This window comes from Mesorhizobium temperatum (genome assembly GCF_002284575.1).
GTDB lineage: Bacteria > Pseudomonadota > Alphaproteobacteria > Rhizobiales > Rhizobiaceae > Mesorhizobium > Mesorhizobium temperatum.
The window spans coordinates 389,501-445,011 of the sequence record NZ_NPKJ01000068.1; the positions used below are offsets into that span (position 1 = coordinate 389,501).

Genomic DNA, 55,511 nt, shown 5'->3' on the forward strand with positions numbered 1-55,511 from the left:
ACCGCCGGTCCTTCGAGCCCGCTTCTCTCGTGCGATTTCCACAGGAACCAGCCGAGGACGGTACCGAAGAAGAATGTGTGGGCAATGAACTGCACGACCGGGCTTGCTTGCAGGAACCAGGGGAATGCGATCGGCGCGATCACATAGAAATTGACGAGCCACAAAGCGAGACCAAAGATGCTGCCGAGACCAATGAAGGTGGCTTGCCCTCGCAGCATTGCGGCAATCTCCCCGAACACGATCCCATAGGCGATGGCCAGGATCAAATGCACGATCACGCCGGCGATGCTGGCCGTCAGGAGCGGGTAGCCGGGATCGAGAGCTTCCGGTCCAAGTGCGATGGCGCCGATCATGCGCAGGGGCATGAAGAACGCTTCCGCCCCCATCATGAACGCACTCGCCGCCATTTCGAACGCCGCAAAGACGATGCCTGCGACGATGCCCGCAACGGCCCCCTGCTGGAGTCCCCATTGGATGTCGCGCGGCGTCACCGGCGTATGGATGTAATCACGGTAAGCCATAACACTGCTCCCTGTTCTGGACGCAGATTCCTCCGCAAAATCAATGCCGGGAACGCGTCGGCGGTTCCGGACGTCCGGTACGATTCACGGGGATTTGATTGAAGTTGATGTTTCTCAAGCCTAGCGGGCGCTACATGCAGAGCGTGCGGAGCCAAACGGTATGCCTGCTGAATCGCCCGACCACAGCCTGGTCCGCCTGCGGGTACGGCCGGAAACGATCTATGTGAGCAAAGGCCGAACGGTGCTGGCGACCGGACGCGACGGTTTTTTCGACAACGGTTCCGATCAAGGCCTGTTTGTCCACCAGACACGGCTCCTTTCTCGCTACCGTTATCTGATCAACGGCCGTCCGCCGTACCCTGTCTCGATTTCCAACGTGGCTCAGCACTCCTGGCTTGGCTACTACATCGCTCCGGTTCCGAAGGCGGCCAAGCGGCGCCCGACCATTTCCGAGACTGCGCAGGAGTCCATCGAGCTGCGCCTGTCGCGCTATGTCGGCGAGGGCCTGCACGAGGATGTCGATCTGGTGAATTTCACGCAGGAAAAAGTCCAGTTCATGCTCGAGCTTGATCTGGACGCCGATTTCGCCGACCAGGACGAAACGCACGGTAACCGCAGACAGAGCGGCCGGCAGACCTGCAAGTGGATGGAAGGTGAAGAGCTTTCCGAGCTGACCTTCGAATATCACGCGCACCATGGCTATGATCATCAAAATGAGAAGGGGACTGCGTCAATCCGGCGAGGTGTCAGGCTCCGCTTCTCGAACGCCACCATGCCGCCCCGATACAGGAACGGGCGCATCGCCTTCGATGTCGGCCTTGCTCCTCATGAGCGCTGGCATTGCTGTATCGACATCATTCCGGTGATAGAAGGTCGGGATCTCCTTTCGAGCTATCGGTGCCGGTCCTTTTCGCCGCAGGCCAATGACTATGATCGCCGTACGCAACGTTTTCTGAGCGATGCGCCGCGTTTTTCCAGCCCCGAAAGCACGACACTGGCGAACGTGGTGATCGGAGCGCTCGAGCAGGCCAAGCGGGATTTGGACGCTTTGCGCCTGTACGATCTCGATTGCGCGGAGCGAGCATGGACGACGGCAGCGGGGCTGCCGGTCTATATCGCGCTGTTCGGCCGCGATACGCTCACAGTTGCCTGGGAGGCTGCGCCGGTTACGACCGATATCATGCGCGGAACCTTGCCCGTGCTCGCCGGATTGCAGGGGAAAGAGATCAACGACTGGCGCGACGAACAGCCGGGCCGCATGCTGCATGAAGCCCATACCGGCCCGCTCGCCAGTCTCAACTACACGCCCAAAGCACGGTACTACGGATCGATCACGACCTCCGGCTTCTATCCTTTCGTGGCGGCGCAGCTATGGCACTGGACAGGCGACAAGAATCTCGTACGCCCATACGTCGACCCTGCGATTGCGGCTCTCAAATGGCTCGATGCGTTCTGCGATCACGACAAGGATGGCTTCTGCGAATACAAAACGCGTTCGGAACTCGGGCTCGAGAACCAAGCCTGGAAGGACTCGAGCGACGCAATCGTCTACGAAGATGGCTCCCAGGTGCCGAAGCCAATCGCGACCTGCGAGGAGCAGGGAATTGTCTACGCCGCCAAAATGAATCTCGCCGAGGTCTTATGGTGGTTCGATCGCGGAGATGAAGCAAAGTACCTGTACGAAAGCGCGAAGGAACTCAAGAAGCGGTTCAGCGAAGCCTTCTGGATGGAGAGCGAGGGTTTCTTCGCGATGGCGCTCGACCCCGATAGACGCCAGGTCAGCTCGATCGGCTCCAACGCCCTGCACTGCGTCGCAACCGGCATCGCCGACACGGCGCTGGTGCCGCGCACGTTGAAGCGGCTGTTTGCCGAAGACATGTTCACCGGCTGGGGCGTGCGAACCCTTTCGTCACAACATCCGGCTTTCAATCCCTACTCCTATCACCGTGGCACCGTCTGGCCCGTCGAGCACGGTCCGTTCGCCATTGGTGCTTATCGATATGGATGCCATGATTATGTCGAGCGGGTATGCCGTTCGCAGTTCGAAACCGCTGCGCTTTTCGACTTTTTTCGCTTGCCGGAGTGTATTGCCGGGCACCAGCGCGATCAGGATCATCCATTTCCAGCGGTCTATCCGGCCGCCAATTCGCCGCAGGCGTGGTCGACGACCACCGTCTATACGCTCCTTCAGGCGCTGCTGGGCCTGCAGCCCTTCGCGCCGCTCCGGATGCTGTTCGTCGATCCTCATCTGCCGGCCTGGCTGCCCGAGATCACGATCTCGGATCTCCGTGTCGCAAATGCGATCGTCACCATCCGATTTTTTCGCAAATCGAATGGAAGCAGCGATTACAAGGTGCTGGAAAAACGTGGCTGGCTGCACGTGGTTCGCCAACCCAGCCCCTGGTCGCTTACGGCAAGCTATGGCGAGCGCGCCAAAGACATCCTCATGAGTCTGGCACCAGGCCATTGAAATGGCATTACGATCACCGCCCGGCTCGGCAAACCTTTCGGGCTTTATCGATCTGCCATGCCGACCAGCCGATCTGATCGGCATGCCGCGCGGCCACCGCTTGTCGCCGCCAATGCTCGATGACAACATGTGACAACCACTCCTCGGTCTGACGTTGCCAGATGTCCAATATCGGTGGTGCCAGTTAAACCAGTTAAAAGGTTGCGTCGGCATGGCTCCAACAAAACGATCGGCCCTCTCGCCTGGGACGGAAAACGCAGATTCAACACGCGAGAGCGACAAGGGCCGCAAAGCGCCTCTCCGGTCAGGAACGGCGCCGGACCATGATCGCGCCGGCGAGACCACAGGTTGGAGATCAGCTTGGTTGGCGCCATGCCGATGGGCAGCGTGAAATGCTGCAACAGGAAACCGATCGCCGAAAGCCAGTAGCTGGCGGCGAGCACGGCCAGATAGGGGCGGTGACGCCGATAGAACCACAGCACGAGAAACACCGCGCCGAGCACAAGCGCGATCGTCGGGTTGAGCAACCCTATCAGCAGACCGGTGTCCAAAGGACCGTGCCCCACGCTTGCGTCAGGGAAGACCTTAGAGCGGAAGCCCAAACAAGCGGTTAAGCGGGATCGAATATGCGCGAGGTCGCCTATGAAGCTGCTGCACGGAACTTGAGACCGCGGCCGGCGTTTTCCGGCAGCAATCGATGGAGACGCTTTCATGGCCGATACGATCATGCTGACCGATCACGAGGCAATTCGCTCATGGGCCGCGTCACGTGCCGGATTTCCGGCAATCGTCGATGTATCGCCCGAAACAGGCACGCAAGCCATGCTGAGGCTGGTTTTCGGCCAGCATGCGTATCAGGACCAGGACCAGGCCGAACGCCCGGCCAACGCCGGCGGCTACGAACTGGTCGAATGGGACGAATGGTTCAAGCTTTTCGACGAACGCCAGCTGGCGCTCGTGGTGGCAAAGGATCAACCCGGCCGCCGTGAGCAATTCCACGAATTCGTCAGGCGCCCCGGCTGAAAGAAAGGGCCCGAATCGCGTTGCGGCTCGGGCCTGGCATGCACTCATATACGGACTGTGGCAGCCCTGCGTTTATTTCCACTCACGGATGTCGACGAAATGGCCGGCGATCGCCGCCGCCGCCGCCATGGCCGGCGACACCAGATGGGTACGGCCCTTGAAGCCCTGACGGCCCTCGAAATTGCGGTTGGAGGTCGAGGCGCAGCGTTCATGCGGCTTCAGACGGTCGTCATTCATGGCAAGGCACATCGAGCAGCCCGGCTCACGCCAGTCGAAACCGGCCGCGACAAAGATCTTGTCGAGACCTTCTGCTTCCGCCTGCTCCTTGACCAGACCGGAGCCCGGCACGATCATCGCATCGACATGCGGGCTGACTTTCTTGCCCTCGACCACCTTGGCGGCGGCGCGCAGATCCTCGATGCGGCCGTTGGTGCAGGAGCCGATGAAGACGCGGTCGAGCGCGATATCGGTGATCCTGGTACCCGGCGTTAGCCCCATATAGTCGAGCGCGCGCTGCTTGGAGGTGCGCTTGTTCTCATCGGCGATATCGTCGGGGTTCGGCACGATGCCCTGGACCGAGACGACGTCCTCGGGCGAAGAGCCCCAGGAGACGATCGGCGGCAATTTCGCAGCGTCGAGCGCGACCACCTTGTCGAAATGCGCGCCCTCGTCGGACTGCAGCGTCTTCCAGTAGGCGAGCGCGGCATCCCACGCCTCGCCCTTCGGCGCGCGCGGCTTGTCCTTGACATAGGCGAAGGTCGTCTCGTCAGGCGCGATCAGGCCGGCACGGGCGCCGCCCTCGATCGACATGTTGCAGATGGTCATGCGGCCTTCCATGGACAGCGCGCGGATCGCTTCGCCGGCATATTCGATGACATAGCCGGTGCCGCCGGCAGTGCCGATCTCGCCGATGATCGCCAAAATGATGTCCTTGGCGGTGACGCCTTCCGGCAGTACGCCGTCGACGCGCACCAGCATGTTCTTGGCCTTGCGCTGGATCAGCGTCTGCGTGGCCAGCACATGCTCGACTTCCGAGGTGCCGATGCCGTGCGCCAATGCGCCGAAAGCGCCATGCGTCGAGGTGTGGCTGTCGCCGCAGACGATGGTCATGCCGGGCAGCGTAAAGCCCTGCTCCGGACCGATGATATGGACGATGCCCTGGCGGATATCCTTCTCGGAATAATATTCGACGCCGAAATCCTTGGCGTTCTTGGCCAGCGCCTCGACCTGGATGCGGCTTTCCTCGTTCTTGATGCCGAACTTGCGCTCCGGCGAGGTCGACACATTGTGGTCGACCACGGCCAGCGTCTTTTCCGGATGCCGGACCTTTCTGCCGGTCATGCGCAGGCCTTCGAAGGCTTGCGGGCTAGTCACTTCATGGACGAGATGACGGTCGATGTAGAGCAGGCAGGTGCCGTCGTCCTGGCGGTCGACGACATGGTCGTCGAATATCTTGTCGTAGAGGGTGCGCGGTGCGCTCATGTGCGTAAATCCGTCGATATAAAAAATGGGAAAGGACAAGCGCCGGCTAGCCGGCGAACACGGCCTAGCGAAGTCGGCTGGTCAGAGCGCCGGAAACGCGCGCCGAGAATCGCGACGGCAGGCGTTTTCTGTCCTGCAGCACGAAGCCCTTGTAAGCCGGATCGCCAAAAAGCTGTTCCATGGCGTGGCTCATATCAATCTTTTGGCTTTTCGGCAATCGCGGCGGCGTTCGCAGAACCTGGGTTCCTCGCCCCGCGAAGTGGGGAGAGGTGGCCCGGCGAAGCCGGGACGGAGAGGGGTCTTCGCGGCGTCTGGGAGTTCGTTGGCAGATGGTCGGTCTCGCGCCTTATCCCTCACCGGATTCTGACTTTCGCGAATGTCGCCCCCTCTCCGTCCCGGCTTCGCCGGGCCACCTCTCCCCCGCTTTGCGGGGGCGAGGAACTACCGCCAGGCTTACTCAAACCACCTCGAACACGAAGGTCTTCACCAGCGCCTCGGGCTCGGCGATCGCATAGCAGCGGAACCACGGGCTTTCCTCGACCGGCCGCCATTTTTTGTCGTGCTCCAACTCGGCAAGGACGTCAGGAAAGCCGCCGCTCTCGAACACTTGGTCGCGAACGGTGAAGATGGCGTGGCCGCCCTTCTTGGTGATCCGCACCAGTTCATGCAGGCCGGAGGCCGGCGCGTGGCTGATGGTGAACACGCCGGTCGAGAAGAAGGCGCGGAAATACCCGTCCGGCCAAGGCAGCGGACCGCCAAGCATCGCCTGTTTCAGCTCGCTGTAGGCCTGGCGGCTGCCGGCGATGTCGAGCATTTCATCCGACAGGTCGAGCCCGGCGATGTCCTGATAGCCGAGCGCTTTGAGCGATGGTCCCGACAGGCCGGTGCCGCAGCCGGCGTCGAGCAGCGGCCCCTCGCCTGATGGCACATGGCGCGCCACCCAGGCGGCGATCAGGAACGGCAGGAGATAACCGAGCGAGGCGGTTTCGCTGTCATAGGTCGCAGCCCATGCGGCATAGGCTTGCGCCAGCGCTTCCGGCGTGTCGGCCGTATAGACGGACTCCAAGGCCGCATTGGCTTTGTCGATGTTCATGGAACTGACCCTCCAAAACGTATTGGCTGCAATCGTAGCGCCGCCTTCGCCTGCCAGTTATTGCTCATGCTGGCGGCGCAGCCGCTTCTCCAGCCCCCGCAAGGCCAGCGACAGGCCGACCGTCAGGATAAGATAGATGTAGGCGACGATCGAATAAGTTTCGAAGAAGCGGAACGAGCCGGCGGCGTAGATCTTGCCCATCTGGGTGATGTCAGCGACGCCGAGCACCGAGACCAGCGAAGAATCCTTGACCATGGCGACGAAATCATTGCCGAGCGGCGGCAGGATGGTGCGGATCGCCTGCGGAAAGACGATCAGCCGGAAACGCTGCATGCGCGTCAGCCCCAGCGCCTTCGCCGCCTCGATCTGGCCCTTCTCGACTGCCTGGATGCCGGCGCGGAAGACCTCCGAGATGAAGGCCGAGTAGCCGATGGTCAGCGCCATGATGGCGCGCCACAGCAGCGACACGTCGCGGACCAGCAACTCGCCAAACAGGCCGGCATTTTGCAAGGGCGCGGTCAGCGCGTTCCACGCCGCGACGAAGGCCGGCGCCCCGGCAAAGGCGATCCAGAACAACAGCACCAGCATCGGCACGCCGCGGATGATCTCGACATAGAAGCGGGCGATCTGGCGCAGCCAGCGCGACCCCGACAGCCCCATCAGCGCAATGCCGAGCCCGATTGCCGAGGCCAGCGCGAAGGCGACCATTGTGACGAAGACGGTGATGCCGATGCCCGTGGCGACGGTCGCGAAAACCTGGGCGTAGAGGTCGCTTGCTGCAATGAAGATGGCAGCGGCCACGGCGAGCGCCGCCGCCACGGCAAGCCACCACGGGAAGTCGGATTTTGGGGTAGAGGATGCGGGCGTTGCCATTTACCCGATACCTGCAAAGCATGCTTTGCCGAATTCCGGCGCACAACCGTCACGCAGCACTCGCGACAAAAGTCCTATTGCCCCATCTTGTAGTCGAGGAACCATTTCTTGTTGAGCGCGTCGAGCGTGCCGTCGGCCTTCAGTGCGGCGATCGCTGCATTGACCGGTTTCACCAGATCAGAGCCCTTGGGGAAGATGAAGCCGAAATCTTCGGTGCCGAGCGGGCCGCCGATCAGCTTCAGCCCGCCATTGGACGCCTCGACATAGCCCTTGCCGGCAGTGCCGTCGGTCAAAACGACGTCGACGTCACCGGTCTTCAGCGCCTGCACCGTCGCACCGAACGTCTCGAACAGTTTGATGCGCGGGTTCTGCTCATTGCCGTCGAGCACGCTGTAGACGGCAGTGTAGAAGGGGGTGGTGCCGGCCTGCGCGCCGATCAGCCCATCCTTGAAGGCGCCAAATGTCTTGGCGTCGGTGAAGCGCTTCTCATCGCCACGCACCAGCATGAACTGTTCCGAGCGCATGTAGGGGTCGGAGAAATCGACCTTCTGCTTTCGGTCGTCCTTGATGGTGATACCGGTCATGCCGATGTTGTACTGGTTGTCGGAAACCGCCTGGATCATCGCGTCCCAAGAGGTGTTCTGGTACTCGACCTGGAAATTGAGCCGCTTGGCGATCTCGTTCATCGCGTCATATTCCCAGCCGATCTGCTTGCCGGTCTTGGCGTCGATGAACTGCAATGGCGGATAGGCGTTCTCCGTCACCACCACCACCTTCTTGCCGCCGAGATCGGGAAGCGCCTGCGCCAGGGCGGCGACGGGCGCAAGTATCAGAGCCAACAGGCCGGCCAACAGCAGTTTCGATTTGGTCATGGTACACCCCGAGAATTTGAACGGCCTCGACATGGTCGAGGCTTGCAGGAAATCCGGCGCCGACTTTAGCTTTCCGCAAGCGCCTTGCAAGCCGGCCTGATGCACCGCGTCGCGCGAAAATGGATTCCCATGCTTTCACCAAACAATTACGGAACGATCCGTATCGATTGCGCACCGATGCGACCCGGCAAGATCGAATCCATCTCGCGAAACAAAAAGGCGGCCGAAGCCGCCTTTTCGAAACATGGGTTTTGAAGACGCCTTATTCGGCGACAGCCGCTTCCGCGGCCTTGGCGGCCTCGTCGGCGGCCTTCTTCTCGGCGGCGTCCTGCGCCGCCTTCTCGGCGGCCAGCGCCTGGGCGGCGGCCACCTTCTCGGCCTCGATGCGGGCCTTCTCGGCGTTCAGCGCATCGCGCTCCTCATCGTTCAGCTTGCGGGCGCGCACGCCGGTGTTTTCCGAAATACGGGCCGACTTGCCGCGACGATCGCGCAGGTAGTAAAGCTTGGCGCGGCGCACCTTGCCGCGGCGCACGATCTCGACGCCCTCGACCATCGGCGAAAAGACCGGGAACACGCGCTCCACGCCTTCGCCGTAGGAAATCTTGCGAACGGTGAAATTCTCCTGGAAACCGGCGCCGGCGCGGGCGATGACAACGCCCTCATAAGCCTGGACGCGGGTGCGGGTTCCTTCGGTCACGCGGACCTGGACGCGCACGGTGTCGCCGGGCTGGAATTCGGGAAGCTTGCGCTTGGCTTCGATCTTGGCGGCCTGTTCGGCCTCGAGCTGACGGAGGATATCCATCTCAAAAATCCACTTCTTGTTCTTCCGACAGTCAGAGCGTCCGGCACTCGCCTTGCAGTTGCATCGACCGCTCGGCTATGCCCTTTGTTCGAGACCGTCTGGGTTCGAGAACATCGGGCAGGGGCGACTACACCGTCATTGTTGACGGGTCCGGCAGATTGTTCTTCCGGTTCGGCGCGCACATACAGCTATTTCGACGCTTTGTCACGCCTTCGCCGTGTCTTTTTTGGTCGTTGGTCGACATTGCAATCTTTCAGCTCAGGGGTTGCGTCGAAGGCCCAAGCTTTTTAAGCCGGGTAAAACGTGACTTTCCTCCGGCGGCAACACCCTCCATGCCAGTTCTCGATGCGGCCCTGCTCTTTTTTGCGGGCTTTCTCTCAGGTGCCGTCAACGCCATAGCCGGCGGCGGGACGTTCATAACCTTCGGCGCCATGTCGCTGGTCGGTTTGCCGCCGATCGTCGCCAACGCCACCTCGTCGCTGACACAGTTTCCCGGCTACATCACCTCGACGCTCGCCTACTGGTCCGACATCAAGCATTTCTGGCGCACGGCATTGCTGCTCGGCCTTATCTCGGCTTTCGGTGCACTGGCCGGTGCGCTCATCCTTCTGGCGCTCGACAATCCGTCGTTTCGCGTCCTGGTGCCCTGGCTGCTGCTGGCGGCAACCGCGCTGTTCGCCGCCGGGCCGTGGCTGAAGCCGGCACCCAAGCCGGGGCATGAGGCCGCGGTGGGTTCACTGGTCGGTTCCATGGCGCAATTCGCTACCGCCGTCTATGGCGGCTTCTTCGGCGCCGGCATGGGCGTCATGATGCTGGCAACGCTCGGCCTCACCCAGGCTGGCGACTATCACCGTCTGAACGCGCTGAAGAACATGTTGGCCGTGGTCATCGCGGCGGTAGCCATCCTGGTCTTCGTCTCCGGCGACGTCATCGCCTGGCCGCAGGCGATCGTCATGATACCCGGCGGCGCGCTGGGCGGCTATGCCGGCGTCTGGATCGCCAAGCGTGTGCCGCAGATTGCCGTGCGCGGCTTCGTCGTTGGGGTCGGCGTGTTCCTGGCCTTTTACTATTTCACCAGGGGGTGAGCAGCTAACAGGTCCGGCCGCCGCTCCTTCGTCAATTTTTCCGACTCGGCGCGCCGCCATGCGGCGATCTTCTTGTGATTGCCCGAGGTGAGAACCTCAGGGATTTGCCGGCCCTCGAATTCCTGCGGCCGCGTGTAGTGCGGATGTTCGAGCAGGCCGTTTTCAAAGCTCTCTTCATCGCCCGACACCGCATTGCCCATCACGCCGGGCAACAGCCGCACCACTGCGTCGAGCAGCACGAGTGCTGCTGGCTCCCCGCCGGAGAGGATGAAGTCGCCGACCGAGACCTCTTCCAGTCCACGCGCGTCAATCACCCGCTGGTCAACGCCTTCGAAGCGTCCGCAGACGATGACGACACCCGGCCCGGCGGCCAGTTCGCGCACGCGGGACTGCGTCAGCGGTTTTCCACGCGGACTCATTAGCAGCCGTGGCCGTGGATCGCCCGGTGGCGAGATATGGTCGATCGTCTTGGCCAGAACATCGGCGCGCATCACCATGCCGGCGCCACCGCCGGCCGGCGTGTCGTCGACGGTGCGATGGCGATCGGTGGCGAAATCGCGGATCTGGATTGCTTCCAGCGACCATGTGCCGGCCTCCAGCGCCCGGCCGGCCAGCGACAGGCCGAGCGCGCCGGGAAACATCTCGGGATAGAGCGTCAGCACCGAGGCGGAAAAACTCACCGGTTGCCCCCGGCGTCCTTCGGCCCGCGCGGCCGGCCCTTCGGGTCGAAGCCATCGCTGCCGGGAGCATCGCTGTCCTCGTCATCGATCAAGCCCGCCGCCGCCGGATCGATGCGGAGGAAGCCCTCTTTGATTGACACGTCAGGCACGGCAGCCTGCGTGAACGGAATCAGCACGCCTTTGCGCTCGCCAAGCGTCACGTCGAGAATGTCGCCGCCGCCGAAATTATGCACGGCAACGACCTTGCCGATGTCAGCACCGGTATCGTCCCGGACTGCCAGCCCGACGAGATCGGCATGATAGAATTCGTCCTCTTCGCCATCGTCCGGCAGCATCGAGCGGTCGACGAACAATTCCGTGCCGGCGAGCGCCTCGGCGGCGTTGCGGTCGCTGATGCCCTTGAAGCGCACCACCACGACGTTATTGGCCGGCCTGATGTCGACGATCTGGAAGGCACGGCCGTCCCTGGCATAGAGCGGCCCGTAGTCGGCCAGCGCCAGAGGATCGCCGGTGAAGGTTTTCACGCGCAATTCGCCCTTGATGCCGTGGGCGGCGCCGATCACGGCCATCTGGACAGGGTTTTGCGGTTTGGTCATCGGTGGAAAATCCTTTGGCCTTGCTCTAGCTCCACCCTCTTGTCATTTCAATGACGCGGCTCTTCACCGCTTCCTAACCCGGCTGCCGGAAGATGGCCCAGAATGGAAGAACGGCATATCGGAAGAGCGCAATGCAGGAATTCCTTATCCCGGCCAGACCAGACCTTCTGGCGGCCCGCGAAAGCTGGCTGAAGATGCTGGCGCGCGAACGCCGGCTGTCGCCGGAAACCGTGGAAGCCTATGAGCGCGACACGCGCCAGTTTCTGCACTTCCTGACAGGCCATTGCGGCGGTTCGCCCGGCATTTCGGATATCGCCGATCTTCGCCCGGCCGATCTGCGCGGCTTTCTCGCCGCCCGCCGCGCCGGAGGCGCCGGCGCCCGCACGCTCGGACGCGGGCTCGCCGGCATCCGCTCGCTGCTGCGCTTTCTGGAGCGGCGCGGCCTCGTCAATGCGGCGGGTGCTGCGGCACTGCGCGCGCCGCGGCAGCCGAAATCGCTGCCCAAGCCGCTGACGGCCAGCGATGCGAAACACGTCGTTTCGGTGGAAGGCCAGTTGGCCGAGGAACCGTGGATCGCTGCCCGCAACGGCGCCGTGCTGACGCTGCTCTACGGCTCAGGTCTGCGCATTTCCGAGGCGCTCGGCCTGCCTAGCGCCGACCTTTCGTCGCCTGATGAAACGGTGCTGCGCGTCACCGGCAAGGGCGGCAAGACGCGGCTGGTGCCGGTGCTGCCGATCGCGATGCGGGCGATCGCCGAATATCGCCGGCTCTGCCCCTATCAACTCGATCCGAAGGGCCTGCTGTTTCGCGGCGCCCGCGGCGGCCCGCTCAACCCGGCCATCGTCCAGCGCGACATGGCCAAGCTGCGCTCGGCGCTCAATCTGCCCGACACCGCCACGCCGCACGCCTTGCGCCATTCCTTCGCCACGCATCTGCTTGGGCGCGGCGGCGACCTGCGCACCATCCAGGAATTGTTGGGCCACGCCAGCCTGTCGACGACGCAGATCTACACCGGCGTCGACACCGCGAGGCTGCTCGAAGTCTATGAAGCGGCCCATCCGCGGGCGTAATCGACGCATGATTTCGCAAAGTTGCAGCCAGGATTTGAGCCGTGGAACGATGTCCGAGACAATTTTGCTGCGCCAGTTAACCGTTTCGCCGTTCTTTGTCTCTAAAAAGCGGCCATGAAACGCGTCATTACCATCGCCGACCGCACGGCCCTTGCTTCGTTGAAGCTGCTCGTGGCGCTCAACGTCCTGTTTTTTCTCTCTTTCCTCATCCTCGCGCTGCTCGCCGCCGGCAAGGCGCGCGCCGAAACCCCGGTCTGCGCCGGCGCCGACATGCTGTCGGCCTTGCAGAAGGACGACCCGGCCACCTACCGCAAGATCGAGACGGAAGCGGCCGCAACACTGAACGGCAAGGGCCTGTTGTGGAAACTGGAAAAGGCGGGCGAAAGGCCGTCCTTCCTGTTCGGCACCATGCACATGACCGACCCGCGCGTGACCACGCTGCCGCCCGCCGCGCAAAAGGCGTTTGACGCTGCCGACACTGTCGTCATCGAGACCACGGAGGTGCTCGATCAGCAGAAGATGATGGCGGCGTTCCTGAAAGAGCCGGAGCTGATGATGTTCACCGACAGCACCACGCTGTCCTCGCTGCTGTCGCCGGACGATGCGGCGGCGGTGAACAAGGCGCTCGACGCGCGCGGCATCCCGCCGGCGAGCGTCGCCAAGATGAAACCGTGGATGCTGTCGACCATGGTCGCGCTCCCGGCCTGTGAACTGGCCCGCCAGGCAGGCGGCGCGCCGGTGCTCGACATCAAGCTCGCGCAGGACGCCAAAGCCTCAGGCAAAGCCGTCGATGGGTTGGAGACCGTCGCCGACCAGCTTCGCGCCATGGCCTCGCTGCCGCTCGCTTTTCACATGAAGGGCCTCGTCGACACATTGAAGCTCGGCAACAGGGTGAACGACGTCAACGAAACCATGATCGTGCTTTACCAGCGCGGCGACATCGGCATGCTCTGGCCGCTGTTTCGTGCCGTCCTTCCCGGCGGCGAAGACGATTCGGCGGGCTATGCCGCCTTCGAGGAAACCATGATCACCCGCCGCAACAAGGTGATGATCGATCATGCCGGGCCGATCCTCGCCAAGGGCAACGCCTTCATGGCGGTCGGCGCCTTGCACCTTCCGGGCGCGGAAGGTCTGGTCGAGGATTTCCGCAAGGCCGGTTACACCGTCACTGCCGTCGACTGAGTTGCACGGTTGAGTTGCAGACCCGGCAAGACGTGATTCGGGGCGATGCCTTTCCCGAATCACGGAAGGCGTGTCTGAGTACAGGAAGGTCGAAAGGTTTGTTTTGGCTCGATCACTACGAATTTTGCGAGTAAAGTGCGTGCGGACAAACGATTCCCGGCGAAGATTGCCCTGTTTTCGGCGTTTTCGATCCCTAGCGTGAAACCTGTTCGACGATTGCGCGTTGATGTGTGTTGATTGATACTTTTCATCCCACGGAGGACACTTTTATGGCGAATCCAAACGACCCGTACACCACTCCGACCCCCCCTCCCAAGTCGGGTGGCGGCAGCACCGGCTGGCTGATTGCCCTGGTCGTCGTTATCCTGGCCATTGTCGCTTACTATGTTTTTGGAACAAGCGGTGAGGCGCCAGCGCCTGGTGAACCGCCGGCTGCAACCACGCCGGCCCCGGCGCCAGCGCCCGCTGAACCGACGCCTGCTCCGGCAGAGCCCGCGCCAGCCCCGGCACCTGCAGAGCCAGCACCTGCCCCGGCACCCGCAGAGCCTGCCCCGGCACCCGCAGAGCCTGCTCCGGCGCCTACCCCAGCACCTGCTCCGGCGCCTGCAGAGCCAGCGCCTGCTCCGGCGCCCGCACCGGCCCCGCAGTGATCGGCTGCTGACTTCAAATACGAACGGCCCGCTGAAAAGCGGGCCGTTTTGCTTTGAACCGTCAGATGGCTGCCGGAGGCGAGGAAGACCTACATATGGATCGGCTTGAAGAAGGTCGCCAGTGCCGCTTCCTTCATCGCTTCCGACATCGTCGGATGGGCGTGGCAGGTGCGGGCAAGATCTTCCGACGAGCCGCCGAACTCCATCAGCACCGCCGCCTCGTGGATCATCTCGCCGGCGCCGAAGCCGACGATGTGGACGCCGAGCACGCGGTCGCTCCGCTTGTCCGCCAGGATCTTGACGAAGCCGTCGGTATGCAGCATGGCGCGCGCCCGGCCATTGGCGCTGAACGGAAACTTGCCGGCCTTGTAGTCGACGCCGGCCGCCTTCAGCTCTTCCTCCGTCTTGCCGACTGAGGCGATTTCCGGACTGGTGTAGACGACGTTCGGAATCACCTCGTAATTCACATGGCCGGCCTGGCCGGCAATGATCTCGGCCACCGCCACCCCCTCGTCCTCGGCCTTGTGGGCGAGCATCGGCCCGGCGATGACGTCGCCGATGGCGTAGATGCCGGGGACATTGGTCTTGAGATGGCCGTCCGCCTTGACCCGGCCACGCTCGTCGACCTCGACCCCGGCCTCCTTCAGCCCGAGACTGTCCGAATAGGCCCGGCGTCCCGTCGCTATCAGCACCGCATCCGCCTCGATCGTCTCGGCCGCGCCGCCCTTGACCGGCTCGAAGGTGACGGTGGCGCCCTTCTTGGCCTTGGCGACACCGGTCACCTTGGCGCCGAGCCTGAATTCGATGCCTTGCTTGGACAGCATGCGCTGGAACTGTTTGGCGACCTCGCCGTCCATGCCGCCCAGTATGGTGTCGAGGAACTCGACGACGGTCACCTTGGCGCCGAGCCGCGCCCATACCGAGCCGAGCTCCAGCCCGATGACGCCGCCGCCGACCACCACCATGTGGCCCGGCACCTTGTCCAGCGACAGCGCGCCGGTCGAGGACATGATCACTTTCTCGTCAAAGTTGACCTTGACGCCCGGAATGCCGGTGACGTCGGAGCCGGTGGCGATGACGATGTTCCTGGTCTCGATCTCCTCGACCTTGCCGTCCTCGCCGGTCACCGACACTCTTCCGGCGGACAGGACCTTGCCGGTGCCGCGAAAGCTGTCGATCTTGTTCTTCTTGAACAGGAAGGCGACGCCGTTGACGTTGGAGGCCACCGTCGCGTCCTTGTGCGCCATCATCTTCTCCAGATTGAGCTTCGGCGCGCTTATTTCGACGCCCAGCGTGTCGAAGGAATGGCCGGCCTCGGCGAATATCTCGGACGCATGGAGCAGCGCCTTGGACGGGATGCAGCCGATGTTGAGGCAGGTGCCGCCGAAGGTCGGGTTCTTCTCGACCACCGCCGTCTTCAGGCCGAGCTGTGCCGCCTTGATGGCGCAGACATAGCCGCCTGGTCCCGATCCGATGATAACGACGTCATAAGCCATGATTTGTCCTTCTGGTCTGGCACTCAGCCTTGGCTGGCATTTGAGCATTTTGCGGCCAAGTGGAATCACTTGGCGTCGCAGAAATGCGGCTAAAACAAATAGATAGAGCGGGATGCCCAGTTCAATTTGAACGCATCCCGCTCTAGCGGCCGCCGCCCACTTCCAAATTCGCGCCTGTCGTATAGGACGCCCCGTCCGACAGGAGCCAGAGAATTGCCGCGGCGACCTCTTCGGTGGTCCCCGCCCTTTGCATCGGCACGCCGTGACGCATCCTCTCGACGCGATCCGGCTGTCCGCCGGAGGCATGAATTTCGGTATCGACAATCCCTGGGCTGACTGCGTTGACGCGAATGCCTTCGCCAGCCACTTCGCGTGCCAGGCCAATAGTGAAGGAATCGATCGCGCCCTTCGAGGCGGCGTAGTCGACATATTCGCCCGGTCCGCCAATTCTTGCAGCAATCGAGGAAACATTCACGATGGCGCCGCCCTTGCCGCCATGGCTGGTCGACATGCGCTTCACCGCTTCGCGGGCACAGAGCATGGAGCCAATGATGTTGATGCGCATCATGCGCTCCAGCCTCGCTCCGCTCATTTCGTCGACACGCGCCCTTTGGTCGACCACGCCAGCATTGTTGACGAGCGCATCGAGCGGCCCGAAGGCATGGTCGATGCTCTCGAACATCGCCTGAATATCGGCCTCGCTGCCAATGTCGCCCTTGATGGCCAGCGCTTCGCCGCCGGCCTGTTCGATCGCCTCGACAAGCGCCGTGGCAGCAGCCTCGTTCGAGGCATAGTTGATCGCAACACGGTATCCAGCCTTGGCGGCAAGTCGGGCCGTGGCGGCACCGATGCCGCGGCCGCCGCCGGTCACCAGCAGCACTTTTTTGGCCACGCTCATTCCTGACAGCCCTTCAGCGAAAAAATATCCCACGGCACCTTTGAAAACCCGTTGGCGCCATAGGCGGTCGACCTCTGCAGCGACGGTCCGAGGTCGGGAAAGATCAGGGTCTTCGGCGCGTCCACGCCTTCGGCCGGCAGCAGAGCGATGTTGCCCTTGTCGTCAGCACTGTAGACGACCCCCTCCCACAGCGTGCAGGCGGCGAGCTCGTCGCCGGTGACGTCGCCTGTCGGGCATTTGTACATCAGCGACCCATGCGGCCGCGCCACGCCTTCCGTCCACATGACGATGCCGTCGAGCACGACATCGTTATCGAGCACCATCTTGAAGGTGTTGGTGACCACAGCCGATCCCCCGGTCGGCCTGAAATCGATCTCGGCCGCACCTTCGGCATCGCCATAGACGGCGAGCTCGAGCGGGCAGGCGGCAAAGGCTGCCGATCCCGTCTGCGCAACGCCGGCCGCGAGCACAGCTGCGAAAAACACCCTGGACCGGAAATGCGCGGAACTGGTCATCATTCGGTGGCGCAGATCCATTCTCCGGCTCACCTCGACCGGCCCCTAGAGGTCGAGCACCAGCCGCTCCGGATCCTCCAGGCTGTCCTTGACCCGGACCAGGAAGGTCACCGCTTCCTTGCCGTCGACGATGCGGTGATCGTAGGAGAGCGCCAGATACATCATCGGCCGGATCACGATCTGGCCGCCGACCACCACCGGCCGCTCCTGGATCTTATGCATGCCCAGAATGCCCGACTGCGGCGCGTTGAGGATCGGCGTCGACATCAGCGACCCGTAAACGCCGCCGTTAGAAATCGTAAACGTGCCTCCTTGCATGTCGGCGACCGACAGCTTGCCGTCACGCGCGGCGATGCCCAGCCGGCCGATATCCTTCTCGATCTCGGCGATCGACATCTGGTCGGCATCGCGCACCACCGGCACGACAAGGCCTTTTTCGGTGCCGACGGCGACGCCGATATGGGCGTAGTTCTTGAAGATGATGTCGGTGCCGTCGATCTCGGCATTGACGGAGGGGATTTCCTTCAGTGCATGGGTGACGGCTTTGGTGAAGAAGCCCATGAAGCCCAGCTTCACGCCGTGCTTCTTCTCGAACACATCCTTGTATTTGGTCCTGAGCGCCATCACCGCGCTCATGTCCACCTCGTTGAAGGTGGTCAGCATGGCGGCGGTCGACTGCGCTTCCTTGAGGCGGCGCGCGATGGTTTGCCGCAGCTTGGTCATGCGCACGCGCTCTTCGCGCGACGCGTCATCGGCCGAGGACGGCGCACGGGCAGCGACCGGTGCAGGCGCCTTCGGCGTCTCGGCCGGTTGCGACGGCGCGCCCCTGGCGATCGCGTCGAGCACGTCGCCCTTCAGCACCTGGCCGCGCTTGCCGGAACCCGAGACCTGGTCGACCGCGAGATTGCTCTCGGCCAGCAGCTTCGCCGCCGCTGGCGCTGGCGGCATCGTGCGGGCCTCGATCGGCCCGGCATCGCCGGCGATCTTGGCGGTCTCGGCCGCGGCTTGCTTGACAGTGGCTGCGGCGGTCGGCGCCGAGGCCTGCGATACCGCGTCCTGCTTTGGTTCGGGAGTTGACGCCTTCGCGGGTGCTGCCGCTTTTGCCCCGTCGCCCGCCGAAATCATGCCGAGCAAAGCACCGACCTCGACCGTCTCGCCCTCCTTGACAGCGATCTCGCTAAGCGTTCCTGCGGCCGCGGCCGGCACTTCCACCGTTACCTTGTCGGTCTCGAGTTCGACCAGCGGTTCGTCGGTGGCGATCGCGTCGCCCACCTTCTTGAACCATTTGCCGATGGTCGCCTCGGTGACGGATTCGCCAAGGGTGGGGACGCGGATTTCGGTAGCCATTGTGCCTGTCCGTTTTTCTGTCGGTTCTGTTCTATTCGCCCGGCTCTGTTCTATTCACCGAGCGCGTCTTCGAGCAAGGCGGCAAGCTGGGCGAGATGCTTCGACATCAATCCGGTCGCCGGCGACGCGGCGGCCGGCCGGCCGGTATAGCGCACCCGCTGATGCTTGGCATCGATATGCGCCAGCACCCATTCCAGATAGGGATCGATGAACGACCAGGCGCCCATATTCTTGGGCTCCTCCTGGCACCACACCATCTCGGCGTTGCGGAAGCGTGACAGTTCGGTGATCAGCGCCTTGGCCGGGAACGGATAGAGCTGTTCGACGCGCAGCAGATAGATGTCGTTGATGCCGCGCTTCTCGCGCTCCTCGTAGAGGTCGTAATAGACCTTGCCCGAGCAGAGCACGACACGGCGGATCTTCGAATCCTTGGTGAGCTTGATCGCCTGGCCGGGGAGCTGCTGGGCATCGTCCCACAACAGCCGGTGGAACGCGCTTTCGCCCGACATCTCCGGCAGCGTCGACACCGCCCGCTTGTGGCGCAGCAGCGACTTCGGCGTCATCAGGATCAGCGGCTTGCGGAAATCCCGCTTCAACTGCCGGCGCAGGATGTGGAAGTAGTTGGCCGGCGTCGTGCAGTAGGCCACCTGCATGTTGTCTTCGGCGCAAAGCTGCAGGAAGCGCTCGAGCCTGGCCGACGAATGCTCCGGCCCCTGGCCTTCATAGCCATGCGGCAGCAGGCAGACGAGGCCCGACATTCTGAGCCACTTGCGCTCGCCCGACGAGATGAACTGGTCGAACACCACCTGGGCGCCGTTGGCGAAATCGCCGAACTGCGCTTCCCAAAGCGTCAACGCCTTCGGCTCGGCCAGGCTGTAGCCATATTCGAAGCCGAGCACGGCCTCTTCCGACAGCATCGAGTTGATGACTTCGAAACCGGCCTGCGCCGCCGACAGATTGTTGAGCGGAATGTAGCGTGTCTCGTCGCGCTGGTCGTAGAGCACGGAGTGGCGTTGCGAGAACGTGCCGCGCTCCGAATCCTGTCCGGACAGCCGGACCGGGTTGCCGTCGAGCAGGATGGCGCCGAAGGCCAGCGCCTCGGCCGTCGACCAGTCGATGCCTTCGCCCGACTCGATCGCCTGGCGGCGATTCTCGAGAAAGCGCAGGATCGTCTTGTGCGCCTCGAAATCCTTCGGCACCTCGGTCAGCTTCTTGCCGATTTCCTTCAGCGTCTTGACCGGCACGGCGGTCTTGCCGCGCCGCTGTTCGTCCTGGTTGTCGGCCGTGCGCAGGCCCGACCAGGCGCCATCCAGCCAGTCGGCCTTGTTGGGCTTGTAATGCTGGCCGACCTCGAATTCCTGCTCGAGATGTGCCCGCCAGTCGGCCTTCATCTTGTCGAATTCGGTCTGGGTGATGTGGCCTTCGGTGATCAGCCGGTCGGCATAGATCTGCACCGTCGTCTTGTGGCGGCGGATGTTGCTGTACATGATCGGCTGGGTGAAGGCCGGCTCGTCGCCCTCATTGTGGCCGAAGCGGCGGTAGCAGAACATGTCGACCACGACAGGCTTGTGGAACTTCATGCGGAATTCGATCGCCACCTTGGTGGCGTGGACCACGGCTTCCGGATCGTCGCCATTGACGTGGAAGATGGGCGCCTCGATCATCTTGGCCACATCCGACGGATAGGGCGACGAGCGCGAGAAGCGCGGATTGGTGGTGAAGCCGATCTGGTTGTTGATGATGAAATGCAGTGTGCCGGCGACGCGGTGGCCGCGCAGGCCCGACAGGCCGAGGATTTCGGCAATCACGCCCTGGCCGGCAAAGGCGGCGTCGCCATGCAGGAGCAGCGGCAGCACCTTGGCGCGCTCTTCCAGCGGCACGATCTCCTCGCGGCTGCGGCCGAACAGGGAGTCCTGCTTAGCCCGCGCCTTGCCCATCACCACCGGATCGACGATTTCCAGATGCGAGGGATTGGCGGTCAGCGACAGGTGCACCTTGTTGCCGTCGAACTCGCGGTCCGACGAAGCACCGAGATGGTACTTCACGTCGCCCGAGCCCTCGACCTCGTCGGGTGCGGCCGAGCCGCCCTTGAACTCGTGGAAGATGGCGCGGTGCGGCTTGGCCATCACCTGGGAGAGCACGTTCAGCCGGCCGCGATGCGCCATGCCCAGCACGATCTCCTTCATGCCAAGCTGGCCGCCGCGCTTGACGATCTGCTCCAGCGCCGGGATCAGCGCCTCTGCGCCGTCGAGGCCGAAGCGCTTGGTGCCCTTGTACTTGACGTCGATGAACTGCTCAAAGCCTTCGGCCTCGACCAGCTTCTGCAGGATCGCCTTCTTGCCGGCGGCGGTGAAGGAGATCTCCTTGTCGGTGCCCTCGATGCGCGCCTGGATCCAGGCCTTCTCCTCGGGATCGGAAATATGCATGAACTCGACGCCGAGCGTCGAGCAATAGGTGCGGGTCAATATGTCGAGCATCTGCCGGATGGTGCCGAATTCGAGCCCGAGCACGTTGTCGAGGAAGATCGGGCGGTCGTAGTCGGCGGCGGTGAAGCCGTAATTTTCCGGCGACAGCTCGTTGTAATCCTCGAGCTTGGCAATGCCGAGCGGATCGAGATTGGCGTGCAAATGGCCACGCATGCGGTAGGCGCGGATCATCATGATGGCGCGCACGGAATCGCGCGTCGCCTGATGCACGTCGGCGTCGGAAAGGGAGACGCCGTTCATCACCGCCTTGTGCTGGACCTTCTTCTCGATGTGCTTCTCGACGATGCCCCAATTGCCGTCGAGCGCCGACACCAATTCGCCATTGGCCTGCAGCGGCCACGACGGCTTGGCCCATGAGGCGCCCTTGGCATTCTTGCGGACATCGCCGGCATCGTCCTTCAGCGCCGCGAAGAAATCCTGCCATTCGGGATTGACGGATTCGGGATCGTCCTCATAGGCGGCGTAGAGCGCGTCGATATAGTCGGCATTGCCGCCATAGAGGAAAGAGGTAAGCGAAAACTGGTCGTTGGCCTGATCTTGTCGTGACATGGCTCACAACATCCTTTCGTTCAACTGGACGGACATCCGGAGTGGATAGAGTAAGAAGCCCGCATCAGTGAAGATTTCGCAGTCGCTACTGCTTGTTTCAACGCCGATAAAATCAGCGCCAAGTCCGTCGCGACCACCATTGAAGATACTGCCGGTCACGGAGAACCCATCAAAAAACCGGCTGGATCTGTAATCGCCGCGAAGGCAGCGCCATACAATTTTTGAAAGTAATGCTTGACGACTGATCTCTCTGAACCGATCGTCATAAAATGAGTGCAAGGCAAAATCAGTATATGTCCTCGACCCAACATCACTCCAACGGAGATGCATCAAGCATCCCGAGCAATCCCTATGCTGAAGGAAAACCTCGTTCAGCATTGGAGTGCCTAACTTGTTGCTCTGGTCAAGCAAGCGCGCTGTTATCTTGCTATGCGACTCTCTTGTCGCTTCGATATTCTCGGGCATAACCAGAATTTCGGGACAGCGATTGGCGGTTTTGATAACCTCGTATGATGCGCGCGCTGCTGCAGACTTATTCGACAGAAGCTCATCCGCCACCGGTTGCCAGCCTGATATTTCGAGCTTTTCCAGTGTCTCTTGGTACAGCTTCCCGAAATTAGGAACCCAGCCAATTGAGCCCGGTACAAGTATGCTAAGTAGTGCCGATATCGAAGCCTCAAATGCAGCCAATTCCAGAGTCGATAGCCCGTCGGTTGGCAGCGGACGCGGCGACAGCTTGTCCCCTGTAAACCTTGTGATTGCTCCAACGTACGCATCGAGCGACTGCTGATTGCGTGCTGACAAGCTATCACGCAGAGCCTCGAAGTTTTGTTCAAGTCTTTCGAACATCACAGTTCGTCACCCTTTGATGGCCTCGACCAGCGTCGTGCCGAGCCGGGCCGGCGATGGCGAAACCTTTATCCCGGCCGATTCCATGGCCGCGATCTTGTCCTCGGCGCCGCCCTTGCCGCCGGAGATGACCGCGCCCGCATGACCCATGGTGCGGCCAGCCGGGGCGGTGCGCCCGGCGATGAAACCGGCCATCGGCTTCTTGCGGCCACGCTTGGCTTCGTCCTTGAGGAACTGCGCGGCGTCTTCCTCGGCCGAGCCGCCGATCTCGCCGATCATGATGATCGATTGGGTCTCGTCGTCGGCGAGGAACATCTCCAGCACGTCGATGAACTCCGTGCCTTTGACGGGGTCGCCACCGATGCCGACGGCGGTGGTCTGCCCGAGGCCAACATTGGTGGTCTGGAACACTGCCTCATAGGTAAGCGTTCCCGAGCGGGAAACAACGCCGACCGAGCCCTTGCGGAAGATGTTGCCGGGCATGATGCCGATCTTGCATTCGTTGGGGGTCAGCACGCCCGGGCAGTTGGGGCCAATGAGCCGCGAAGTCGAGCGGTCGAGCCGCGCCTTGACCTTGATCATGTCGATCACCGGGATGCCCTCGGTGATGCAGACGATCAGCGGGATCTCGGCTTCGATCGCTTCCAGGATCGCCTCGGCGGCGCCCGCCGGCGGCACATAGACGACAGACGCATTGGCACCGGTCGTTGCCTTGCCTTCGGCAACCGTGGAAAAGATCGGCAGGCTCTCGCCGTTGGCGCCGGTCCACGTCTCGCCACCCTTCTTGGGGTGGATGCCGCCGACCATTTTTGTCCCGTGATAGGCCAGCGCCTGCTCGGTATGGAACGTCCCGGTCTTGCCGGTGAGGCCCTGCACCAGCACCTTGGTGTTCTTGTCGACGAGAATGGACATTTTTTGCGACCTGATCAGTGAGTGCGGAAGGGGTTGATGGCGACTACGGAGCCGTAAGTCTGTCCGTGGTTGAGGTCTTCGGTGTAAAGTGTCTTGACGCCAAGGCGCTCGGCGGCGGCGATGATTGCGCCACACTCCGCTCGCTTGGAATCGTGTCCGATGGCGGCATGGACGAGCATGTTCGGGTCGAGGAAGCACTCAGCGGTCATGGAGAGCTGCCCGGTTCCAATTCTTGCCGCCCATGTCGCCTGCAGCTTCGTAGGCAAGCCTAAGCAGGGCTAGCCGAGCCCCGTCGTTGGTACGACGCTTCGCGGCCACTGTCGCGAAAAACTCTCGCACCATGTCATTGACGGTCGTTCCCTGCTCGGCGGCCGCCTGCTTGACCTGCTCCAGAACCTCGTCTTCGACGGCCAGAGTGATGTTCTTCATTTCTCTTCCTCGCACAAGCTCCCTAAAGCCGCTTGAGATCGGCGACGGTGAGGTCGCTCTTGGCGTTGCCGGTGTTGAGCGTCGTCGCCGGCTCGAACATCAGCACCACCGGCTCCTCGCTCAGCGAGCGCGGCCGGTGCTCGACGGCGCGCGGCACGACAATGAACTCGCCGCTGCCAAGCTCCACCGTGCCGTCGCGGAAATCGATGGCGATGCGGCCGCGCAGCACCAGGAACGCTTCGTCCTCATTGTCATGCGCGTGCCAGTCGAAGACATCGCCGAACTTGGCGATCTTGACCTGGGCGTCGTTGACGTCGCCGGCGATATGCGGATCGAAGACCTTTTTGATCTTCTGATCCGCCGCCTCGACGAGATTTATCTTATGCGGAGGCACCAGATTAGCCCTTCACGCTTGTGAATGGAGGGAGGGTCATAGTGGATTCCCCACTTGAGGCCGAGGAGTTCCAAAACGAAAAACTCCACTGAACTTTTCGTCTACCGGCTTGTCGCCGAAGGTCCCAATAACAAGGCATGCGGCGCTGTCGTCCCCAGCAGCCTGGCACTCCTTGTTTGCGTAAATCCGGACGTAGTTTTGGTCCGCTAGATCGCCAAGAATCTCCTCCTTTGGCACCTCGATCAAACCCCGCGAGCGAGCGTAGTCATCGAACTCTGCCATTCGAATCGTAGTTCCGAAGATCTCACAGATATCGAGCAAAGACTTATTCCCATTTGATCCTGCCGCCTTGAGTATGACAAACGGCGCCGAGAGAGTTCCAGTGCTCGTTCGATCAAACGTCTTTCTGCCACGGTCGTCAGAATCGATCGAAAATCCATTCTCGATCGTCAATTGCTCCGCCTTGGTCAAATCGCCGTTTGATGCGATACAGATATTCTTATAGAGCACCATTGCATCCGAAATCTCTTCCGCGTGCGCCGGCAGGGCGAAGCAGCCGAGTCCAATTGCACACAGAAGTCGGGTAGAGATCATCGACTGCCTTTCAGCCCTTCACCGCCGCGACAATCTTCTTCGCCGCATCGTCGAGGTCGTCGGCCGAGACGACGTTGAGCCCGCTGTCGTTGATGATCTTCTTGCCGAGCTCGGCATTGGTGCCTTCGAGCCGCACCACCAGCGGCACCTGCAGCCCGACTTCCTTGACTGCTGCGATCACGCCCTCGGCGATGATGTCGCACTTCATGATGCCGCCAAAAATGTTGATCAGGATGCCCTTGACCGCCGGATCCTTGGTGATGATCTTGAACGCCGCCGTCACCTTCTCCTTCGACGCACCGCCGCCGACATCGAGGAAGTTGGCGGGTTCGGCGCCATAGAGCTTGATGATGTCCATCGTCGCCATGGCGAGGCCGGCGCCGTTGACCATGCAGCCGATATTGCCGTCGAGCGCGACATAGGCGAGGTCGTGTTTCGACGCCTCGATCTCCTTCTCGTCCTCTTCGGTGATGTCGCGCAACTCCATCACGTCGGGATGGCGAAACAACGCGTTGTTGTCGAACGACACTTTTGCGTCGAGCACGCGCAGCCGGCCGTTCTTCATGACGATCAACGGGTTGACCTCGAGCAGGCTCATGTCCTTCTCGAGAAAGGCTTTGTAGAGGATCGGGAACAGCGTCTCGCCGTCCTTGGCGGCGTCGCCGTCAAGCTTCAGCGCGCCGTTGAGTTCTTTCAAATCAGCCGCCGTCACACCCTTTTCCGGGTCGATGGCGACGGTGATGATCTTTTCCGGTGTGTCATGGGCCACCGCCTCGATGTCCATGCCGCCTTCGGTCGAAACGACGAAGGCGATGCGGCCGACCGAGCGGTCGACCAGCAGCGACAGATAGAGCTCGCGCTCGATGTCGGCGCCGTCCTCGATATAGAGGCGGTTGACCTGCTTGCCCGCCGGGCCGGTCTGCTTGGTGACCAGAGTGTGGCCAAGCATTTCCTTGGCGTTGGCGACCACTTCGGCCACCGACTTCGCCAGCCTGACGCCGCCCTTGGCATCGGGGCCGAGTTCCCTAAACTTGCCCTTGCCGCGGCCGCCGGCATGGATCTGGCTCTTCACCACATAGAGCGGGCCGGGCAACGCCTTGGCGGCGGCTTCCGCCTCGCTTGCCTCGAACACCGGCACGCCTTCGGCCACCGGTGCGCCAAAGCCCTTCAGCAGTGCCTTGCCCTGATATTCATGGATGTTCATGCTAGATATCTCCGGGTCACTTGGCGGCGGATCACTTGGCGGCGAGTTGCGGAGCGATCTTGACGCAGGCCTCGCACAGGCCCTGCACCGCCGCCACCGAATTGTCGAACATCTTCTGCTCGGTCTTGCCGAGCTCGATCTCGATGACGCGCTCGACACCGCCGGCGCCGATCACCACCGGCACGCCGACATAGGTGTTCTTGACACCATACTGGCCGGAGAGATGCGCAGCACAGGGCAACACGCGCTTCTTGTCCTTGAGATAGGCTTCTGCCATGGCGATCGCCGAGGCGGCCGGTGCGTAGAAGGCCGAGCCGGTCTTGAGGAGGCCGACGATCTCGGCGCCGCCGTCTCGGGTGCGCTGCACGATCTGGTCGAGCTTTTCCTTCGAGGTCCAGCCCATCTTGATGAGGTCGGGCAGCGGGATGCCGGCGACCGTCGAATAGCGGATCATCGGCACCATGGAATCGCCATGGCCGCCGAGCACGAAAGCGGTGACATCCTCGACCGACACCTTGAACTCCTCGGCCAGGAAGTAGCGGAAGCGCGAACTGTCCAGCACACCGGCCATGCCGACGACATGGCTCTTCGGCAGTCCGGAGAACTTCTGCAGCGCCCAGACCATGGCGTCGAGCGGGTTGGTGATGCAGATGACGAAGGCTTTCGGCGAGTATTTCTTGAGACCCGCGCCAACCTGCTCCATGACCTTCAGATTGATGCCGAGAAGGTCGTCGCGGCTCATGCCGGGCTTACGCGGCACGCCGGCGGTGACGATGCAGACGTCGGCGCCCTCGATGCCGGCATAATCGTTGACGCCGACCAGCCTGGAGTCGAAGCCATCGACCGGCGACGACTGCGCGATATCCAGCCCCTTGCCTTGCGGGATGCCCTCGGCGATATCGAACAACACAACGTCGCCGAGATCCTTGAGGCCGATCATGTGGGCGAGCGTGCCGCCGATCATGCCCGAGCCGATGAGCGCTATCTTATTGCGTGCCATGTGAGGATGTTGTCCCTTTAGACTGTGACGGCGCCATGACGGCGTCGAAGAAGCGGGCCGGAATGCTGCGGGGAAGCCGGAATTTTCGCCGCCCCCAATAGCCCCAGCGCGGAAGAAATTCAAACGATTATTTTGGAGTGAACAATTTCAATCGGTTAGAAACAACGGGAATTACGTAAGCGTCAAAGAATTGAGCCCGGCTCAGGAAAGCTACGCAATGAAGATGGAAATAAGAAGGCTGCTTCCCGGCGATGACGCCCTTGTGATGCGGGTCGCCGAAGATGTGTTCGATGAACCGGTCAGGCCGGATCGGCTCGCCGCCTATCTCGCCTCATCAGGTCATTTCATGATTGTGGCATTGGCCGATGGCATAGTCGTCGGCCAATGCGCGGCCGTCATCCACCGCCACCCGGATAAGGTGAGCGAACTCTACATCGACGAAGTCGGCGTGGCGCCGGCCTTCCAGCGCCAGGGCATAGCGACGAAGATGCTCGACGCCATGTTTTGAGCTCGGCCGGGAGCATGGCTGCGAGGAGGCCTGGGTCGGCACCGAGCCGCGCAATGTCTCGGCGCGCGCTCTTTATGAGGCGCGGAAGGAGCCGCATGGGCCGGCGGAGGAGTTCGTGATGTATGTGTATCGGTTGTAGGCGCCGGCGGGACAGAGGGGCGCGAAGGATCGCTACCGAACGACATTCTGGAGCTATCGGTGACTTAGGCCTGCGCCTGCTGCGCTTCCGGCGACAGCGCCTTCGCACTCTGCCTCTCCGCCCAGTCTTCCAGCCATTCGTGGCCCTGCATCTCGATCAGCCGTGACGCCGTGCGCTCGAACTCGAACACCTCGTTGCCGCGCTTGGCTGTGTACAGCTGCGGCGGCGGTGCGGCGGCGCTCATTACCAGCCGCACATGATGGTCGTAGAGCGTGTCGATCAGCAGGATGAAGCGCTTGGCCTCGTTGCGCATGCCTTCGCCGAGCACCGGCACATGATCGATGAAGACGGTCGAGAAGCGGCCGGCAATCGCCAGGAAATCGCGGGCGCCGAGCGGTTTTTCGCACACATCCCCAAAGGAAAACCGCGCCGCTTCGCCGGCGGCACGCGGCACCACGACCTGCCGGCCCTTTACCATCAGCGCCGCCTCGGCCGCCGGCCTGCCATGCGTCATCACTTCCCAGGCCTCGTCGAGAACAGCATCGGCGGCGGCATCGGCGGGGGTGACATAGACCGGCAGGCGGCTGAGCTTGTCCAGCCGATAGTCCTTGTCGGCGTCCAGCGCCAGCACCTGCGCATGCCGCTCCAGGATGCCGATGAAGGGCAGGAAAAGCTTGCGGTTCAAGCCGTCGCGGTAGAGATCCTGCGGCGCGACATTGGACGTGGCGACCAGCACGACGCCGTTGGCAAACAGCGCCGAGAACAGCCGGGACAGGATCATCGCATCGGCGATGTCGGTGACGGAAAACTCGTCGAAGCAAAGTACCCAGGCTTCCTCGGCCAACGTGCGGGCCACCGGCGAGATCGGGTCGTCTTCCCTGACGGCGCCCTCTTTGCGCGCCTGCCGGTGCTTCTGGATGCGGTCCTGCACATCGGCCATGAAGTCGTTGAAATGCACACGGCGCTTGCGCCTGACCGGCACCAGCTCGAAGAACATGTCCATCAGCATGGTCTTGCCGCGGCCGACGCCGCCATGGATGTAGAGGCCCTTGACGGCCTCGCGCGTCTCGCGCTTGCGGGCGAACAGCCAGCCCAGCGCGCTCGATTTGTGCGCCAGTCGCTTTGCCGAGATCTCATCGATCAGCCGGTCGAGTGCCGCGACGATCCGCTCCTGCGCCGGATCGCGGTCGATCAGGCCTGACACAACCAGATGGTCGTAGCGCTGCCGGACGGTCGCATGGGTCTGAAGGCCGTCACGCAGATGCATCGGTCACGTCGTTCTAGAGCAATTCCAGGAAAAGTGTGTCACGGTTTTCCGTCCGGAATTGCGTAAAAACAAAAGACAGCAATTCCAGGAAAAGTGTGTAGCGGTTTTCCGTTCGGAATTGCGTAAAACAAATAGGCAGCGGGTCAGCCTCTTGTAAGCGAGATCGGCAGGCCGTTGGAAGTCTGGCCGTCGAATTTCTCTCCGCCCGAGGAATAGAGCCGTGCCAGCGTGCCGCCATTCTCGTCGTACAGCGTCAACTGCTTGCCGGCGACGTTCCAGGATTTAATGCCGTCGATCGGCGCCGGGCAATGCAGCGGTCCGGCCCGGTAGCCGGCACCGAATTTGGTCTGCGGCGTCGCCACCTGGCAGCTCTGGCCGGACACGCTGGCCTTCCACACGCCGGCGACGCTGGAGGCGGTAAGATCCGCAGCTCCGGCCGGAGCCGTCCCGTCCGGTGGCAGCGAAGCCACCTCAGAACCTTGCGGCGCCGTCGGAAATTTCGACGGGTCGGCGGTGCCGGGTGCCGCCGGCGGCGGCAGCTGGTTTGCGGTCACCGTGCCGGAGGGCGCGGCTTGCAGCGGCCCCGGCTGCTCCTGGCCCATCGACGAGAACCGTGACGTTGAACAGCCGCTCGCAACGAGCGCGGCAAGCGATACGGCCAGCAGACCGGTTTTCGAAAAATTCATTTCAAACCTCCGTCGGATCCGGCTGGGGCTGCCGTCCGCACAATATCCCCTTCACCAAGATGGAGAAGGTGGCGAAATTTCAACCCGATATGGTTAAAATACAATTTGCGTCAGCATCTGTTGCAATTTTACCACAAGATACGTGCCGCCTGAAAGCCTGCCCTAGGGATCAGACCCGAGACCGCGCAGCGTTTTTGCCTGGACAGGCGTGTCCTGGCGTCGCCCGCCAAATGCTTGCGCCAGCCGGCTCCGGTCCTATCTCTGATGAAACGGAACCCTGCCGGAGGCGAAACCTTGGCTGCGAGAAAAAGAGCCGCCAATCGCTATTATAGCGGCCCACCGAGCGATCATTTCGACGGCACCTTGTTCTTCAATCCCAACGGCAAGCTGCCTGCCCGCTTTTCCGATCTTTTGAAGTGGCAGCTGGGCGGCGAACGCTCGAAATGGCCGGCGGCGAATCCAAGTCCGTTTCATCAGGCAACACCGGCCGAGCGGATCGACGACTCCGGGCTGAGGCTGACCATGGTCGGCCATTCCTCGCTGCTCATCCAGACAGCCGGCCTGAACATCCTCACCGACCCGGTCTGGTCGCGGCGCGTCTCGCCGCTCTCCTTTGCCGGGCCGAAACGGGTCAATCCGCCGGGCATCGCCTTTTCCAACCTGCCGCCGATCGATCTCGTATTGGTCAGCCACAACCACTACGACCATCTCGACCTCGCCACGCTGAAGCGGCTGAAGACAAAGCACGACCCGCTGGTGCTGACGCCGCTCGGCAACGACGCCATCATCGACGATGGCGTTTCCGGAATGCGGCTTTCCGTGCATGACTGGGGCGAGCGGGTCGATATCGGCAAGGACGTCGCCGTCCATATCGAGCCGGTGCACCACTGGTCGGCGCGCGGCACCCGCGACCGGCGCATGGCGCTGTGGGCGGGTTTTGTGGTCGAGACGCCGAGCGGAAAGGTCTATTTCGCCGGCGACACCGGTTTCCACGACGGCATCAACTACCGGCTGATGGCCGAAAGGCACGCCGGCTTCCGCCTCGCCATCCTGCCGATCGGCGCCTACGAGCCGCGCTGGTTCATGGCGCCTCACCACCAGAACCCGGAGGAGGCGGTGCAAGGCATGCTTTTGTGCAACGCCGCCTATGCCGCCGGCTGCCATTGGGGCACGTTCCGGCTTACCAACGAGCCGATCGACGAGCCGGCCAGAAAGCTGGGCGAGGCCTTGGATGACCAGGGCGTCCCTCGCGAACGCTTTCGCCCCCTGCGTCCCGGCGAGGTCTGGGACGTGCCGACGGTCTAGAGCGGCGGACTTTCAAGTCGAGGCGAACCGCCGCTCAATCTTCTTGTTTGAGTATCGGATTTCCCCAAAACCGGTACCCACTTTTGGGTCCGATGCACTAGGCAGGCAACCGGCTTCGCGGCGCAGGGGAACCCGGGACGTCGCAAAGGCGTTGGCAGGCATCCACAACCGTCGGCTGCGCGGGATTTCCCCATGATCAAATGGATCATCATTCTTCTGATTATCGCGGCCGCGGCCAGCCTGCTCGGCATGCCGGCATTGGCCGGAGCAGCCGCCACCGGCGCCCGTATCCTCATCGGCATCGTGCTGATTATCTTCCTGCTGGTCATGCTCGGCGTCTTCGCGGTGCACGTTGCGCGGGTTCAAAGTGTCAGAGCGTACTTTGTGCGTCCAAGTGGACGCACGTCGCTCTGACGTCCGCACACTGGTAATTTCGGCCGGTATCCGCCATATAGGCGCCAAACCGGCATGAGACCTTTCGATCCATGGCAAGCACTGCCCCCTTCGCCAAGATGAACGGCATTGGCAACGAAATCATCGTTGCCGACATGCGCGGTCGCGCCGATCGGGTGACGCCGGCTGCCGCCCTTGCGCTCAATGCCGATGCGGCGACGAAATTCGATCAGATCATGGCGATCCACGACGCCAAGACGCCGGGCACCGCCTTTTTCATCGACATCCTGAATTCCGACGGAACCGGCGCGCAGGCCTGCGGCAACGGCATGCGCTGCGTGGTGCAGGCACTTGCCGCCGAGACCGGCCAGAAGACATTCGCCTTCGAGACCGTCGCCGGCATCCTTAACGCTGAAGAACATGCCGACGGGCTGATCTCGGTCGACATGGGCAAGCCGCGTTTTGGCTGGCAGGATATTCCGCTGGCCGAGGAATTCCGCGATACCCGCATGATCGAGCTGCAGATCGGCCCGATCGACGCGCCTGTTCTGCACTCGCCCTCGGTCGTGTCGATGGGCAATCCGCACGCTATCTTCTGGGTCGACCGCGACGTCTGGTCCTATGAGCTCGACCGGTTCGGCCCGCTGCTCGAAAACCATCCGATCTTCCCCGAACGCGCCAACATCACCATCGCACGGGTGACCTCGCCCGAGACGATGGTCATCCGCACCTGGGAGCGCGGCGCCGGCCTGACCAGGGCCTGCGGTACGGCGGCTTGTGCCGCCGTCGTCGCTGCCGCGCGCACCAGGCGGACCGGACGCAGTGTCTCCTTGGTGACGCCCGGCGGCGGCTCCTTGCATGTCGAATGGCGCGGCGACGACCACGTCATCCTCACCGGCGCCGCCGAATGGGAATTTTCCGGCAGCTTCGATCCGTCGACCGGCGTGTGGGCCCGCGACACCGAAAGCGCCGCCTGATGGCTCCTCTTGCCAAGAAGGGTCCCGCCCTTTCCAGGGGCCCCACTCTTCCCAAAGGTGTTGACGTCGTCACCTTCGGCTGCCGGCTGAACACCTACGAATCCGAGGTGATGCGGCGAGAGGCGGAAAGCGCCGGCCTTGGCGCGCTGGAAGGCGGCGCCATCATCTTCAACACCTGCGCCGTCACCGGCGAAGCGGTGCGCCAGGCAAAACAGTCGATCCGCAAGGCCCGCCGCGAGAACCCGGCCGCCCGCATCATCGTCACCGGCTGCGCCGCGCAGACCGAGCCGCAGAATTTCGTCGCCATGGACGAGGTCGATCTCGTCCTCGGCAATGAAGAGAAGCTGAAGGCGCATTCCTATCGCGCGCTGCCGGATTTCGGCGTCAACGACACCGAGAAGGCCCGCGTCAACGATATCTTTTCGGTACGCGAGACAGCCGGCCACATGGTCGACGCCATCGAGGGCCGGGCGCGGGCTTTTGTCCAGGTGCAGAACGGCTGCGACCACCGCTGCACCTTCTGCATCATCCCTTATGGCCGCGGCAATTCGCGCTCGGTGCCGATGGGGGCCGTGGTCGAGCAGGTCGAGCGGCTGAGCGGCAATGATTATGCCGAGATCGTGCTGACCGGCGTCGACATGACCAGTTTCGGCGCCGACCTGCCTGGCAGCCCGAAACTCGGCAAATTGGTCAAGACAATCCTGAAGCAGGTGCCTGGCGTAAAACGCCTGCGCCTCTCCTCGATCGATTCGATCGAGGCCGACGACGATCTGCTCGACGCCATCGCCACCGAGCCCAGGCTGATGCCGCATCTGCATTTGTCGCTGCAGGCGGGTGACGACATGATCCTGAAGCGGATGAAGCGCCGGCACAACCGGGATCAGTCGATCCGCTTTTGCGAGGATTTGCGCAAACTGCGTCCCGGCATAGTCTTCGGCGCTGACATCATCGCCGGTTTTCCGACCGAGACGGACGCGATGTTCGAAAAATCGCTGGAGATCGTCGAGGAATGCGGGCTGACGCATCTCCACGTTTTTCCGTTCTCGCCACGCGAAGGCACGCCCGCCGCGCGCATGCCGCAGCTTCGCCGCGAGGTGGTCAAGCAGCGTGCGGCACGGCTGCGCGCCGCCGGTGACGCCGCTTACCGCGGCCACCTTTCCTCGCTCACCGGAACGCGCCAGTCGATCCTGGTCGAGCGCGACGGGCTCGGCCGCACCGAAGGCTTCACGCTTGCCGCGATCTCTGCCGGCGCGCCGGGCGAAATCGTTGAGGCTGATATCGCCGGCCATGACGGCGCGCGCCTGATCGCGGCGCCGCTTGCCGCCCGCGCCGCCTGAGACGCAAAAACATGGCTGGTTTTCTCAAGAAGATATTTTCGTTCGGCAAGAAGGAAGTGGTCGAGGAGCGGATCGACGAGACCACGCCGCTGCCGCCGATCAAATGGGACGCTCTGGAGGCGCTGAAACCGGCGACGGAGCAGGCCGTTCCGGAATTTTTGAAACACGAAGAGCCCCGACCCGAGGCAGAAGCTGCGCCTCCGCCACCGGTCGAGGCTGAAGCGCCGCCCGCGCCGCTGCCGGCGCCTGTTGAAGAGGTCGAGCCCGCTCCGATCATTTCCCCCGAGCCACAAATCCAGCCGGAGCCTGCTCCGGTCGAGGAGCCGAAGCCCGAGCCCGCTCCTACCGTTCCGCCCGAGCCAGAAATCCAGACAGAGCCTGCTCCGGTCGAGGAGCTGCGGCCGCCGGAAACGGCTGCTGAGGAGCCGGAGCCCGAAGAAATCCCGGCCGCCCCCGTCATCGCTGAGCCAGTTCCTGCACCAGAGCCGCAGGAAATTCTTGAGCCCGAGCCGCAGCCGCCAGAAATCGCCCCGTTCCAGCCGGAAAAACAGCCGGAGCCGGAGCCCGTCGAAATGCCGGCACCGCCCGCTGAGGCTCCCTCAACAGCCCCCAAATCTGAGGCGCCGCCGGCCGAAATCCCGCCCCCCATTCGCCAGCCGGCGCCGATCGAGGCGAAGCCGGTCCTTGCCGAGATCGCACCCGAGCCGGAGGCCGTTCCGCAACCACCGCCGGAGCCAAGGCCGGCCCCCGGCAAGGTCACCGTAAGCAAGAAGGTCGAGCAGAAAGCCGAGCCGCAGAAGGCGCCGGGACCGGCACCGAAACGCTCGTGGTTCCAGCGTATGAAGGAGGGGCTTGCCCGCTCTTCCCGGGAACTGTCCGGCAACATCGCCGGCGTCTTCACCAAGCGCAAGCTCGATGAGGACACGCTGCAGGATCTGGAGGACGTGCTGATCCGCGCCGATCTCGGCATGGAGACGGCATTGCGCATCACCGATTCGCTGGCCGCCAGCCGCTACGGCAAGGACGTCTCCGAGACGGAAGTGCGCGCAATCATGGCGGCCGAGGTGGAGAAGGTGCTGACCCATGTCGCCATGCCGCTGGAGCTTGACCTCAGCCACAAGCCGCATGTCATCCTTGTCGTTGGCGTCAACGGCACCGGCAAGACCACGACCATCGGCAAGCTGGCGGCAAAGCTGACCGACGGCGGCCTGTCGGTGATGCTCGCAGCCGGCGACACGTTCCGCGCCGCGGCAATAGAGCAGTTGAAGATCTGGGGCGAGCGCACCAAATCGCCGGTCATCGCCTCCAAGCTTGGCGCCGATGCGGCAGGTCTTGCCTACGACGCCTTCGAACAGGCCAAGCAAGCCGGCTCCGACGTACTGATCATCGACACCGCCGGGCGGCTGCAGAACAAGACCGAGCTGATGGCGGAACTGGAAAAGATCGTCCGGGTGCTGGGCAAGCTCGATCCGGAAGCGCCGCACACCGTGCTGCAGACGGTCGACGCCACCACCGGCCAGAACGCGCTCAACCAGGTCGAGATCTTCCGCAATGTCGCCGGCGTCAACGGCCTGGTGATGACCAAGCTGGACGGCACGGCTCGCGGCGGTATTCTGGTGGCGATCGCGGCAAAGCACAAATTGCCGGTCTATTTCATCGGCGTCGGCGAACAGGTCGACGACCTCGAACCTTTCTCCGCAAGCGAGTTCGCCAGGGCGATCGCTGGAGTGGCATAACAAGCATGATCCCAAGAAGTTGCAGACTTGTTGGACGGGATCTTGCGCAAGAAGGAAAGCCTATGAACCCGCGCATCCTCGAACGCGACCCGTCCGACCCGCAGAAACAGAAGAAGGAAGGCATCAATCCGCTGCTCAAGCTGGTGCTGGAGCTCGGCCCGCTTATGGTGTTCTTCTTCGCCAACGCGCGCGGCGCATGGCTATCGCAGAAATTTCCGGCGCTGGCCGAGCTCGGCGGGCCGATCTTCGTCGCCACCGGCCTGTTTATGGCCGCGACTGCGATCGCGCTGATCGCTTCCTGGCTGCTCACCCGCACCTTGCCGATCATGCCGATGGTATCGGGCGTCGTCGTCTTCGTCTTCGGCGCGCTGACGCTCTACCTGCAGGACGACATCTTCATCAAGATGAAGCCGACCATCGTCAACATGCTGTTCGGCGGCGTGCTGCTCGGCGGCCTGTTCTTCGGCAAGTCGCTGCTCGGCTACGTCTTCGATTCGGCGTTCAGCCTCGATGCCGAGGGCTGGAAGAAACTCACCTTCCGCTGGGGCCTGTTTTTCCTGTTTCTGGCCCTTGTCAACGAAGTGGTCTGGCGGAATTTCTCCACCGACGCCTGGGTTACCTTCAAGGTCTGGGGAATCATGCCAATCACGCTTCTTTTCACCTTCAGCCAGATGCCGCTGATCATGCGCCATTCGCTTGAAGGCAAGACCGGAAACGAAGAGAAGGCCGGCAAGTAACGGTTAAGGAGAGGGCATGGAATTCGTCACCACGCGCGAGGAGCTAAGAGCGATCTACAAGACGCCTCGGCCGACCGACGGCTCGATCCGCAAGGAATTGAAGGCGCTGGATGGCCACAGCCGTTCCTTCATCGGCAAAAGCCCCTTCGTGCTGATCGGCTCCTCCGACGGCGCCGGCAATGCCGATGTGACGCCGAAGGGCGACAAACCGGGCTTTGCCGCCGTGCTCGACGAGAAGACCATCGCCATCCCCGACCGGCCCGGCAACAACCGGCTCGACACGCTGGAGAACATTCCTCTCAACCCCTCGGTCGGGCTGCTCTTCCTCATCCCGGGCATGAACGAGACGCTGCGCGTCAACGGCGATGCCCGCATCACCGTCGATGCGGCTTTGCGCGAGCGGCTCGCCGTCGACGGCAAGGAACCGCAAAGCGTCGTTCTGGTGACGGTCAAGGCCGCCTACATGCATTGCGCCAAGGCTTTCATGCGCTCCGATCTGTGGAAGCCGGAAACCTGGTACGACCGCGCGACGCTGCCGACGCTCGGCCAGATCCTGCGCGACCAGCTGGCGCTCGCTGATTCGGTCGAGGCGACCGACCGCTGGCTGGACGAAAGCTACAAGCAGACGATGTGGTAGGCTTTTCCGGACGCGATTCGCACCCTTGCTCAACATCCTGGCCATCTCTGGCAGCCTGCGGGCCGCCTCAACCAATTCGGCGTTGACCGTGGCCTTGGCGCAAAAATGCGCCGACTGGCTGCCGCGTCATCGTCTATGACGGGCTTGGCCGCTTGCCGATCTTCAATCCGGATGACGAAGGCGAACGGACACCGCCGGAGCCTCAGTGCTGATCGATGCCGTAACCAGTGCCGACGGCGTCATCGTATCCTGCCCGGAATACGCCCATGGTGTGCCGGGCGGGCTGAAGAACGCGCTCGACTGGCTGGTCTCACGCGACGCCGCTGTCGCCAAGCCGGCCATGCTGATGCACGCCTCGCCGCGCTCGCTGTTTGCCCGCGCGGCTCTGGCCGAGATCATGCGCACCATGTCTTTCGCGCTCTATGAGGAAGCCGCGCTCGAAATCGCCCTGCTCGGCAAGAAGCCTCCGGAGGTGGAGAAAATCCTGGCGGAACCGGCAAACCGACTGGCGATGCGCAGCGCCGTTTCGGCCTTCGCCGACTTCATCCGCTCGCGTTAAGCGGCGGCCACCATGCTTTCGTTGTCCCGGAGCGGAGCTAACGCGAAGCGAGCGTCGGCGATCCTGCCCTCTTTGCCAAGACTCGGCATCTCCCCCACAAGGAGGGAGATTGGCCGTCATCCCCGCTTTCGCCAACCTCCAACGTCGAAAGACGGGCTAGGCGACGAAGCTGCCGATCTCCCCCCAAGTGGGGGAGATGCCCGGTAGGGCAGAGGGGGGCGCTGTCCCGCAGGCCTCTCGCAAACTTCCGTGCCGCTGCCGTGCCCGTCGGGAGATTAGCCCTTCCGTCTCAGCGTCTCGACATCGGTCTCACCGACGAACCAGTCGCGCGCATTGACCTCCTCGAAGACCACCCAGACATCGTTGCTGGTCAGGCCGGTGGCGCCGGTGATGGCCGCGGTCACCCGGGCAGCGATCGCCGCTTTCTTGCCCGAGGGGTCATCGGCAATCACCTCGTTGACGAGGCGGATGTTCACGAATGGCATGGCGTCCTCCCTTGGATATTGCTTGGCGGCCGCTCAAAATGTCTTTGCGCCGTTGACCATGAGCCGGACCATGTAGAGCGAGGTCGTGCCGGCGATATAGAGGCAGTTCAGCTTGTTGCCGCCGAACACGCAATTGGCGACGACTTCCGGCACCTTGATCTTGCCGATCAGCGTCCCGTCCGGATCGTAGCAATGGATGCCGTCGGCGGCACTGGTCCAGATCCGCCCTTGATCGTCGAGCCTGAAACCATCGAACAGGCCGGCCGTGCAGTCGGCCAAGACCTTTCCGCCGGAGACCTTCTTGCCACCCTCGTCGATATTGAACACCCGCATATGCGCCGGATTCTGCGCGCCATGCGTGCGGCCGGTATCGACGACATAGAGCTTGCTCTCGTCGAGCGAGAAGGCGAGCCCGTTGGGCCTGATCATGTCGGTGATCACCGCGTCGATCTCGCCGGTTCCGGGATCGACCCGGTAGACATGGCAGGCGCCGATCTCACTCTCGGCCTTGTCGCCCTCATAATCCGTGTCGATGCCGTAGGTCGGGTCGGTGAACCAGATCGAACCATCGGACTTGACCACCGCGTCGTTGGGCGAGTTCAGCCGCTTGCCGCGCCATTTGTCGGCGATGGTGGTGATCGAGCCGTCATGCTCGGTGCGGCTGACGCGGCGGCCCGAATGCTCGCAAGTGACCAGCCGGCCCTGCCGGTCGACGGTGTTGCCGTTGGAATTGCCGGACGGCTGCCGGAACACGCTGACGCTGCCGTCGGTCTCGTCGTAGCGCAGCATGCGGTTGTTGGGGATGTCGGACCACACCACATAACGGCCGGCCGCAAACCAGGCCGGCCCTTCCGCCCACCGGCATCCGGTGAACAGCTTGTCCACCTGCGCGTTGCTGTTGAACAGCCGCGCAAAACGCGGATCGAGAATCTCGTAGTCTTCGGCGGCCATGGTTTCCTCCCGGTCATGCAAAATCGCTAGTGCCGGCGCGATCAAGCCAGCCGGCGATCAATATGGCAAGATCGTTGATGTCGGCCTCACCGCATCTTGAGACATCGAGGCAAGCTGCAGCAATGTCGCCCTTGCTCGAATGACGGGGTTCAAATGAAGGACTTTCAGCGCGGTTAACCGGCTATGCGCCCAGCGCAATGGTGCATTGCAACATCTTCTTTTTGCAGCGCATCATAACTATGTCATGCTGCGTATCGATCAGGGAGGAACAACCTGCCGCAACAATGCGGCACAGAAGGAACCTCGCTATGATTCTCGACAACCTCATGAGCCGCGCTCGCACCAGCATCGCCAAGCGCCGGCATTACAACCGCCTCGTAGCCGAAATCGACTCCTTTTCCAGCCGCGATCTGGCCGACATGCGCGCCGATCGCAGCGAAATGCTCTACCAAGTCCACAAGCAGATCTACGGCTGAGGCGAACGCATGATCCCGAACCGAAGGTCAACGCAGCAAAAAGTTGCAGACTTTTCGGACGAGACCATGCGCAACCAGAACTGTTTGATCGGCTTAGCCGATCCATTCGATCCAGCGGCCGTGGTAATCGCAATGGGCCAGGCGGCGTGTCTCGCCGCCGGGCCATAGAGTGAGGCTGAGTACCGCCCACTCCTTTGTGGGATCGCGCGGCTCCATCCTCAGCCTTGCGATAGGCGCAGCGGCCGTGGCCTGTCTGCCCGCCTGCTCCAGGGTGGCGGTGATCGCATCCTTGGTCGCCCGCGGCAGGTATTGCCACATGGTCGAATGATAGAGCACGAAGGTGCCGCCCTGCTGCCGCGTGGCCAGTGCCTTCTCGACAAAATCCGCCGCGTCCGCTTTGACAAGCAGCGGTGGAAACTTTTCGGCAAGTGACAGCGCGGCGTCGAGCCGGGCCAGCCGCGCTGCCTGATCGGCCCAGACGTAAGACCGAAGCCGTAAGCGCGCCGCTGCGTCGGCGACATCGATCGGCGCGATGTCGCAGCCGGCGCGATGGCGGACGTCGATCGCTCCACCAAGCGGCACAGCGAGGCCGCGCACCTCCGGCGCCAACCGGACGGGGGAGGCCGGGTCTCCCCACTCGGCATCGACGTAGCGGTAGTGAAAGCTGTCGAACAGGAGATTGAGCCCGGCGCTGGCGCCGATCTCGCACAGATCCAGCGGCAGGCCGGTTTCCCGCGCCACCGTCAGAAATCCAGGCAGCAGCATCGCCGACCGGGCGATTTCATTGGTCTGCGGCGCGCCGGCGAGGCCGGCGATGATCTGATCGTCGGACCGCGCAATTACCTCCGGCAGCACCGCCGCGATCTCGGATTCGCTTGTCTGGTTGGGCGGATAGATCAGTGCCAGCCGCTCACTGGCACCCGTCAGGACCAACGCATGCAGCGCGCCGCAGAGCCGCAATGCGAGGCCGTCGGCGCGCGCGTCGCCCGGCCAGCCGAGCACCGCCTGCCCGGCCCTGGTGTTTGCGTCGAGAACCTTGGCCAGCGCACGGCATAAATTCGCGGTGAAGGGCGAGCCAAGTCCATCGCAGGCTTTCGCCTGAGCCAGAAGATGATCGCGGATGTCTCGTTCGTCCATCGCGTTTTCCGGTGTCTCAGCCCGGAGCGGCCAGCGCCTTCTCGATCTCCGGCAAAAGCAGCGTCTGCGCCGAGCCTGGCGTCAGCGGGCCGACATGCTTGTAGGCGATCTTGCCGTCCTTGCCGACGACGAAGGTTTCCGGCACGCCGTAGACGCCCCAGTCGATCGCCGCGCGCCCCGCCGCGTCGACGCCGATCGCCTGGAACGGGTTGCCGAGATCGCCGAGGAACCGGCGGGCGTTTTCCGGCTGGTCCTTGTAGTTGAGCGCGGCGATGACGAAGCGCTTGTCCTGCGACAACGCCAGCAGCACCGGATGTTCGTCGCGGCATGGCCCGCACCACGACGCGAAGACGTTGACCAGCGTGACCTTGCCGGCGAACTGCTTGGAATCGAGCCCCGGCAAATTCATGCCCTCCAGCGCCGGCAGATTGGTCTGCGGCGCCGGCAGGCCGATCAGCGCCGATGGCACTTTCGAAGTGTCGCGACCGGACAACAGCTGCGTCAGGAACAGCCCCGCCAGCCCGAGGAAAATCAGCAACGGCAACAGCACGATCAGGCGCCGCCCGCGCGCGGGCGTTTCCGTCTCCATGCTCATGATTTCCCCGCCTTGTCGGAGCGCCGCCGCACGCCGGACGCTTCGAGCTCGGCGAGGTCCCTCTTGCGTGTACGCTGGTCGAACAGTATCCAGCCGATCAGCCCGGCCAGCACCACGGCCGTGATGGCATAGGCAGCGGTCACATAAAGGGCGTGTACGCTCATATGGGTAGCTCCGCCGGCGCAAAAACTTTCAACCGGACCATTCCGCTTCGTTCGAACATGCCTTCCCTTAACCTTGCGCCATCGGCTTCGCAATCGACAGCAGCGCCGCAGCCTTTGACGTCAGGCGGCCGTCTAATTTAGTCCGCCCCATGACGCAGCGCCAGCGCTGCCGCAACCGGCCCCAGCACGGCAAGAAACAAGGTCAGCGCGGCGAGAATGAGGAAAGGCTGCAGGAACGGATCGGGGTTGGCCACCGCGCCATAGCTTGCCGAGACGCCGAAGATCAGCACCGGAATGGTCAGCGGCAGCACCAGCACCGAGATGAGCAGCCCGCCACGCGGCAGCGCCACCGCCACCGCCGCGCCGGCAGCGCCGATGAAGGTGATCGCCGGCGTGCCGACCAGAAGGGTCAGCGCGGTGGCGCCGATGCCGATCGGCTCCATGTTCATGAACAGGCCCAGCAAGGGTGCCGCGATGACCAGCGGCAGCACGCTTCCCGCCCAATGCGCCAGGCATTTCGTCAGCACCGTCAGCGCCAGCATCTGCCGGTCGTCGCCGAGCACCAGCAGATCGAGCGAGCCGTCCTCCCGGTCGGCCTGGAACAATCGGTCGAGACCGAGCAGGCAAGCGAGCAAGGCGCCGATCCACAGGATCGCCGGGCCGATTCGGGCGAGCAGATTGAGGTCCGGTCCGACGCCGAAGGGGATCGTGGCGATCACCGCGAGAAAGAAGATCACGCCGGTCAGCGCCCCGCCGCCGGCCCGGATACTCAGGCGGATATCGCGCAGGAAGAGGGCTAGCATGGTGTGAGATGCCTTTGCCCAAGACAGAGGGGGGCGCCGTGGAGCACCGACATCAAACTGCCTCCCCCATCACCAGCGCTTGTGCCCCCTCGAGCCCCAACGGCAAATGCGTTGCCGCAATGATGATCCCGCCTTCTCCGCAATGCTGCGTCATCAATCGGGCGAATCGCTCTTCCGAAGCCTTGTCCAGCCCGGCCGTCGGCTCGTCGAGCAGCCACAGCGGTCGCCGGCTGACCAGCAATTTTGCGATCGCCGCGCGGCGGCGTTGCCCGGTGGAGAGATAGCCGAACGGCAGATGGCCGATACCATCAAGCCCGACCGTTTCCAGCGCCTTTTCAGCGCTCAAAAAATCCGCGCCCAAAAAATCGCGCCAGAAGCGCAGATTTTCCGCCACGCTCAGCGCCGTCTTCATCGCGTTCTGGTGGCCGAGATAATGGCAGGCCGAGGCGACCGACGGAAAATCCTCGCCGCCGCCTTCGACAAGCAAACGGCCTGCCGCCACCGGCAGCAGCCCGGCGACTACCCTGAGCAGCGTCGATTTCCCCGCGCCGTTCGGCCCGGTGACGATCAGCGCCTGGCCTTTTTCCAGGGCAAAACCGATGCCGGAAAAAATCGTCTCGCCGCCGCGTTCGCCGCCCAGATTTTCGGCGATCAGTCGCATTCCTTGCCCGTCCCGAAAACATCGCGCCACGGCAGCTGCCGCATCGCACAAAATAGCCTTTCGACTGTCTAGAACTATTCCAGGAAATTCTCTATATCCGGGTCATCCGTGCCAGCGGTCGGCACGGGAATCGAATTAGCGCCGAACCAGCGCACGCGCCGCCTTGAACGGCTCGGGTTGGCTGGGAACGGACAGCGGAAATGGCCGTACCCGCACCTTTGCGCGTGATTGCATGCCATCGGCGTCCGTTCCCTTTCAGGCTGAACAGACAAGGACGGATCGCACGTGTCAAAATCCCTCGATAGTTTCAATTGCCGCCGCACGCTGACCGCAGGCGGCGCCGACTATGTCTATTACGACCTCATCGAGGCCGAGAAGAACGGCCTCACCGGCATCGGCCAGTTGCCCTATTCAATGAAGGTGCTGCTGGAGAACCTGCTGCGCAACGAGGACGGCCGTTCCGTCACCAAGGAGAGCATCCAGGCGGTCGCCGGCTGGCTGACCGACAGGGGCACCGCCGGCGTCGAGATTGCCTATCGCCCGGCCCGTGTGCTGATGCAGGATTTTACCGGCGTTCCGGCCGTGGTCGACCTGGCCGCCATGCGCGACGCCATGGCTTCGCTCGGCGGCGACCCGCAAAAGATCAATCCGCTGGTGCCGGTCGACCTGGTCATCGACCACTCGGTCATCGTCGATGAGTTCGGCACGCCGCTGGCTTTCGCCAGGAATGTCGAGCTTGAGTACGAGCGCAACGAGGAGCGCTACAAGTTCCTGAAATGGGGCCAGCAGGCCTTCCGCAATTTCCGCGTCGTGCCGCCCGGCACCGGCATCTGCCACCAGGTCAATCTCGAATATCTCGGCCAGGTCGTGTGGACCAACACTGAAGGCGGCGAAACCACAGCCTATCCCGACACCTGCGTCGGCACCGATTCGCACACCACCATGATCAACGGCCTTGGCGTGCTCGGCTGGGGCGTCGGCGGCATCGAGGCCGAGGCCGCGATGCTCGGCCAGCCCGTCTCCATGCTGTTGCCCGAAGTCATCGGCTTCCGCCTCACCGGCAGACTGAGGGAAGGCGTCACTGCCACCGATCTCGTGCTCACCGTCACCCAGATGCTGCGCAAGAAGGGCGTCGTCGGCAAGTTCGTCGAGTTCTTCGGTCCGGGTCTGTCCAACATGACGCTGGCCGACCGCGCCACCATCGGCAACATGGCGCCCGAATATGGCGCCACCTGCGGCTTCTTCCCCGTCGATGGCGAAACCATCCGCTACCTCACCATGTCGGGCCGCGAGGAAAACCGCATCGCGCTGGTCGAGGCATACGCCAAGGCGCAAGGCATGTGGCGCGATACCGGCTCAGCCGACCCGGTCTTCACCGACCTGCTCGAGCTCGATCTCGGCGACGTCGTGCCGTCGATGGCCGGCCCCAAGCGTCCGGAAGGCCGCGTAGCACTTGAAGGCATTCCGGACGGCTTTGCCAAGGCGATGGAGACCGAATACCGGAAGGCCGCCGAAATCGACAAGCGCTACGCCGTCGAAGGCACCAATTATGATCTCGGCCATGGCGATGTCGTGATCGCCGCCATCACCTCCTGCACCAACACCTCGAACCCGAGCGTGCTGATCGGCGCCGGGCTGCTGGCGCGCAACGCCAACCGACTCGGGCTCAAGCAGAAGCCGTGGGTCAAGACATCGCTGGCGCCGGGCAGCCAGGTCGTCGCCGAATATCTGGAGAAGTCCGGCCTGCAGAAGGAACTCGACCAGATCGGCTTCAACCTGGTCGGCTTCGGCTGCACCACCTGCATCGGCAATTCCGGCCCGTTGCCGGCGCCGATCTCCAAGACCATCAACGACAAGGGCTTGATTGCTGCCGCGGTGCTGTCCGGCAACCGCAATTTCGAAGGCCGCGTCTCGCCCGACGTGCAGGCGAACTACCTCGCTTCGCCGCCGCTGGTCGTCGCCCACGCGCTGGCCGGGACCGTGACCAAGGATCTGACCACCGAGCCGCTCGGCGAGGACCGTGACGGCAACCCGGTCTACCTCCGGGACATCTGGCCGAGCTCGGTCGAGATCCAGGAGTTCATCGAGAAGAACGTGACGCGCGAACTGTTCGCCCGCAAATATGCCGACGTCTTCAAGGGCGACGAATACTGGCAGAACGTCAAGGCGCCGGAAGGCCAGACCTACGCCTGGGACGACCATTCGACCTATGTGCAGAACCCGCCCTACTTCGCCGGCATGACATCAGGCTTCGGCACAGTCGGCGACATCAAGGGCGCCCGCGTGCTCGGCCTGTTCGGCGACAAGATCACGACCGACCACATCTCTCCGGCCGGCTCGATCAAGGCGGCATCTCCGGCCGGCAAGTATCTTACCGACCATGGCGTCGGCGTCGCCGACTTCAACCAGTACGGCACGCGGCGTGGCAATCACGAGGTGATGATGCGCGGTACCTTCGCCAACATCCGCATCCGCAACCACATGCTGGGTGAGAACGGCCGCGAAGGCGGCTACACCATCCACTATCCGTCGAAGGAAGAGAGATCGATCTACGACGCCGCCATGGAGTACAAGAAGGAAGGCGTGCCGCTGGTCATCTTCGCCGGTGTCGAATACGGCAACGGCTCGTCGCGCGACTGGGCGGCCAAGGGCACCAACCTGTTGGGTGTTCGCGCCGTCATCGCTCAGTCGTTCGAGCGCATCCACCGCTCGAACCTGGTCGGCATGGGGGTCATCCCCTTCGTCTTCGAGCAGGGCACCTCATGGGCCTCGCTCAACCTCAAGGGCGACGAACTGGTCGAGATCGACGGACTAAGCGCCATCAAGCCGCGCCAGAAGATGGTCGCGAAAATCACCTATGGCGACGGCACGGTGAAGAACATTCCGATCATCTGCCGCATCGATACGCTGGACGAGCTCGACTACTTCAAAAACGGCGGCATCCTGCAATATGTGCTGCGCGATCTAGCCGCATAGAGAGAGGGGAGTACGGGAGTAGGGCAGTAAGGCAGTAGGGGAAAATCGCCTCCACTGCCTCGTCCTATTCCCTACTGCCCTACTGCCCTACTCCCCGCTGCCCTAACTTCGGCGCCCCGAAGCGCGCCGCCGCCGCCAGCAGCACACCGAGCATCAGTCCGTTGAGGATGTGCCACAGGAAATGCGTGCCGAGCGGGAAGCTGCCGCAGACCAGCGGATCGATCATCCTGAAGATGACCGACACGACGAAGATCGCCGAGCCCGCCAGATTGTACCAGCCGGCGCGGTTGCCGCTCGCCGCCACTATGACGCCGAAGAAGGCGAGCGCCAGGAAGGGCGGCAGATAGCCGGTCGTGCCGTTCGATGCCTGGCGCAGCCAGTCCGGCACGGCCCAGGTCAACAACCCGGTGACGGCATAGAAGGCGACGAAGATGGCGACCGCCTTGCCCCATTTCATGCCGAGGAAACGGCGCAGGTTGAACAGCGTGTAGGCCAGCGTGAACCCGGCGATCGGCAGCACGTCGGCCCAGACCGTGCCATGATTGGCAAAGGTGTGGAACAGCGCCGAGCCGATGCCGATCGCCACCACCCACCAGGCCAGCACTTCGGCGAAGATGCCGGTGCCACGCCGGCGCACCTCCCGGACACCCCACAGCCCGGCGACAAGAAAAGCCAGATTGGTCAGTGCGTTGACCGGCTCGGCCCAGAGCTCCGGCCCGACCCGCTCGCAGTACAGGTCGACCGGCGTCAGGAGAGTTTGCCACATGCTGATTGTCGCCCGAATCGGTATCTACCCTGAAGTGTAGCCCGTCCTATTGCGCCCTTGCAGTTGGTTACAGCGGTAAAATTTCACCGCAACGTGACTTCCCGTTGACTGCCGCTTCTGCCACATATTTCGCCAATCAGAATAAAGCCGGCCATCAACGGCGGGAGTCGAAACGGCTATGACACCTCGAAGACCATTGCGGCTTGCGGCATTGGCGCTGGCCCTCTCGGTGTTTGCCGGCGCTGGACTTGCCGGCAATGCGCTTGCCGGCGAGGCCGACAAGCCCCAGGCTGACAAAGCCTCGACTGATCAGCCCTTGGGCGTGGTCGAGCTATTCACCAGCCAGGGTTGCAGTTCCTGCCTGCCGGCCGATGAATTCTTCGCCGAGCTTGCCACCAAGGAGAACATCGTCGCGCTCGCCTATCATGTCGACTACTGGGATTATCTCGGTTGGAAGGACACGCTGAGTCGCAAGGAGAACACCGAGCGGCAGTATGAGTATATGCGTGCCTTCGGCAGCCGCTCGGTCTATACGCCGCAGGCCGTCATCAATGGCCGCAGCCATGTCAACGGCGCCCGCCGCAAGGAAGTCGACGGCGCGCTCGCCCGCATGGAAAGATCCGGCGAAGGCATGCGGGTCAGCATCAAGGTTAGCCGGACCAGCGACCGCGTCATCATCGACGCCGGCGATGCCGGGACCGGCCCCAGCGATGCCCATGTCGTCATCGTCTATTTCGACCCGCCGCAGACGATCAAGATCGGCAAGGGCGAAAACACCGGCCGCAGCATGACTTACTGGAACGCCGTCTCCGGCATCCAGACCGCCGGCATGTGGCACGGCAAGGCGCAGCGCTACGAATTGCCGATGAGCGTGATTTCCAAGAAAGGCGGCTGCGCCGTGCTGCTGCAATCGGTGGGCAAGGACGGCCTGCCGGGTCCCATTCTGGGCGCCGCCTTAATCCACAAGCCTTTACCGGCTGCGCATTCTCGGCCGTAGCATTTTGCAGCCAAACTCTTCGTTGGCGTCCGACAAAATGCGTTAAATAACAAATGCGTTAAATAATAAGAGAGCGCAGTTTTGGCGCCACCAAAACGCAAAGCGCTCTAGCCGTCCATTCCACCCAGGCATTAAAAAACCGACGTCAGCTTGCTTCTGACGCCGGTCATTTAGGTTTTGGGATCGTCGCACCCGATTTTTCCCAAGGAAAAACCGAGGTTGGTTCGATCCGACGCAGACCCGTGGGCGGGGGGCTTGGGGTTTACGAGCCAGTGCCGGACCGAACCGTCTCAGGCAACACCCGTAAATTCGTCGGACATTGGGGCATTAGCGCGGATAAAAGAAGGCAGAATTGTGGCGAAGCATCACCAATTCCAACGGGCGTTTTTATAAACGTGACTGGACACCGGGGAAACGGTGCGGCGCCGCCTTTGTTCGGCTGGGCTTGCAATTCCACGGCGAAAGCGCCAACTTTGGTTGGCGTAAGATTCATTCGAAGGGATCGAGGCATGACTGATCACGGCAGCGGGACGGAGGATGGGGACGCATCCGCAATACTGATCCCGCTGCATGAGGCAAGACGCGAACGCCTCGACCAGCCGGTGCGGTTCGACCGGCGTGAATTGGACCAGATCCTGAGGCTTTACGGGCGCATGGTCGCCGCCAATGAATGGCGCGACTACGCCATCGACCATCTTGCCGACCGCGCCGTCTTTTCCGTCTTCCGTCGCACCAGCGAGGTGCCGCTGTTCCAGATCGTCAAGGATCCGAAGCTGGCGCGCCGGCAAGGCGCATTCGCCGTCATTGCCGCCGGCGGCCGTATTCTCAAGCGCGGCCAGGAACTTGGCCGCGTGCTCGGCGTCTTCGACCGCACGCTGAAACTGGTCGAGGCCTAACCACTTATTGCTGCTGGCGGAATCTCCGTTCCGGCAACGAGTTGGGATCGGGCGGAACCAGAGCTCCGTCATTGATCGGCAGTTGCATGAACACCGTGTCGAGCCAGCGTCCGTGCTTGTAGCCAGAGCCTTCCAGGCGGCCCGAATGACGAAAGCCGAGCTTTTCATGCAGCCGCACCGAGGCACTGTCCGGCCGACCGTCGCCGATTACCGCGATGATCTGGCGGAAGCCCGCCGCCTTGGCCGCCTCGATCAGCCCTTGCATCAGCTTGAGCCCGATGCCATGGCCCTTGGCCTCGGGCGCGACATAAACAGAGTCCTCGACGACAAAGCGGTACGCAGGCCGCGCTCGGAAGGGACCGGCATAGGCATAGCCGAGCACGATGCCGTCTTTTTCCGCCACCAGATAGGGAAAGCCGCCCGCTATCAAACTGTCGAAGCGTTGGCCCATCTCGGCGCGATCAGGTGGTTCCAGCTCGTAGCTCGCCGTGCCATGGGTCACCGCGTCGGCATAGATATCCGTGATCCGATCGAGATCGGCCGAAGTCGCGGCGCGTATTGTGATGCTGCTCATAATTTATGCACGTCAATCATCTGCCGGCCATTTCATCAAAGACCGGGGCAGAAGAAAAGGGCGGCCGTTGGGCCGCCCTTTCCAAACTCGCTGGTCCAGGGACTTGCCTTAAACCATGATCCCGAAAACTGGGAACCGGTTTTCGGAAAAGATCATGGTCAAACAAAAAGATAGAGCTCCATCCCGACTTTATCGGGATGAATCAGGCTCTAGCGGCGGTCGCCCATGAACTGCAGCAGGAACATGAACAGGTTGATGAAGTCGAGATAGAGCCTCAGAGCGCCCATGATCGCCTTGCGGCCGGCGACATCAGTCTCGTCGCCCTCGAAATACATCTCCTTGATGTTCTGCGTATCGTAGGCGGTGAGACCCGCGAAGATCAGCACGCCGATCGCCGAAACGGCGAAGGAAAGCGCCGACGACTGCAGGAAGATGTTGATCACCATCGCGATGATCAGACCAACCAGGCCCATGACCAGGAACGAACCGAACGCGGAAAGGTCGCGCTTGGTCGTGTAGCCGTAGAGCGACAGTCCGCCAAAGGCGGCGGCGGTGGCGAAGAAGGTCTGCGAGATACTGGCGGTGGTGTAGACCAGGAAGATCGACGACAGAGACAGGCCGACGAGGCCGGCATAGACCCAGAACGTCGTCTGCGCGGCCGAAACGCTCATCGACTGGACACGGAACGACAGGAACATCACCGCTGCCAGCGGGGCAAAGATCACCAGCCATTTCAGCGGCGAACCAAAGATCGCGTAGCCGAAGGAGGTCAGCATGTCGCCATTCGGCAGCGTGGCGACCGCCGAAGCCGGGTCGGTGGTGGTGGCCAGCATGATCGTGCCGACCGCGGCGAGGCCGGTGATGAGGAGGCCAAGCCCCATCAGATTGTAGACCTTGATCATATAGGCGCGCAGGCCCTGGTCGATAGCAGCATCGACGCCGGCGCCGGGCACGGCACGCGTCTGATAATTGCGAACGGGTTCAGCCATGGAAATCCTCATATTGCTTCTGCCCCGTCCGGTGGCAGGTCCATTCGGACCGAGGCGCCGCTGGCGGGGCTCCAGCATGCCTGCGGCGAAATATGATGGTTATTGGCGTCAAGAACAAGACCGTAACCGAGCGTAATGCTTCGTGAAGGCACGAAAATCCGGATTTATCGGCCTTCCGAAGCCCAACATTAACAAGATTTAACCGAATCCTGGTCGCGTTGAGCCTGCAGATGCCTGCAGATCAGAGATTGCGCAGCACCGGCGCCGCCTTGTGGCCCAGCACCCGCCAGGTGCCGGCGAGGCCAATGCCGACCGTGACCACCAGCGCAAAGGCGATGGTTGCCACTGCCACATCAGGCATGAAATGCGATGGCAGCGTCATGACGCGGGCGACAACGAACCACGCGGCAACCCCGCCTGCCGCCAGCGCGAAGATCGCGGTGGCGAGGCCGATCAGCATGTATTCCAGCGAAAAGGCCGCGATCAGCGTCTTCCTGGTGGCGCCCAGCGTCTTCAGCACCACTGCATCGTGGATGCGGGCGCGGTTGCCGGCGGCCAGCGCGCCGGCCAGCACCAGCACCGAGGCAATCAGCGCCACGCCGGCCGCAGCCCTGATCGCGGTGCCGAGTTGCGCCACCAGCCGGTTGACGATGTCGAGCGCGTCCTTGACCCTGACCGTCGTCACCGCCGGAAAGGCACGGGTGACGGCGTTGAGAAGACGGGCATCGTCGGCCGGCGACGCGCCCTTGTCGTTCAGTGTCGCCAGCCAGCTATGCGGCGCGCCGGCAAACGTGCTGGGCGAGAACACCATGACGAAATTGATGCCCATCGTCTCCCATTCGACCTGGCGGAAATTGGCGATCTTCGCCGTCACGTTGCGGCCAAGCACGTTGACGGTGATGGTGTCGCCAAGCTTCAGCCCGATCTCTGCGCCTTCCTCGGCCGAAAACGACACCAGCGGCTCGCCGGCATAGTTGTCCGGCCACCAGGTGCCTTCGGTCAGCGTCGCATTCGCGGGAATACTGGCCTCGTAGGTCAGCCCGCGATCGCCGCGCAGCACCCAGGCCCCTTCCGGCGCAACCCTAGCCTTGTCGACGTCGACGCCGTTCAGCGCCATCACCCGGCCGCGCAGCATCGGCACCTTGACCAGCGTGCCCTTCGGCGCTTGCCTGCCGACCAGCGCTGAGAACGCGTCGACGTCGCTGCTCTGGATATCGACGAAGAAGAAGTTCGGCGCCTGTTCCGGCAGGCTGCCGGAAATCTGCCGCCTGAGATTGCCGTCGATCAGCGCCAGCGTCACCAGAAGCGTCAATCCCAGCCCCAGCGACAGCACCACCGACGGCGTCAAGGCACCTGGCCGATGGATGTTGCCGATGGCGAGCCTGAGCACCGTCGAGCCAACGCGCGGGCTCTTTTTGGCGGCCCACTGCACCAGCGCGCCAACGATGCGCAGCACCAGGAAAGCAAAAATGGTGGCGCCGACGAAGATCGAGGCGATATAGCGGTCGCCGGAAAACAGAATGGCCAGCGCCGCCAGGAGCAACGCGATGCCGAGCGCCGCCGCCGTGTAGAGCGGGCGCGGAAAACCGCGGCCCTCAAAACCCATTTCGCGAAACAGCGCCGTCGCCGGCACGTCGCGCGCACGGCCGAGCGGCAGCAAGGCGAAAGCCAGCGTCACCAGCAGCCCGAACAGCGCCGCCATGCCGAGTGCGCCGGGATAGAACCCACCTTCCGCCGGCACCGGAATGACCGACTGGAGTACCGCGCTCGCCGCAAACGGCATCAGCGCGCCAAGCCCAAGGCCGACCGTGATGCCGAGCGCGGCGATCATCAGTATCTGCACCAGATAGACGGTAAAGACGAAACCGCCCGAAGCGCCTAGGCTCTTGAAGGTGGCGATGACGCCGCGCTTGCCGTCGAGATAGGCGCGCACCGCATTGGCGACGCCGACGCCGCCGACCACCAGCGCCGTCAGCCCAACCAGCGTCAGGAACTGCGAAAACCGTTCGATGTTGGAGGACAACGCCGGTGCTGCGTTGCTGCGCGTGCGGATCGACCAGCCGGACTCGGGAAAATCCTCCGCCGCCTGATCCTGAATGGCTTTTATGCGCGCCTCGCCGGTGCCGCCGGGCAGGCGGACCTTGTAGGCGTTCTCGACCAGGCTGCCGGGCTGGATCAAACCGGAAGCGGCAAGCCCGTCCGTCGAGATCATCAGCCGCGGCGCAAAGCCGAAGCCGTCGGATACCGCGTCCGGCTCGTTGACGAGCCTGGCGCGCAGTTCGAAGGTGGCGCTGCCCAGCTTCAGCCGGTCACCGATCCCAAGGTTCAGCCGCTCGAACAAGAGGTCGGGTGCGGCGGCGCCAAAAACACCGGATTTTTCGCCGAACAGTTCCTGCTTCGACAGCACCGGCTCGGTCTCCAGCGCACCATAGAGCGGATAGGCTCCATCGACCGCCTTGGCCTCGACCAGCGCCTGATCGGAACCGTCCTCGAGCCGCGCCATCGAACGCATGTTGGCGCTGTGCGAGACCGTGCCCAGCCCGTCAAGAAAGACGCGCTCGGCTTGTGTCGCGGCGCGCTGATTGAGCTGGAAACGAAGATCGCCGCCGAGCAGCGACTGGCCTTCGTTGGCGACACCGGCGGTAATCGCCCGGGCCACCGAATTGACGCCACCGATCGCCGCGACGCCAAGCGCGATGCAGGCAAGGAAGATCAGGAAGCCGGACAGCCCGCCGCGCATCTCGCGCAGCGAAAAGCGGAAGGCGAGTGAAAAGGTGCGCGCCCAAGTGGCCGCTTCATCCGGCCGCGGAGCCTGTCCTCTGGCTTGCCGAAGGCAAGACCCGTGGGCGTCCACCTTCTTCCCGAGCTGAGAAGAGGTCGCCAACGCCGGCGCCAGCCTCTTCTCCCCGCCGGGGAGAAGGTGGCCCGAAGGGCCGGATGAGGGGATCTTGTCAGCCATTGCGCTACGCCGTCACTTTAAGCAATGGGGCGTCCTCGATCCGGCCCGACCGCATCGATACCTGCCGGGAGCAGCGTGCGGCAAGCGCCGGATCGTGGGTGACCAGCACCAGCGTCATGCCGCGCTCGGCCGCCTTGGCGAACAGAAGATCGGCGACCTGCCGTCCCGTGGTCTGGTCGAGATTGCCGGTCGGCTCGTCGGCGATCAGGATGCGCGGCGACGGCGCCAGCGCCCGGGCGATCGCCACACGCTGCTGTTCGCCGCCGGACAATTCGCCGGGATAGTGGGTGATGCGGTCACTCAAGCCCACCGCCTCCAGCTCCCGCGCCGCCACCCCGAACGGATCGGTATGGCCGGCAAGTTCCAGCGGCACTGCGACATTTTCGAGCGCCGTCATATTGGGAATGAGGTGGAAGGACTGGAAGACGATGCCAATGTTTCGTCCCCGAAACGATGCAATCCGATCTTCGCTCTTGCCGTTCAGCAATTCGCCGGCAATTCGTACCGTACCCGAATCGACCCTTTCCAAGCCGGCCAACACCATGAGCAGCGTCGACTTTCCCGAGCCCGACGGCCCGACGATGCCGGTCGCCTCGCCATCAGCCACATCGAGGCTGACACTTTTCAGCACATGAACGGAAGACGCTCCTTCGCCGAGCGTCAGCGATACGTCTTTCAGCGCGATGACGGCTTCTGTCAAAATAAAATCGTCCTATATGGGAGAGGGGAGGCTGGAATTCTGCCTGCCGCCAACAAAATGTCATTCGTCATATGGGGCCTGCCGCATGGCTTTCAAACACACACTTGCCGCAGCCTTCATCCTTTTCCTCGGATTTTGCGGCGCCATTTCGTCGGCGCGCGCCGAGCCCTTCAAGATCGTCGGTTTTGGCGACAGCCTGATGGCGGGCTTTGGCCTCGGACCAGATGAGGGCTTCACCCAAAAACTTGAGGCAGCACTTCGCGCCAAGGGCCACGATGTGACCGTCGCCAATGCCGGTGTCTCCGGTGATACGTCGAGTGGCGGCCTGTCGCGGCTCGACTGGTCGGTGCCGGACGGCACTCAGCTCGTCATCCTCGAGCTCGGCGCCAACGACATGCTGCGCGGCGTTTCTCCCGCCATCACGCAAAAGAATCTGGACGCCATGCTGGCGAAGCTGAAGCAGCGCAAGATCGCCGTGCTGCTGGCCGGCATGCGCGCCGCACCCAATCTCGGCGCCGACTATCAGAACGGCTTTGACGCGATCTTTCCGAAACTGGCGGAAAAATACGGTGTTCCGCTCTATCCGTTCTTTCTCGACGGCGTCGCCGGCGAGCCCGCCTTGCAGCTCGACGGTCTGCACCCGAATGCGCAAGGCGTCGAGCTTATGGTCGAGCGCATTCTGCCGGATGTCGAAAAGGCCATTGCCGTGGTTAAGGGCAACTCTTGAAGGACTGGATGAGGCTAAGCGTTGCGCAGGGCGGTTTGAATTTAGGCGGGCCTGCGACCAACAAACCACTTGCCCCGCTCGATTATCGATGATTCGCTAGCGACAAGAGTTCGATTCGAGGACAGGAGGCTTGCCATGCCGCGTCTTTTCACCGCCCTCGAAATACCGCGTGACGCCGCCCTTTCGCTGTCCCTGCTCCGGGGCGGCCTGCCCGGGGCCCGCTGGATCGACGTCGAGAACTACCATTTGACGCTGCGCTTCATCGGCGATGTCGAGGGCCATGTCGCCGACGAGATCGCCAACGCGCTCGACCGTGTCCACCGCCCATCCTTCCCGCTGACGCTGTCCGGCGTCGGCGCCTTCGGCCAGAAGAAACCGCATGCGGTGTGGGCCGGCGTCTCCGCCTCGCCCGACCTTTCGTCACTGCAAGCCGAGATCGAGCGCATCTGCCAGCGGCTCGGCATCCCCGCTGATCCGCGCAAGTTCATGCCGCATGTGACCCTGGCCCGCTTACGCAATTCGAGCCCGCTCGATGTCGCCCAGTATCTTTCGGCACGCGGCAATTTTTCGACGCTGCCCTTCCGCGTCAGCCGCTTCGTCCTGATGTCGTCGCGCGATTCGGTCGGCGGCGGACCCTACATCGTCGAGGAGGCCTGGCCGCTGTCGGGCGCCGACAGCCGTGCCTCGAGCCGCGTCGCCAGCGCCTCCGACGCTTCGCGGATCATGCGGTAGACCGAGACAAACGCCTCCGGCCCCTCGTGATAGGGGTCCGGCACGTCGCTCATCCTTCCCTCCGCGAACTCCAGGAACAGATGGACACGGTCGCGCATGGCGGCAGGCACCAGCGCTTTCAGATCCCGGAGATTCGATCGGTCCATGGCGAGAATGAGTTCGAAACGCGAAAAATCGTCCGGCGTCAGCTTGCGCGCCCGCTGTCTGGAAATATCGATGCCGTGCCGCTCTGCGATCGACATCGAGCGCGGGTCGGGCGCCGAACCGGCTTCCCAGTCGCTGGTTCCGGCCGAATCAAGCAGGATATCCCGATCGAGACCGCGCTCCGCCAGGACGGCGCGCAACACGCCCTCCGCCAATGGCGACCGGCAGATATTGCCGAGACAGACGAAAAGAATGGATTTTATCGGCTTTGCGCTCATCGATCCGGCACTATGCTGAAGACTGCGAATCCAGATAGCACGGGAAACGGCTATGACGAGAGAGAAACTGAGCAAGGAGGCGGTCGCCGAGGCGCTGGCCGGGCTCGACGGCTGGTCGCTGGCCAGGGACGGCGGCTCGATCGCTCGC

At 63.0% G+C, this 55,511-nt stretch carries 56 protein-coding genes and 2 pseudogenes (2 of these 58 running past the window's edge); 21 read left to right on the top strand and 37 right to left on the bottom strand.

Annotated features, from left to right (window positions below):
- On the bottom strand, window positions 1-521 hold the 5' portion of the coding sequence (locus CIT26_RS28295) for a hypothetical protein (protein ID WP_095495595.1). It extends 4 nt beyond the left edge of the window; only the first 521 of its 525 coding nucleotides appear in the window; it begins with the start codon at window positions 519-521; the stop codon falls past the left edge of the window.
- A gap of 160 nt (window positions 522-681) precedes the next feature.
- Between CIT26_RS28295 and CIT26_RS28300 the strand changes: the two genes are divergently transcribed.
- Window positions 682-2,991, top strand: a complete 2,310-nt coding sequence (locus tag CIT26_RS28300) for an amylo-alpha-1,6-glucosidase (protein ID WP_095495596.1) — start codon at window positions 682-684, stop codon at window positions 2,989-2,991.
- A 344-nt stretch (window positions 2,992-3,335) separates the two neighbouring features.
- On the opposite strand, the pseudogene CIT26_RS28305 reads toward CIT26_RS28300, so the two are convergent.
- Window positions 3,336-3,542 (bottom strand): annotated as a pseudogene (locus CIT26_RS28305) (GGDEF domain-containing protein); the annotation flags it as partial.
- Between the two features lie 160 nt (window positions 3,543-3,702).
- Between CIT26_RS28305 and CIT26_RS28310 the strand changes: the two are divergent.
- Complete coding sequence (locus CIT26_RS28310; RefSeq protein WP_095495597.1) at window positions 3,703-4,014, top strand: hypothetical protein; 312 nt, start codon at window positions 3,703-3,705, stop codon at window positions 4,012-4,014.
- Between the two features lie 72 nt (window positions 4,015-4,086).
- Here CIT26_RS28310 and leuC read toward each other — a convergent pair whose 3' ends face one another.
- The 5 genes from leuC to rplS form a co-directional block, all read right to left on the bottom strand.
- Window positions 4,087-5,496: a 3-isopropylmalate dehydratase large subunit gene (gene leuC / locus CIT26_RS28315; RefSeq protein WP_095495598.1), complete on the bottom strand. Its 1,410-nt coding sequence runs from the start codon at window positions 5,494-5,496 to the stop codon at window positions 4,087-4,089.
- A 457-nt stretch (window positions 5,497-5,953) separates the two neighbouring features.
- Window positions 5,954-6,589 carry a class I SAM-dependent DNA methyltransferase gene (locus tag CIT26_RS28325; RefSeq protein WP_095495599.1) on the bottom strand — a complete coding sequence of 212 codons (636 nt, stop codon included), beginning with the start codon at window positions 6,587-6,589 and terminating at the stop codon, window positions 5,954-5,956.
- 57 nt (window positions 6,590-6,646) lie between these two features.
- Window positions 6,647-7,462, bottom strand: coding sequence for an amino acid ABC transporter permease (locus CIT26_RS28330; protein WP_095495600.1), 816 nt, complete (start codon window positions 7,460-7,462; stop codon window positions 6,647-6,649).
- Between the two features lie 74 nt (window positions 7,463-7,536).
- Complete coding sequence (locus CIT26_RS28335; protein WP_029349350.1) at window positions 7,537-8,334, bottom strand: transporter substrate-binding domain-containing protein; 798 nt, start codon at window positions 8,332-8,334, stop codon at window positions 7,537-7,539.
- A gap of 262 nt (window positions 8,335-8,596) precedes the next feature.
- A complete protein-coding gene (rplS, locus tag CIT26_RS28340; protein ID WP_029349353.1) occupies window positions 8,597-9,136 on the bottom strand; it encodes a 50S ribosomal protein L19 in 540 nt (179 codons plus the stop codon).
- 332 nt (window positions 9,137-9,468) lie between these two features.
- Here rplS and CIT26_RS28345 point away from each other — a divergent pair, with 332 nt between their 5' ends.
- Window positions 9,469-10,221 (top strand): sulfite exporter TauE/SafE family protein, encoded by a 753-nt coding sequence (locus CIT26_RS28345; protein WP_095495601.1) that lies wholly within the window; start codon window positions 9,469-9,471, stop codon window positions 10,219-10,221.
- Here CIT26_RS28345 and trmD read toward each other — a convergent pair.
- The gene (gene trmD / locus CIT26_RS28350) at window positions 10,203-10,901 is read right to left on the bottom strand and encodes a tRNA (guanosine(37)-N1)-methyltransferase TrmD (protein WP_095495602.1); all 699 of its coding nucleotides are present in this window, start codon (window positions 10,899-10,901) and stop codon (window positions 10,203-10,205) included. The genes CIT26_RS28345 and trmD overlap by 19 nt on opposite strands.
- Window positions 10,898-11,497: a ribosome maturation factor RimM gene (gene rimM, locus CIT26_RS28355; protein ID WP_095495603.1), complete on the bottom strand. Its 600-nt coding sequence runs from the start codon at window positions 11,495-11,497 to the stop codon at window positions 10,898-10,900. The genes trmD and rimM overlap by 4 nt, the downstream gene beginning before the upstream one ends.
- Window positions 11,498-11,628: 131 nt before the next feature.
- Here rimM and CIT26_RS28360 point away from each other — a divergent pair, with 131 nt between their 5' ends.
- Complete coding sequence (locus tag CIT26_RS28360) at window positions 11,629-12,567, top strand: tyrosine recombinase XerC (RefSeq protein WP_095495604.1); 939 nt, start codon at window positions 11,629-11,631, stop codon at window positions 12,565-12,567.
- A 114-nt stretch (window positions 12,568-12,681) separates the two neighbouring features.
- Entirely contained in the window at window positions 12,682-13,749 is a 1,068-nt protein-coding gene (locus tag CIT26_RS28365) for a TraB/GumN family protein (protein ID WP_095495605.1), read from the top strand.
- Window positions 13,750-14,488: 739 nt separating this feature from the next.
- Here CIT26_RS28365 and lpdA read toward each other — a convergent pair.
- From lpdA to mdh, 13 genes are all read right to left on the bottom strand, one after another.
- Window positions 14,489-15,895: a dihydrolipoyl dehydrogenase gene (lpdA, locus tag CIT26_RS28375; RefSeq protein WP_095495606.1), complete on the bottom strand. Its 1,407-nt coding sequence runs from the start codon at window positions 15,893-15,895 to the stop codon at window positions 14,489-14,491.
- A 142-nt stretch (window positions 15,896-16,037) separates the two neighbouring features.
- Window positions 16,038-16,793, bottom strand: a complete 756-nt coding sequence (locus CIT26_RS28380; RefSeq protein WP_095495607.1) for an SDR family oxidoreductase — start codon at window positions 16,791-16,793, stop codon at window positions 16,038-16,040.
- Window positions 16,790-17,308: a hypothetical protein gene (locus CIT26_RS28385; protein WP_245319599.1), complete on the bottom strand. Its 519-nt coding sequence runs from the start codon at window positions 17,306-17,308 to the stop codon at window positions 16,790-16,792. The genes CIT26_RS28380 and CIT26_RS28385 overlap by 4 nt, the downstream gene beginning before the upstream one ends.
- A 45-nt stretch (window positions 17,309-17,353) precedes the next feature.
- The gene (gene odhB, locus CIT26_RS28390) at window positions 17,354-18,655 is read right to left on the bottom strand and encodes a 2-oxoglutarate dehydrogenase complex dihydrolipoyllysine-residue succinyltransferase (RefSeq protein WP_095495608.1); all 1,302 of its coding nucleotides are present in this window, start codon (window positions 18,653-18,655) and stop codon (window positions 17,354-17,356) included.
- A 50-nt stretch (window positions 18,656-18,705) separates the two neighbouring features.
- Window positions 18,706-21,690 carry a 2-oxoglutarate dehydrogenase E1 component gene (locus tag CIT26_RS28395; RefSeq protein ID WP_095495609.1) on the bottom strand — a complete coding sequence of 995 codons (2,985 nt, stop codon included), beginning with the start codon at window positions 21,688-21,690 and terminating at the stop codon, window positions 18,706-18,708.
- Window positions 21,691-21,693: 3 nt separating this feature from the next.
- Window positions 21,694-22,539 (bottom strand): hypothetical protein, encoded by an 846-nt coding sequence (locus CIT26_RS28400; RefSeq protein WP_095495610.1) that lies wholly within the window; start codon window positions 22,537-22,539, stop codon window positions 21,694-21,696.
- A gap of 9 nt (window positions 22,540-22,548) precedes the next feature.
- Window positions 22,549-23,451: a succinate--CoA ligase subunit alpha gene (gene sucD / locus CIT26_RS28405; protein ID WP_095495611.1), complete on the bottom strand. Its 903-nt coding sequence runs from the start codon at window positions 23,449-23,451 to the stop codon at window positions 22,549-22,551.
- Between the two features lie 14 nt (window positions 23,452-23,465).
- Window positions 23,466-23,660, bottom strand: a complete 195-nt coding sequence (locus CIT26_RS28410) for a PIN domain-containing protein (protein ID WP_095495612.1) — start codon at window positions 23,658-23,660, stop codon at window positions 23,466-23,468.
- Entirely contained in the window at window positions 23,650-23,880 is a 231-nt protein-coding gene (locus CIT26_RS28415) for a DUF6364 family protein (protein WP_095495613.1), read from the bottom strand. Before CIT26_RS28415 ends, CIT26_RS28410 begins: the two co-directional genes overlap by 11 nt.
- A 22-nt stretch (window positions 23,881-23,902) precedes the next feature.
- Entirely contained in the window at window positions 23,903-24,274 is a 372-nt protein-coding gene (locus CIT26_RS28420) for a cupin domain-containing protein (protein ID WP_065007262.1), read from the bottom strand.
- A 36-nt stretch (window positions 24,275-24,310) separates the two neighbouring features.
- The gene (locus tag CIT26_RS28425) at window positions 24,311-24,787 is read right to left on the bottom strand and encodes a hypothetical protein (protein ID WP_143747931.1); all 477 of its coding nucleotides are present in this window, start codon (window positions 24,785-24,787) and stop codon (window positions 24,311-24,313) included.
- 91 nt (window positions 24,788-24,878) lie between these two features.
- The gene (sucC, locus tag CIT26_RS28430) at window positions 24,879-26,072 is read right to left on the bottom strand and encodes an ADP-forming succinate--CoA ligase subunit beta (RefSeq protein ID WP_095495615.1); all 1,194 of its coding nucleotides are present in this window, start codon (window positions 26,070-26,072) and stop codon (window positions 24,879-24,881) included.
- A 31-nt stretch (window positions 26,073-26,103) separates the two neighbouring features.
- A complete protein-coding gene (gene mdh / locus CIT26_RS28435; protein WP_095495616.1) occupies window positions 26,104-27,072 on the bottom strand; it encodes a malate dehydrogenase in 969 nt (322 codons plus the stop codon).
- A 217-nt stretch (window positions 27,073-27,289) separates the two neighbouring features.
- On the opposite strand from mdh, the gene CIT26_RS28440 reads away from it, so the two are divergent.
- Window positions 27,290-27,580, top strand: coding sequence for a GNAT family N-acetyltransferase (locus CIT26_RS28440; RefSeq protein ID WP_245319588.1), 291 nt, complete (start codon window positions 27,290-27,292; stop codon window positions 27,578-27,580).
- 203 nt (window positions 27,581-27,783) lie between these two features.
- On the opposite strand, the gene zapE is transcribed toward CIT26_RS28440, so the two are convergent.
- Together zapE and CIT26_RS28450 are read right to left on the bottom strand one after the other, a co-directional pair.
- Window positions 27,784-28,986, bottom strand: coding sequence for a cell division protein ZapE (gene zapE / locus CIT26_RS28445; RefSeq protein WP_095495617.1), 1,203 nt, complete (start codon window positions 28,984-28,986; stop codon window positions 27,784-27,786).
- A 143-nt stretch (window positions 28,987-29,129) separates the two neighbouring features.
- Window positions 29,130-29,672: an AprI/Inh family metalloprotease inhibitor gene (locus tag CIT26_RS28450; protein ID WP_095495618.1), complete on the bottom strand. Its 543-nt coding sequence runs from the start codon at window positions 29,670-29,672 to the stop codon at window positions 29,130-29,132.
- A 264-nt stretch (window positions 29,673-29,936) separates the two neighbouring features.
- Here CIT26_RS28450 and CIT26_RS28455 point away from each other — a divergent pair, with 264 nt between their 5' ends.
- The 8 genes and pseudogenes from CIT26_RS28455 (at window position 29,937) to CIT26_RS28490 (ending at window position 37,353) form a co-directional block, all read left to right on the top strand.
- Window positions 29,937-30,977 carry an MBL fold metallo-hydrolase gene (locus tag CIT26_RS28455; RefSeq protein WP_167391552.1) on the top strand — a complete coding sequence of 347 codons (1,041 nt, stop codon included), beginning with the start codon at window positions 29,937-29,939 and terminating at the stop codon, window positions 30,975-30,977.
- Between the two features lie 192 nt (window positions 30,978-31,169).
- A pseudogene (locus CIT26_RS28460) lies at window positions 31,170-31,325 on the top strand (DUF1328 domain-containing protein); the annotation flags it as partial.
- 137 nt (window positions 31,326-31,462) lie between these two features.
- Complete coding sequence (gene dapF / locus CIT26_RS28465; RefSeq protein ID WP_095495619.1) at window positions 31,463-32,347, top strand: diaminopimelate epimerase; 885 nt, start codon at window positions 31,463-31,465, stop codon at window positions 32,345-32,347.
- Window positions 32,347-33,684 (top strand): tRNA (N(6)-L-threonylcarbamoyladenosine(37)-C(2))-methylthiotransferase MtaB, encoded by a 1,338-nt coding sequence (gene mtaB / locus CIT26_RS28470; protein ID WP_095495620.1) that lies wholly within the window; start codon window positions 32,347-32,349, stop codon window positions 33,682-33,684. The genes dapF and mtaB overlap by 1 nt, the downstream gene beginning before the upstream one ends.
- An 11-nt stretch (window positions 33,685-33,695) precedes the next feature.
- Complete coding sequence (gene ftsY, locus CIT26_RS28475; protein ID WP_095495621.1) at window positions 33,696-35,420, top strand: signal recognition particle-docking protein FtsY; 1,725 nt, start codon at window positions 33,696-33,698, stop codon at window positions 35,418-35,420.
- Window positions 35,421-35,482: 62 nt separating this feature from the next.
- The gene (locus tag CIT26_RS28480; protein WP_095495622.1) at window positions 35,483-36,157 is read left to right on the top strand and encodes a septation protein A; all 675 of its coding nucleotides are present in this window, start codon (window positions 35,483-35,485) and stop codon (window positions 36,155-36,157) included.
- 16 nt (window positions 36,158-36,173) lie between these two features.
- Window positions 36,174-36,794 carry a pyridoxamine 5'-phosphate oxidase family protein gene (locus CIT26_RS28485; protein ID WP_095495623.1) on the top strand — a complete coding sequence of 207 codons (621 nt, stop codon included), beginning with the start codon at window positions 36,174-36,176 and terminating at the stop codon, window positions 36,792-36,794.
- Between the two features lie 205 nt (window positions 36,795-36,999).
- A complete protein-coding gene (locus CIT26_RS28490) occupies window positions 37,000-37,353 on the top strand; it encodes an NADPH-dependent FMN reductase (RefSeq protein ID WP_245319589.1) in 354 nt (117 codons plus the stop codon).
- A 275-nt stretch (window positions 37,354-37,628) separates the two neighbouring features.
- Here the strand turns inward: CIT26_RS28490 and CIT26_RS28495 are convergent, their stop codons facing one another.
- Together CIT26_RS28495 and CIT26_RS28500 are read right to left on the bottom strand one after the other, a co-directional pair.
- Window positions 37,629-37,838, bottom strand: a complete 210-nt coding sequence (locus tag CIT26_RS28495) for a tautomerase family protein (protein WP_095495624.1) — start codon at window positions 37,836-37,838, stop codon at window positions 37,629-37,631.
- 33 nt (window positions 37,839-37,871) lie between these two features.
- A complete protein-coding gene (locus tag CIT26_RS28500) occupies window positions 37,872-38,789 on the bottom strand; it encodes an SMP-30/gluconolactonase/LRE family protein (protein ID WP_095495625.1) in 918 nt (305 codons plus the stop codon).
- Between the two features lie 308 nt (window positions 38,790-39,097).
- Between CIT26_RS28500 and CIT26_RS28505 the strand changes: the two genes are divergently transcribed.
- On the top strand, window positions 39,098-39,265 hold the full coding sequence (locus CIT26_RS28505; RefSeq protein WP_095495626.1) for a hypothetical protein: 168 nt from the start codon (window positions 39,098-39,100) through the stop codon (window positions 39,263-39,265).
- A 93-nt stretch (window positions 39,266-39,358) separates the two neighbouring features.
- On the opposite strand, the gene CIT26_RS28510 is transcribed toward CIT26_RS28505, so the two are convergent.
- The 5 genes from CIT26_RS28510 to ccmA form a co-directional block, all read right to left on the bottom strand.
- Window positions 39,359-40,402, bottom strand: a complete 1,044-nt coding sequence (locus CIT26_RS28510; RefSeq protein ID WP_095495627.1) for a DUF2332 domain-containing protein — start codon at window positions 40,400-40,402, stop codon at window positions 39,359-39,361.
- Between the two features lie 16 nt (window positions 40,403-40,418).
- Window positions 40,419-40,997 carry a DsbE family thiol:disulfide interchange protein gene (locus CIT26_RS28515; RefSeq protein WP_095495628.1) on the bottom strand — a complete coding sequence of 193 codons (579 nt, stop codon included), beginning with the start codon at window positions 40,995-40,997 and terminating at the stop codon, window positions 40,419-40,421.
- On the bottom strand, window positions 40,994-41,161 hold the full coding sequence (gene ccmD / locus CIT26_RS28520) for a heme exporter protein CcmD (protein ID WP_095495629.1): 168 nt from the start codon (window positions 41,159-41,161) through the stop codon (window positions 40,994-40,996). Before ccmD ends, CIT26_RS28515 begins: the two co-directional genes overlap by 4 nt.
- 137 nt (window positions 41,162-41,298) lie before the next feature.
- Entirely contained in the window at window positions 41,299-41,964 is a 666-nt protein-coding gene (gene ccmB, locus CIT26_RS28525) for a heme exporter protein CcmB (protein WP_095495630.1), read from the bottom strand.
- A 52-nt stretch (window positions 41,965-42,016) separates the two neighbouring features.
- Window positions 42,017-42,625, bottom strand: coding sequence for a heme ABC exporter ATP-binding protein CcmA (gene ccmA / locus CIT26_RS28530; RefSeq protein WP_095495631.1), 609 nt, complete (start codon window positions 42,623-42,625; stop codon window positions 42,017-42,019).
- 285 nt (window positions 42,626-42,910) lie between these two features.
- On the opposite strand from ccmA, the gene acnA reads away from it, so the two are divergent.
- A complete protein-coding gene (acnA, locus tag CIT26_RS28535) occupies window positions 42,911-45,601 on the top strand; it encodes an aconitate hydratase AcnA (protein ID WP_095495632.1) in 2,691 nt (896 codons plus the stop codon).
- Between the two features lie 79 nt (window positions 45,602-45,680).
- Here acnA and CIT26_RS28540 read toward each other — a convergent pair whose 3' ends face one another.
- Complete coding sequence (locus CIT26_RS28540; protein WP_095495633.1) at window positions 45,681-46,367, bottom strand: ceramidase domain-containing protein; 687 nt, start codon at window positions 46,365-46,367, stop codon at window positions 45,681-45,683.
- Between the two features lie 178 nt (window positions 46,368-46,545).
- Between CIT26_RS28540 and CIT26_RS28545 the strand changes: the two genes are divergently transcribed.
- Window positions 46,546-47,364: a DUF1223 domain-containing protein gene (locus tag CIT26_RS28545; RefSeq protein ID WP_095495634.1), complete on the top strand. Its 819-nt coding sequence runs from the start codon at window positions 46,546-46,548 to the stop codon at window positions 47,362-47,364.
- Between the two features lie 509 nt (window positions 47,365-47,873).
- Window positions 47,874-48,260: a DUF2794 domain-containing protein gene (locus tag CIT26_RS28550; RefSeq protein WP_023803338.1), complete on the top strand. Its 387-nt coding sequence runs from the start codon at window positions 47,874-47,876 to the stop codon at window positions 48,258-48,260.
- Window positions 48,261-48,264: 4 nt separating this feature from the next.
- On the opposite strand, the gene CIT26_RS28555 is transcribed toward CIT26_RS28550, so the two are convergent.
- The 4 genes from CIT26_RS28555 to CIT26_RS28570 all read right to left on the bottom strand — a co-directional run bounded on the left by CIT26_RS28555 (window position 48,265) and on the right by CIT26_RS28570 (window position 53,482).
- Window positions 48,265-48,834, bottom strand: coding sequence for a GNAT family N-acetyltransferase (locus CIT26_RS28555; protein WP_095495635.1), 570 nt, complete (start codon window positions 48,832-48,834; stop codon window positions 48,265-48,267).
- A 209-nt stretch (window positions 48,835-49,043) separates the two neighbouring features.
- Window positions 49,044-49,823, bottom strand: coding sequence for a Bax inhibitor-1/YccA family protein (locus CIT26_RS28560; RefSeq protein WP_095495795.1), 780 nt, complete (start codon window positions 49,821-49,823; stop codon window positions 49,044-49,046).
- Between the two features lie 241 nt (window positions 49,824-50,064).
- A complete protein-coding gene (locus CIT26_RS28565) occupies window positions 50,065-52,563 on the bottom strand; it encodes an ABC transporter permease (protein ID WP_245319600.1) in 2,499 nt (832 codons plus the stop codon).
- 223 nt (window positions 52,564-52,786) lie between these two features.
- Entirely contained in the window at window positions 52,787-53,482 is a 696-nt protein-coding gene (locus CIT26_RS28570; RefSeq protein WP_095495637.1) for an ABC transporter ATP-binding protein, read from the bottom strand.
- Between the two features lie 85 nt (window positions 53,483-53,567).
- On the opposite strand from CIT26_RS28570, the gene CIT26_RS28575 reads away from it, so the two are divergent.
- Both CIT26_RS28575 and thpR read left to right on the top strand, forming a co-directional pair.
- The gene (locus tag CIT26_RS28575; RefSeq protein WP_095495638.1) at window positions 53,568-54,209 is read left to right on the top strand and encodes an arylesterase; all 642 of its coding nucleotides are present in this window, start codon (window positions 53,568-53,570) and stop codon (window positions 54,207-54,209) included.
- A gap of 135 nt (window positions 54,210-54,344) precedes the next feature.
- Window positions 54,345-54,941 (top strand): RNA 2',3'-cyclic phosphodiesterase, encoded by a 597-nt coding sequence (gene thpR, locus CIT26_RS28580; RefSeq protein ID WP_095495639.1) that lies wholly within the window; start codon window positions 54,345-54,347, stop codon window positions 54,939-54,941.
- Here the strand turns inward: thpR and CIT26_RS28585 are convergent.
- Window positions 54,845-55,363, bottom strand: a complete 519-nt coding sequence (locus CIT26_RS28585; protein WP_095495640.1) for a low molecular weight protein-tyrosine-phosphatase — start codon at window positions 55,361-55,363, stop codon at window positions 54,845-54,847. The two genes, thpR and CIT26_RS28585, sit on opposite strands and share 97 nt — an antisense overlap.
- Window positions 55,364-55,415: 52 nt before the next feature.
- On the opposite strand from CIT26_RS28585, the gene CIT26_RS28590 reads away from it, so the two are divergent.
- Window positions 55,416-55,511: the beginning of a 4a-hydroxytetrahydrobiopterin dehydratase gene (locus CIT26_RS28590; RefSeq protein ID WP_095495641.1), read on the top strand. It continues 201 nt past the right edge of the window; 96 of the gene's 297 nt are visible here — the first part of the coding sequence; its start codon is at window positions 55,416-55,418; the stop codon falls past the right edge of the window.

Bases quoted from the DNA above. Each gene is read 5' to 3' on its own strand.
- CIT26_RS28300 (WP_095495596.1), top strand. From the start codon at position 682: ATGCCTGCTGAATCGCCCGACCACAGCCTGGTCCGCCTGCGGGTACGG.
- CIT26_RS28310 (WP_095495597.1), top strand. From the start codon at position 3,703: ATGGCCGATACGATCATGCTGACCGATCACGAGGCAATTCGCTCATGG.
- leuC (WP_095495598.1), bottom strand. From the start codon at position 5,496: ATGAGCGCACCGCGCACCCTCTACGACAAGATATTCGACGACCATGTC.
- CIT26_RS28325 (WP_095495599.1), bottom strand. From the start codon at position 6,589: ATGAACATCGACAAAGCCAATGCGGCCTTGGAGTCCGTCTATACGGCC.
- CIT26_RS28330 (WP_095495600.1), bottom strand. From the start codon at position 7,462: ATGGCAACGCCCGCATCCTCTACCCCAAAATCCGACTTCCCGTGGTGG.
- CIT26_RS28335 (WP_029349350.1), bottom strand. From the start codon at position 8,334: ATGACCAAATCGAAACTGCTGTTGGCCGGCCTGTTGGCTCTGATACTT.
- rplS (WP_029349353.1), bottom strand. From the start codon at position 9,136: ATGGATATCCTCCGTCAGCTCGAGGCCGAACAGGCCGCCAAGATCGAA.
- CIT26_RS28345 (WP_095495601.1), top strand. From the start codon at position 9,469: ATGCCAGTTCTCGATGCGGCCCTGCTCTTTTTTGCGGGCTTTCTCTCA.
- rimM (WP_095495603.1), bottom strand. From the start codon at position 11,497: ATGACCAAACCGCAAAACCCTGTCCAGATGGCCGTGATCGGCGCCGCC.
- CIT26_RS28360 (WP_095495604.1), top strand. From the start codon at position 11,629: ATGCAGGAATTCCTTATCCCGGCCAGACCAGACCTTCTGGCGGCCCGC.
- CIT26_RS28365 (WP_095495605.1), top strand. From the start codon at position 12,682: ATGAAACGCGTCATTACCATCGCCGACCGCACGGCCCTTGCTTCGTTG.
- lpdA (WP_095495606.1), bottom strand. From the start codon at position 15,895: ATGGCTTATGACGTCGTTATCATCGGATCGGGACCAGGCGGCTATGTC.
- CIT26_RS28380 (WP_095495607.1), bottom strand. From the start codon at position 16,793: ATGAGCGTGGCCAAAAAAGTGCTGCTGGTGACCGGCGGCGGCCGCGGC.
- CIT26_RS28385 (WP_245319599.1), bottom strand. From the start codon at position 17,308: ATGACCAGTTCCGCGCATTTCCGGTCCAGGGTGTTTTTCGCAGCTGTG.
- odhB (WP_095495608.1), bottom strand. From the start codon at position 18,655: ATGGCTACCGAAATCCGCGTCCCCACCCTTGGCGAATCCGTCACCGAG.
- CIT26_RS28395 (WP_095495609.1), bottom strand. From the start codon at position 21,690: ATGTCACGACAAGATCAGGCCAACGACCAGTTTTCGCTTACCTCTTTC.
- CIT26_RS28400 (WP_095495610.1), bottom strand. From the start codon at position 22,539: ATGTTCGAAAGACTTGAACAAAACTTCGAGGCTCTGCGTGATAGCTTG.
- sucD (WP_095495611.1), bottom strand. From the start codon at position 23,451: ATGTCCATTCTCGTCGACAAGAACACCAAGGTGCTGGTGCAGGGCCTC.
- CIT26_RS28410 (WP_095495612.1), bottom strand. From the start codon at position 23,660: ATGACCGCTGAGTGCTTCCTCGACCCGAACATGCTCGTCCATGCCGCC.
- CIT26_RS28415 (WP_095495613.1), bottom strand. From the start codon at position 23,880: ATGAAGAACATCACTCTGGCCGTCGAAGACGAGGTTCTGGAGCAGGTC.
- CIT26_RS28425 (WP_143747931.1), bottom strand. From the start codon at position 24,787: ATGGTGCTCTATAAGAATATCTGTATCGCATCAAACGGCGATTTGACC.
- sucC (WP_095495615.1), bottom strand. From the start codon at position 26,072: ATGAACATCCATGAATATCAGGGCAAGGCACTGCTGAAGGGCTTTGGC.
- mdh (WP_095495616.1), bottom strand. From the start codon at position 27,072: ATGGCACGCAATAAGATAGCGCTCATCGGCTCGGGCATGATCGGCGGC.
- CIT26_RS28440 (WP_245319588.1), top strand. From the start codon at position 27,290: ATGAAGATGGAAATAAGAAGGCTGCTTCCCGGCGATGACGCCCTTGTG.
- zapE (WP_095495617.1), bottom strand. From the start codon at position 28,986: ATGCATCTGCGTGACGGCCTTCAGACCCATGCGACCGTCCGGCAGCGC.
- CIT26_RS28450 (WP_095495618.1), bottom strand. From the start codon at position 29,672: ATGAATTTTTCGAAAACCGGTCTGCTGGCCGTATCGCTTGCCGCGCTC.
- CIT26_RS28455 (WP_167391552.1), top strand. From the start codon at position 29,937: ATGAAACGGAACCCTGCCGGAGGCGAAACCTTGGCTGCGAGAAAAAGA.
- dapF (WP_095495619.1), top strand. From the start codon at position 31,463: ATGGCAAGCACTGCCCCCTTCGCCAAGATGAACGGCATTGGCAACGAA.
- mtaB (WP_095495620.1), top strand. From the start codon at position 32,347: ATGGCTCCTCTTGCCAAGAAGGGTCCCGCCCTTTCCAGGGGCCCCACT.
- ftsY (WP_095495621.1), top strand. From the start codon at position 33,696: ATGGCTGGTTTTCTCAAGAAGATATTTTCGTTCGGCAAGAAGGAAGTG.
- CIT26_RS28480 (WP_095495622.1), top strand. From the start codon at position 35,483: ATGAACCCGCGCATCCTCGAACGCGACCCGTCCGACCCGCAGAAACAG.
- CIT26_RS28485 (WP_095495623.1), top strand. From the start codon at position 36,174: ATGGAATTCGTCACCACGCGCGAGGAGCTAAGAGCGATCTACAAGACG.
- CIT26_RS28495 (WP_095495624.1), bottom strand. From the start codon at position 37,838: ATGCCATTCGTGAACATCCGCCTCGTCAACGAGGTGATTGCCGATGAC.
- CIT26_RS28500 (WP_095495625.1), bottom strand. From the start codon at position 38,789: ATGGCCGCCGAAGACTACGAGATTCTCGATCCGCGTTTTGCGCGGCTG.
- CIT26_RS28505 (WP_095495626.1), top strand. From the start codon at position 39,098: ATGATTCTCGACAACCTCATGAGCCGCGCTCGCACCAGCATCGCCAAG.
- CIT26_RS28510 (WP_095495627.1), bottom strand. From the start codon at position 40,402: ATGGACGAACGAGACATCCGCGATCATCTTCTGGCTCAGGCGAAAGCC.
- CIT26_RS28515 (WP_095495628.1), bottom strand. From the start codon at position 40,997: ATGAGCATGGAGACGGAAACGCCCGCGCGCGGGCGGCGCCTGATCGTG.
- ccmD (WP_095495629.1), bottom strand. From the start codon at position 41,161: ATGAGCGTACACGCCCTTTATGTGACCGCTGCCTATGCCATCACGGCC.
- ccmB (WP_095495630.1), bottom strand. From the start codon at position 41,964: ATGCTAGCCCTCTTCCTGCGCGATATCCGCCTGAGTATCCGGGCCGGC.
- ccmA (WP_095495631.1), bottom strand. From the start codon at position 42,625: ATGCGACTGATCGCCGAAAATCTGGGCGGCGAACGCGGCGGCGAGACG.
- CIT26_RS28540 (WP_095495633.1), bottom strand. From the start codon at position 46,367: ATGTGGCAAACTCTCCTGACGCCGGTCGACCTGTACTGCGAGCGGGTC.
- CIT26_RS28545 (WP_095495634.1), top strand. From the start codon at position 46,546: ATGACACCTCGAAGACCATTGCGGCTTGCGGCATTGGCGCTGGCCCTC.
- CIT26_RS28550 (WP_023803338.1), top strand. From the start codon at position 47,874: ATGACTGATCACGGCAGCGGGACGGAGGATGGGGACGCATCCGCAATA.
- CIT26_RS28555 (WP_095495635.1), bottom strand. From the start codon at position 48,834: ATGAGCAGCATCACAATACGCGCCGCGACTTCGGCCGATCTCGATCGG.
- CIT26_RS28560 (WP_095495795.1), bottom strand. From the start codon at position 49,823: ATGGCTGAACCCGTTCGCAATTATCAGACGCGTGCCGTGCCCGGCGCC.
- CIT26_RS28565 (WP_245319600.1), bottom strand. From the start codon at position 52,563: ATGCGCGGCGGGCTGTCCGGCTTCCTGATCTTCCTTGCCTGCATCGCG.
- CIT26_RS28575 (WP_095495638.1), top strand. From the start codon at position 53,568: ATGGCTTTCAAACACACACTTGCCGCAGCCTTCATCCTTTTCCTCGGA.
- thpR (WP_095495639.1), top strand. From the start codon at position 54,345: ATGCCGCGTCTTTTCACCGCCCTCGAAATACCGCGTGACGCCGCCCTT.
- CIT26_RS28585 (WP_095495640.1), bottom strand. From the start codon at position 55,363: ATGAGCGCAAAGCCGATAAAATCCATTCTTTTCGTCTGTCTCGGCAAT.